Source organism: Pseudomonas sp. RC3H12 (genome assembly GCF_018596375.1).
Lineage (GTDB): Bacteria > Pseudomonadota > Gammaproteobacteria > Pseudomonadales > Pseudomonadaceae > Aquipseudomonas.
Genome location: NZ_CP075595.1, coordinates 1,474,109 through 1,531,779, shown reverse-complemented (window position 1 = coordinate 1,531,779; position 57,671 = coordinate 1,474,109). Strand labels below are relative to the sequence as shown.

Annotated in this window: 45 protein-coding genes (2 of these 45 running past the window's edge); 28 read left to right on the top strand and 17 right to left on the bottom strand. The window is 65.1% G+C overall.

Features of this window, described 5'->3' with window-relative positions; genetic code table 11:
• From KHO27_RS07150 to KHO27_RS07140, 3 genes are all read right to left on the bottom strand, one after another.
• Positions 1-4,208, bottom strand: partial view of a non-ribosomal peptide synthetase gene (locus tag KHO27_RS07150; RefSeq protein ID WP_214501503.1) — the 5' portion only. The gene continues 6,745 nt to the left of window position 1, outside the view; the window shows 4,208 of its 10,953 coding nt (coding positions 1-4,208); it begins with the start codon at positions 4,206-4,208; its stop codon lies off the left edge, out of view.
• On the bottom strand, positions 4,205-7,609 hold the full coding sequence (locus KHO27_RS07145; RefSeq protein WP_214501502.1) for a non-ribosomal peptide synthetase: 3,405 nt from the start codon (positions 7,607-7,609) through the stop codon (positions 4,205-4,207). The genes KHO27_RS07150 and KHO27_RS07145 overlap by 4 nt, the downstream gene beginning before the upstream one ends.
• 136 nt (positions 7,610-7,745) lie before the next feature.
• A complete protein-coding gene (locus KHO27_RS07140) occupies positions 7,746-8,729 on the bottom strand; it encodes a TauD/TfdA family dioxygenase (RefSeq protein WP_111533132.1) in 984 nt (327 codons plus the stop codon).
• A 246-nt stretch (positions 8,730-8,975) separates the two neighbouring features.
• On the opposite strand from KHO27_RS07140, the gene KHO27_RS07135 reads away from it, so the two are divergent.
• The 9 genes from KHO27_RS07135 (at position 8,976) to KHO27_RS07095 (ending at position 16,311) form a co-directional block, all read left to right on the top strand.
• Positions 8,976-10,169 (top strand): PepSY-associated TM helix domain-containing protein, encoded by a 1,194-nt coding sequence (locus KHO27_RS07135; RefSeq protein ID WP_214501501.1) that lies wholly within the window; start codon positions 8,976-8,978, stop codon positions 10,167-10,169.
• Between the two features lie 114 nt (positions 10,170-10,283).
• Positions 10,284-11,468 carry a PepSY-associated TM helix domain-containing protein gene (locus KHO27_RS07130; protein ID WP_214501500.1) on the top strand — a complete coding sequence of 395 codons (1,185 nt, stop codon included), beginning with the start codon at positions 10,284-10,286 and terminating at the stop codon, positions 11,466-11,468.
• Positions 11,465-12,001 carry a PA2404 family protein gene (locus KHO27_RS07125; RefSeq protein WP_094012606.1) on the top strand — a complete coding sequence of 179 codons (537 nt, stop codon included), beginning with the start codon at positions 11,465-11,467 and terminating at the stop codon, positions 11,999-12,001. The genes KHO27_RS07130 and KHO27_RS07125 overlap by 4 nt, the downstream gene beginning before the upstream one ends.
• The gene (locus KHO27_RS07120) at positions 11,998-12,315 is read left to right on the top strand and encodes a hypothetical protein (RefSeq protein WP_028692195.1); all 318 of its coding nucleotides are present in this window, start codon (positions 11,998-12,000) and stop codon (positions 12,313-12,315) included. The genes KHO27_RS07125 and KHO27_RS07120 overlap by 4 nt, the downstream gene beginning before the upstream one ends.
• Entirely contained in the window at positions 12,312-12,881 is a 570-nt protein-coding gene (locus tag KHO27_RS07115; RefSeq protein ID WP_111533129.1) for a DUF6162 family protein, read from the top strand. The genes KHO27_RS07120 and KHO27_RS07115 overlap by 4 nt, the downstream gene beginning before the upstream one ends.
• A 10-nt stretch (positions 12,882-12,891) precedes the next feature.
• Positions 12,892-13,803, top strand: coding sequence for a metal ABC transporter substrate-binding protein (locus KHO27_RS07110; protein WP_110703808.1), 912 nt, complete (start codon positions 12,892-12,894; stop codon positions 13,801-13,803).
• The gene (locus KHO27_RS07105) at positions 13,800-14,546 is read left to right on the top strand and encodes a metal ABC transporter ATP-binding protein (protein WP_110703810.1); all 747 of its coding nucleotides are present in this window, start codon (positions 13,800-13,802) and stop codon (positions 14,544-14,546) included. Before KHO27_RS07110 ends, KHO27_RS07105 begins: the two co-directional genes overlap by 4 nt.
• Positions 14,546-15,445, top strand: coding sequence for a metal ABC transporter permease (locus KHO27_RS07100; protein WP_110703812.1), 900 nt, complete (start codon positions 14,546-14,548; stop codon positions 15,443-15,445). The genes KHO27_RS07105 and KHO27_RS07100 overlap by 1 nt, the downstream gene beginning before the upstream one ends.
• Positions 15,442-16,311 carry a metal ABC transporter solute-binding protein, Zn/Mn family gene (locus tag KHO27_RS07095; RefSeq protein WP_110703814.1) on the top strand — a complete coding sequence of 290 codons (870 nt, stop codon included), beginning with the start codon at positions 15,442-15,444 and terminating at the stop codon, positions 16,309-16,311. Before KHO27_RS07100 ends, KHO27_RS07095 begins: the two co-directional genes overlap by 4 nt.
• Before the next feature lie 81 nt (positions 16,312-16,392).
• Here the strand turns inward: KHO27_RS07095 and KHO27_RS07090 are convergent, their stop codons facing one another.
• Genes KHO27_RS07090 through KHO27_RS07080 form a run of 3 tightly spaced genes read right to left on the bottom strand, consistent with a single transcriptional unit; the run spans position 16,393 to position 18,334 of the window.
• Positions 16,393-17,475 (bottom strand): DUF1615 domain-containing protein, encoded by a 1,083-nt coding sequence (locus tag KHO27_RS07090; RefSeq protein WP_371926912.1) that lies wholly within the window; start codon positions 17,473-17,475, stop codon positions 16,393-16,395.
• Complete coding sequence (locus KHO27_RS07085) at positions 17,472-18,023, bottom strand: hydrolase (RefSeq protein WP_214501499.1); 552 nt, start codon at positions 18,021-18,023, stop codon at positions 17,472-17,474. Before KHO27_RS07085 ends, KHO27_RS07090 begins: the two co-directional genes overlap by 4 nt.
• Positions 18,024-18,076: 53 nt before the next feature.
• Positions 18,077-18,334, bottom strand: a complete 258-nt coding sequence (locus tag KHO27_RS07080) for a hypothetical protein (RefSeq protein WP_250888423.1) — start codon at positions 18,332-18,334, stop codon at positions 18,077-18,079.
• Between the two features lie 829 nt (positions 18,335-19,163).
• On the opposite strand from KHO27_RS07080, the gene KHO27_RS07075 reads away from it, so the two are divergent.
• On the top strand, positions 19,164-19,538 hold the full coding sequence (locus tag KHO27_RS07075; protein ID WP_110703820.1) for a DUF2784 domain-containing protein: 375 nt from the start codon (positions 19,164-19,166) through the stop codon (positions 19,536-19,538).
• Here KHO27_RS07075 and tam read toward each other — a convergent pair.
• Entirely contained in the window at positions 19,515-20,312 is a 798-nt protein-coding gene (gene tam, locus KHO27_RS07070; RefSeq protein WP_256659305.1) for a trans-aconitate 2-methyltransferase, read from the bottom strand. The genes KHO27_RS07075 and tam overlap by 24 nt on opposite strands.
• Positions 20,313-20,434: 122 nt before the next feature.
• Complete coding sequence (locus tag KHO27_RS07065) at positions 20,435-21,844, bottom strand: amino acid permease (RefSeq protein WP_046856038.1); 1,410 nt, start codon at positions 21,842-21,844, stop codon at positions 20,435-20,437.
• A 438-nt stretch (positions 21,845-22,282) separates the two neighbouring features.
• Here KHO27_RS07065 and KHO27_RS07060 point away from each other — a divergent pair, with 438 nt between their 5' ends.
• The 4 genes from KHO27_RS07060 (at position 22,283) to KHO27_RS07045 (ending at position 26,190) form a co-directional block, all read left to right on the top strand.
• Entirely contained in the window at positions 22,283-23,707 is a 1,425-nt protein-coding gene (locus KHO27_RS07060) for an aminotransferase-like domain-containing protein (protein WP_110703822.1), read from the top strand.
• 193 nt (positions 23,708-23,900) lie between these two features.
• On the top strand, positions 23,901-24,437 hold the full coding sequence (locus KHO27_RS07055) for a hypothetical protein (protein WP_214501498.1): 537 nt from the start codon (positions 23,901-23,903) through the stop codon (positions 24,435-24,437).
• A gap of 11 nt (positions 24,438-24,448) precedes the next feature.
• Positions 24,449-25,921: an S-type pyocin domain-containing protein gene (locus KHO27_RS07050; protein ID WP_214501497.1), complete on the top strand. Its 1,473-nt coding sequence runs from the start codon at positions 24,449-24,451 to the stop codon at positions 25,919-25,921.
• Positions 25,918-26,190, top strand: a complete 273-nt coding sequence (locus tag KHO27_RS07045) for a hypothetical protein (protein ID WP_110703826.1) — start codon at positions 25,918-25,920, stop codon at positions 26,188-26,190. Before KHO27_RS07050 ends, KHO27_RS07045 begins: the two co-directional genes overlap by 4 nt.
• A gap of 271 nt (positions 26,191-26,461) precedes the next feature.
• Here KHO27_RS07045 and KHO27_RS07040 read toward each other — a convergent pair whose 3' ends face one another.
• The 3 genes from KHO27_RS07040 to KHO27_RS07030 are packed head-to-tail and all read right to left on the bottom strand — an operon-like array spanning position 26,462 to position 30,046.
• Positions 26,462-27,484: a histone deacetylase family protein gene (locus KHO27_RS07040; RefSeq protein WP_214501496.1), complete on the bottom strand. Its 1,023-nt coding sequence runs from the start codon at positions 27,482-27,484 to the stop codon at positions 26,462-26,464.
• Complete coding sequence (locus KHO27_RS07035; protein ID WP_110703830.1) at positions 27,484-28,725, bottom strand: Zn-dependent hydrolase; 1,242 nt, start codon at positions 28,723-28,725, stop codon at positions 27,484-27,486. Before KHO27_RS07035 ends, KHO27_RS07040 begins: the two co-directional genes overlap by 1 nt.
• Before the next feature lie 16 nt (positions 28,726-28,741).
• Positions 28,742-30,046, bottom strand: coding sequence for an MFS transporter (locus KHO27_RS07030; RefSeq protein ID WP_110703832.1), 1,305 nt, complete (start codon positions 30,044-30,046; stop codon positions 28,742-28,744).
• A 184-nt stretch (positions 30,047-30,230) separates the two neighbouring features.
• Here KHO27_RS07030 and KHO27_RS07025 point away from each other — a divergent pair, with 184 nt between their 5' ends.
• Positions 30,231-31,148, top strand: a complete 918-nt coding sequence (locus KHO27_RS07025) for a LysR family transcriptional regulator (RefSeq protein WP_214501495.1) — start codon at positions 30,231-30,233, stop codon at positions 31,146-31,148.
• Positions 31,149-31,156: 8 nt separating this feature from the next.
• On the opposite strand, the gene KHO27_RS07020 is transcribed toward KHO27_RS07025, so the two are convergent.
• The 3 genes from KHO27_RS07020 to KHO27_RS07010 form a co-directional block, all read right to left on the bottom strand.
• Positions 31,157-31,441 carry a type II toxin-antitoxin system RelE family toxin gene (locus tag KHO27_RS07020; protein ID WP_214501494.1) on the bottom strand — a complete coding sequence of 95 codons (285 nt, stop codon included), beginning with the start codon at positions 31,439-31,441 and terminating at the stop codon, positions 31,157-31,159.
• Positions 31,431-31,676, bottom strand: a complete 246-nt coding sequence (locus tag KHO27_RS07015; RefSeq protein WP_110703854.1) for a type II toxin-antitoxin system Phd/YefM family antitoxin — start codon at positions 31,674-31,676, stop codon at positions 31,431-31,433. Before KHO27_RS07015 ends, KHO27_RS07020 begins: the two co-directional genes overlap by 11 nt.
• Before the next feature lie 79 nt (positions 31,677-31,755).
• Positions 31,756-32,496, bottom strand: a complete 741-nt coding sequence (locus KHO27_RS07010; protein WP_110703838.1) for a hypothetical protein — start codon at positions 32,494-32,496, stop codon at positions 31,756-31,758.
• A gap of 364 nt (positions 32,497-32,860) precedes the next feature.
• Here KHO27_RS07010 and KHO27_RS07005 point away from each other — a divergent pair, with 364 nt between their 5' ends.
• A complete protein-coding gene (locus tag KHO27_RS07005) occupies positions 32,861-36,256 on the top strand; it encodes an Ig-like domain-containing protein (protein ID WP_214501493.1) in 3,396 nt (1,131 codons plus the stop codon).
• Between the two features lie 144 nt (positions 36,257-36,400).
• Complete coding sequence (locus KHO27_RS07000) at positions 36,401-37,354, top strand: SCO family protein (RefSeq protein ID WP_214501492.1); 954 nt, start codon at positions 36,401-36,403, stop codon at positions 37,352-37,354.
• A gap of 86 nt (positions 37,355-37,440) precedes the next feature.
• Here KHO27_RS07000 and KHO27_RS06995 read toward each other — a convergent pair whose 3' ends face one another.
• Entirely contained in the window at positions 37,441-37,878 is a 438-nt protein-coding gene (locus KHO27_RS06995; RefSeq protein ID WP_214501491.1) for a hypothetical protein, read from the bottom strand.
• A gap of 179 nt (positions 37,879-38,057) precedes the next feature.
• Between KHO27_RS06995 and KHO27_RS06990 the strand changes: the two genes are divergently transcribed.
• The 4 genes from KHO27_RS06990 (at position 38,058) to KHO27_RS06975 (ending at position 43,773) form a co-directional block, all read left to right on the top strand.
• Positions 38,058-39,335, top strand: coding sequence for a bifunctional O-acetylhomoserine aminocarboxypropyltransferase/cysteine synthase (locus KHO27_RS06990; RefSeq protein WP_110703846.1), 1,278 nt, complete (start codon positions 38,058-38,060; stop codon positions 39,333-39,335).
• A gap of 63 nt (positions 39,336-39,398) precedes the next feature.
• Positions 39,399-40,166 (top strand): hypothetical protein, encoded by a 768-nt coding sequence (locus tag KHO27_RS06985; protein ID WP_110703848.1) that lies wholly within the window; start codon positions 39,399-39,401, stop codon positions 40,164-40,166.
• Between the two features lie 176 nt (positions 40,167-40,342).
• A complete protein-coding gene (locus KHO27_RS06980; protein ID WP_214501490.1) occupies positions 40,343-42,097 on the top strand; it encodes a flavin monoamine oxidase family protein in 1,755 nt (584 codons plus the stop codon).
• On the top strand, positions 42,094-43,773 hold the full coding sequence (locus tag KHO27_RS06975; protein ID WP_214501489.1) for an alpha-keto acid decarboxylase family protein: 1,680 nt from the start codon (positions 42,094-42,096) through the stop codon (positions 43,771-43,773). Before KHO27_RS06980 ends, KHO27_RS06975 begins: the two co-directional genes overlap by 4 nt.
• Before the next feature lie 117 nt (positions 43,774-43,890).
• Here KHO27_RS06975 and KHO27_RS06970 read toward each other — a convergent pair whose 3' ends face one another.
• Positions 43,891-44,187: a DUF3077 domain-containing protein gene (locus KHO27_RS06970; protein ID WP_214501488.1), complete on the bottom strand. Its 297-nt coding sequence runs from the start codon at positions 44,185-44,187 to the stop codon at positions 43,891-43,893.
• 378 nt (positions 44,188-44,565) lie between these two features.
• Positions 44,566-49,719 carry a RecQ family ATP-dependent DNA helicase gene (locus KHO27_RS06965; protein WP_214501487.1) on the bottom strand — a complete coding sequence of 1,718 codons (5,154 nt, stop codon included), beginning with the start codon at positions 49,717-49,719 and terminating at the stop codon, positions 44,566-44,568.
• Between the two features lie 177 nt (positions 49,720-49,896).
• On the opposite strand from KHO27_RS06965, the gene KHO27_RS06960 reads away from it, so the two are divergent.
• The 7 genes from KHO27_RS06960 to xylB form a co-directional block, all read left to right on the top strand.
• Complete coding sequence (locus KHO27_RS06960; protein ID WP_110698234.1) at positions 49,897-50,802, top strand: AraC family transcriptional regulator; 906 nt, start codon at positions 49,897-49,899, stop codon at positions 50,800-50,802.
• A 137-nt stretch (positions 50,803-50,939) separates the two neighbouring features.
• Positions 50,940-52,250, top strand: coding sequence for an ABC transporter substrate-binding protein (locus KHO27_RS06955; protein ID WP_111533114.1), 1,311 nt, complete (start codon positions 50,940-50,942; stop codon positions 52,248-52,250).
• Positions 52,251-52,320: 70 nt separating this feature from the next.
• Positions 52,321-53,244 carry a carbohydrate ABC transporter permease gene (locus tag KHO27_RS06950; protein WP_102685028.1) on the top strand — a complete coding sequence of 308 codons (924 nt, stop codon included), beginning with the start codon at positions 52,321-52,323 and terminating at the stop codon, positions 53,242-53,244.
• Between the two features lie 10 nt (positions 53,245-53,254).
• A complete protein-coding gene (locus tag KHO27_RS06945; RefSeq protein ID WP_046856056.1) occupies positions 53,255-54,088 on the top strand; it encodes a carbohydrate ABC transporter permease in 834 nt (277 codons plus the stop codon).
• Positions 54,089-54,214: 126 nt separating this feature from the next.
• Positions 54,215-55,327, top strand: coding sequence for an ABC transporter ATP-binding protein (locus KHO27_RS06940; RefSeq protein WP_111533112.1), 1,113 nt, complete (start codon positions 54,215-54,217; stop codon positions 55,325-55,327).
• A gap of 377 nt (positions 55,328-55,704) precedes the next feature.
• Positions 55,705-57,180, top strand: a complete 1,476-nt coding sequence (locus tag KHO27_RS06935; RefSeq protein ID WP_214501486.1) for a mannitol dehydrogenase family protein — start codon at positions 55,705-55,707, stop codon at positions 57,178-57,180.
• A 16-nt stretch (positions 57,181-57,196) separates the two neighbouring features.
• Positions 57,197-57,671, top strand: partial view of a xylulokinase gene (xylB, locus tag KHO27_RS06930; RefSeq protein ID WP_214501485.1) — the beginning only. The gene runs 1,016 nt beyond the window's last position; 475 of the gene's 1,491 nt are visible here — the first part of the coding sequence; it begins with the start codon at positions 57,197-57,199; the stop codon falls past the right edge of the window.

Genomic DNA, 57,671 nt, shown 5'->3' with positions numbered 1-57,671 from the left:
GGCACCGAACGCAGTTGTTCCTTGATTGCGCACAGCCCCTCGCCAAGCCCTTGGGCCGGTGCCAGGCGTACCGGGAACAGGCTGCTGAACCAGCCGACGGTGCGGCTGAGGTCCAGTTCCGGGAACAGGTCTTCGCGGCCGTGGCCTTCGAGCTGGATCAGTACCGAATCCTCTCGGGTCCAGTCGCACAGTACCCGTGACAAGGCCGCCAGCAGCAGGTCGTTGACCTGGGTGCGGTAGGCGGCGGGTGCCACCTGCAGCAGCTTGCGGGTCAAGGTTGCGTCCAGGCGTGACGAGGCATGAGCGACGTGACGAGTGGTCTGGGCGCCCGCCGGGTTATCGCAGGGCAACTCGCCGCCAGCGGCTTCAAGGCCGCGCAGCCAGTGTTCGGCCTCGGCCAGCAGTTCCGGGCTGCGGACATAGGCGCCAAGGCGCTCGGCCCAGGCCTTGAGCGAGCTGCTCTTGGCTGCCAGCGTCACGGCCTTGCCGGCGGCCAGGGCCGTGTAGGCCAGTTGCAGGTCTTCCAGCAGTACCCGCCAGGACACACCGTCGACCACCAGGTGGTGGATCACCAGCAGCAAGCGCTGCTGGCCCTCGGGCAGTTCTACCAGCAGCGCCCGCAGCAGCGGCCCCTGGGCCAGGTCGAGGCTGCGCTGGGCCTGCTCGGCCAAGGCCGGCAGCTCGGCCAGGTCACTCAGTTGACGAACCCAGAGGATATCGTCGGCCTTGGTGGGCTGGAATTCGGCCTGCCAGGCCTCGCCCTGGGTGAAGCGCAGGCGCAAGGCGTCGTGCTGAGCGACCAGCGCCTGCAATGCGCCTTGCAGGTGGTCAGCGCCAAGGGCCTGGGTCGGTTTGAGCAGCAGGGCCTGGTTCCAGTGCTGGCGCTCCGGGATAGCGGTTTCGAAGAAGCGTGCCTGGATCGGCAGCAGTGGCATCGAACCACTGACCTGCTCGACCGCCACGGCCTTTTTCTCGATGCGCTTGGCCACCGCCGCCAGCTGGCCGATGGTCTGCTTCTCGAACAGCTGCTTGGGGCTGAGCTTGATGCCCTGGCGCTTGGCCCGGGCGATGATCTGCAGGCTGAGAATCGAGTCGCCGCCCAGCTCGAAGAAGTTGTCGGTGCTGCCGACCTGGTCGAGCTTGAGCACCTCGGCCCAGATGGCCGCCAGGGCCTCTTCGATCTCGCCGACCGGCGCGGTGTACTGACGCCGGGCGACACCCGGCGCCGGCAAGGCGCGCTTGTCCAGCTTGCCGTTGGCAGTCAGCGGCAGGCGGTCCAGGACCAGGATCTGCGCCGGCACCATGTAGTCCGGCAGCCGGTCCTGCAGCTGCTGGCGCAAGGCTTCACCCTGCAGCTCCTGGCCCACGCACCAGCCCACCAGTTGCAGACGGCTTTCGTCGCCTTCCACCGGCTGCGCCAGGACCACCGCCTCGGCGACCCCGTCCAGCCCCCGCAGCACCCGCCCCACCTCGGCCGGTTCAACGCGATAACCGCGCACCTTGACCTGGTCGTCGGCGCGGCCGATGAATTCCACTTGGCCCGAACGATTGCGCCGCACCCGGTCGCCACTGCGGTACAAGCGCTGGCCAGGCCGCGTCGGGTCCGGCAGGAAGCGTTCGGCGGTCAGGCCCGGCTGGCCCAGGTAACCCTGGGCCACGCTGGCGCCACCGATGTACAGCTCACCGGCGACCTGATCGGCCACCGGGTTGAGCACATCGTCGAGCAGCAGCACATGGGCGCCCGGCAAGGGCTCACCCACCGGCACGGCACGGGCGCCCTCGGCGAGCGCGGCCACTTCATGGGTCAGCACGCCGACCGTGGTCTCGCTCGGGCCATAGTGGTTGATCAGGCGGCAGCCCGGCTTGAGCCGGCGTACCTGCTCCACCAGGGCTGGCGTGCAGGCCTCGCCTCCGACGATCAGTGCATGCTCGGGCAGCACATCGGCGGGGTTGCCGGCTTGCAGCAACGCCGCCAGGTGGCCGGGGACGATCTTCAGCACGCCGACCTGGTGTTCGGCCATGTAGCGGGCGAAGGCGTCCGGGTCGAAGCCCAGCGCCTCGGGCAGTACATGCAGCAGGCATCCGGAACACAGGGCACCGAACAGCACGGTGTAGCCCAGGTCGGCGGCGATGGTCGAGACCAGCGCCATGCTCGCCCCCGGCGCAGGCGCCAGGCGTTCGAGCAGGCCGGCGACGTAGCTGGCCAGGGCGCCATGGCTGACCAGTACGCCCTTCGGCTGACCAGTGGAGCCGGAGGTGTGGATCACATAGGCCGGCGATTCGGCCCACAGCGTGAGCGCCGGCGCGTTGGCCGGCAGGTCCTGCCATTGTTCAGGGACATAGGCCAAGGTCAGGCGATCGGCGGCGGCCAGGCTGGCCAGTCGCGCATCGCCGGCGGCACACAGCAGCACCTTGGCTTGCGCGGCGTCGAGCATCTGCCGCAGGCGCGTTTCAGGCGCCTTGGTGTCCAGCGGCATGTACACGGCGCCAGCCTTGAGGATACCGAGCATGCAGGTCAGCCAGTCCAGCGAACGCTCCATCAGCACCGCAACCGGTTGGCCGCTGACCACACCCTGCTGTTGCAGGTGATGGGCCAGGCGGTTGGCGGCCTGGTCCAGGGCGGCGAAGCTCAGGCTGTGCTCCAGGCTGCAAGCGGCAAGCGCCTCGGGCTGCCGGTGCACCTGCTGCTGCCAGTGTTCCAGCACCAGCGCCGGCACCTCACGCTGCGGCGCCTGCTCGCTGCGCAGCGGCGCGGCCAGGCGGTGCAGCGGCAACTGCGGGGCGTCGAGCAGCAGGCCCAGCAACTCGATGAAGGCCGGAATGAAGGCCTCTACGGTCGAACGCTGGTAGAGGTCGCTGGCGAAGGTCATTTCGCCATGGATCAGCTGGCCGTCGTCGGTGATGTCCAGCGCCAGGTCGAAGTGGGTGCCGACCTTATCCAACGGGTACTCGGCGACACTCAGGCCCGGCAAGGCCAGCGAGCGCTGGCGCTGCATGCCGACGTTCTGGTTGAACTTGACCTGGAACAGCGGGTTGTGGCCGAGGTTGCGCTCCGGCACCAATGCGTCCACCAGTTGCTCGAACGGCAGTTCCTGATGCGCCTGGGCGCCGAGCACCGCTTCGCGCACCTGGGCCAGCAGGTCATCGAAGCTCAGGCGCTCGTCCACCTGGCAGCGCAGCACCTGGGTGTTGACGAAGAAGCCAATCAACCCCTCGACCTCGGCACGGCCGCGGTTGGCGTTGGGTACGCCGATGCGGATATCGCGCTGCCCGGCCTGGCGCGACAGGAACAGCGAGAAACCGGTCAGCACCAGCATGAACAGGGTCATGCCCTGGGCGCGGGCGTAGCCGCCCAGGCGTCGGGACAGCTCGACGCCAAAGTCGAAGCCCAGGGTCTGGCCATCGAAGCTCTGGGCCAGTGGACGCGGGTAGTCTGCGGCGACCTCCAGCAGCGGTTGCTCCTCGCCCAGCTGCTGGCGCCAGTAGTCGAGCTGGCGCTCGCCCTCCCCGGCCTCCAGCCAGCTGCGCTGCCAGATGGCGTAGTCGGCGTACTGCACCGCCAGCGCCGGCAACTGCGGCGCCTGGCCCTGGCTGAACGCCTGGTAGCTGTGCACGAACTCCTTGACCATCACATCCATCGACCAGCCGTCGGAGACGATGTGGTGCATGCACACCAGCAGCACATAGTCCTCGGCCGCCAGCCGGTACAGGGTGGCACGCAGCAGCGGGCCGTGCAGCAGGTCGAACGACTGGTGACTGGCCTCGCGCACCCGCGTGGCCAGCTCGGCCTCACGCTGGTCAGTGGCGATGGCGGTGAGGTCGACCTGTTCCAGGGGCACGGCCAGATGATCGAGGATCACCTGGCGCGGCTGTTCGCCCTCGACCTGGAACACCGTGCGCAGCGCCTCGTGGCGCGTCGCCAGGTAGTCGAATGAGCGCTGCAGTGCTGACACATCGAGCCGGCCGCTCAGGCGCAGGCCAGCAGCCATGTTGTACGCCGCGCTGTGCGGCTCCAGCTGCCAGAGGAACAGCAGGCGCTGCTGGGCGAAGGACAAGGGAATGCTGGCGAAGTCGTGCCGGGACTCGACCACCGGCAACAGGCTGAAGTCCTTGCCGTCCTCACGCAGCTTGGCGAGGAACTGCCGGCGCTGCTCCAGGGGCAGGCTGACGAACCGTTTCGCAATGCGTACCGCCATGTTGCCACTCATGCCTCAACCCCTTCCAAGGAACCCAGGAACGCGTCCATATCCGACCAGTCATCATCCGTATCGCCGCCCTGCAGCCGCGCCAGCTCGGCGGCCAGGTCACCCAGCGCCGGTTGTTCGAACAGGCTGCGCAATGGCAGCACCAGGCCCAGCTGATCCTTGATCCGCGCCAGCACCTGGGCGGCCAGCAACGAGTGCCCGCCGAGTTCGAAGAAGTGATCGTCCAGGCCAACCTTCGGCACGTTCAGCACCTGCATCCAGATCTGCGCCAGTTGTTGCTCGACGGCGCTCTGCGGCGCCCGGTACTCGGCCTGCAGCGCACTAGGGTCCGGCGCCGGCAGGGCTTTGCGGTCCAGCTTGCCGCTGGGCGTGAGGGGCAGGCGCGGCAACAGCAGCAGGTGGCCGGGCACCATGTACTCGGGCAGGCGGGCCTTGAGCAGGCTGCGTACCTGCTGGCGCAAGCGCGCCTGTTCGGCGGCATCCTGTTCGGCGGCGTCAGGCACCACATAGGCCACCAGTTGCAGGCCGCCGGTCATCGGCAGCGCCAGCACCACCGCTTCGCGAACCCCCGGGCACTGTTGCAGGCGCGCCTCGATCTCGCCGAGTTCAATGCGGAAACCGCGCACCTTGACCTGGTGATCGACGCGGCCGATGTATTCGATGGCGCCATCGCTGCCCAGGCGCGCGCGGTCGCCGGTGCGGTACAGGCGTTCGCCCTGGGCGAACGGATCGGCGACGAAGCGCTGGGCAGTCAGTGACGGCTGGCCGTGGTAGCCACGGGCCAGGCCCGGGCCGCCGATGTACAACTCGCCCACCGCGCCCTGGGGCAGCAGTTCGAGGTCATCATCGAGGATGTACAGGCGACGCTGCGCCAGGCCCTGGCCAATGGGGATGCCACGCCAGGACACTGCCTCATGGCCAAGCCCGGTGCAGTCGTGAATGGTCGAGACCACCGTGGCCTCGGTCGGGCCATAGGTGTTGAGCAGGCGCACATGGCCGAGCCCGGCCAGTTGCCACAGGCGCAGCCCGTCCACCGCCATTGCCTCGCCGCCGACGTGGATCTGGCGCAGCGCGCCGTAGCTGGCCGGCGGACGCGCGGCGAAGTCCTGCACCAGCCAGTACCAGTAGGCGGCCGGCAGGTCGGCGAGAGTCACCCCGTGCTCGATCAGCACTTCGTGCAGGGCGGCGCTGTCCCACAGGCGGGTATCGCGCAGCACCACGCAGGCGCCATGGCACAGCGGCGGGAAGAACTGCTCGACGAAACCATCGAAGCTGCTGGTGGCGAACTGCAGCACCCGGTCGCCTTCGCGCAGGTCGCTGTAGTCGATGGCGCGGGCGATGAACTCGCTCAAGGCGCCGTGGCTGATCGCCACGCCCTTGGGCCGGCCGGTGGAGCCGGAGGTGTAGATCACATAGGCGAGGTTGTCGGGCACGACGGTCAGCGGCAGGTCAGCGACCGGCTCGTCTTCCAGTTTCAGCTGGTCCAGGCACAGGCAGCGCACTGCCTCCCGCGCCGGCAGGCCGGGCAACTGCGCGGAAGTGGTCAACAGCCACTGCAGGCCGCTGTCCTCGAGCACATGGCCGAGGCGCTCGGTCGGTGCCTGGAGGTCCAGCGGCACATAAGCGCCACCGGCCTTGAGCACGGCCAGCAGGGCCACGGCCAGGTCCAGCGAGCGATCCAGGGCCACGCCGACCAGGCTGTCGGGGCCAACGCCCTGGCGACGCAGGAAATGGGCCAGGCGATTGCTCCGGGTGTTGAGCTCGGCATAGCGCATCGACGGCGCCTCGGCGCCATTGGCCAGGATCAGCGCCAGGGCCTCGCCGCTGCGCGCAGCCTGGGTTTCGAACAGGCGCTGCACCGGCTCCCACGGCGCCACATCGGCCACCGGGCACAGCAACGCCTGGCGCTCGGCCTCAGCCAGCATCGGCAGCTCGCCCAGGCGCTGGCGCGGATCGTTGCACACCGCGCGCAGCAGGTTGCGCCAGTGGCCGGCCACGGCACTGATGGTGGTTTCATCGAAGATATCGGTGGCATAGGTGAAGGCGGCGAACACCTGCTCGCCCTCCTCGCGGGTATCGAGCATCAGGTCACTGGTGGCCGCATGCTGGCGGCGGCTGCCGGCCAGTTGCTCGGCGCTCAGGTAGCCCACGCGCAGTCCGCAGTCCAGGCGCACGTCCTTGAGGTCGGTGACCAGCGGCTGGTGGTTGAACATCACCTGGAACAGCGGCGTGTGGCTTTGGCTGCGCTGGGGCTGCAGGGCTTCGATCAGCGCGTCGAACGGCAGGTCCTGGTGCGCCTGGGCACCGACCGAGGCCTGGTGCAGGCTGCGCAGCAGGTCGCTGAACGGCGTCTGCGCGGTGAACTGGCTGCGCAGCACCTGGGTATTGACGAAGAAGCCGACCAGCCCCTCGGTTTCGCTGCGGTTGCGGTTGGCGATCAGGCCGCCGACGCGGATGTCGGCCTGCCCGCTGTAGCGGTACAGCAGGGTCTTGAACACCGCCAGCAGCACCGTGGAGAGCGTCACGCCGTGCTGCTGGGCCAGTTGCTTGAGATCTTCGCGCAGGCCAGCGTCGAGCACCAGCTCCAGGCGCTCGCCCAGATGGCTGGGCTGGGCCGGATAAGGCCGGTCGGTCGGCAGCTCCAGCAACGGGTGCTCGTCGCCCAGCTGATCGCGCCAGTAGTCCAGCTGGCGCTCGTGCTCACCGGCCTCCAGCCAGCTGCGCTGCCACAGCGCGTAGTCACGGTAGTGCACCTTGATTTCCGCCAGCGCAGGCTCGCGCCCCGCCACCAGGGCGTCGTAGCTACGCATGAACTCGTCGATCAGGACGTTCATCGACCAGCCGTCGGCGATGATGTGATGCAAGGTCAGCAGCAGTACATGCTCCTGGGGCGCCAGGCGCAGCAGGGCGATGCCGAACAGCGGGCCGCGCTCGAGGTCGAAGGCCTGGGTCGCCTGGGCCGCCGTCTGCTGGTGCGCGCGCTCCCAGCGCGTGGCTTCGGGCAGATCGGCCAGGTCGAACAGCTGGATGCCTACCTGCGTTGGCTCGGCTACCCGCTGCACGGCGCGCTCGCCGTCCTGGGCGAAGGTGGTGCGCAGGCATTCGTGGCGGCCGACCAGCAAGGTGAAGGCCCGTTCCAGTGCCTGGACCTGCAGCTCGCCTTCCAGGCGCACGGCCATCGGCAGGTTGTAGGCGGCACTGTGGGGTTCCAGCTGCCAGAGGAACCACATGCGCTGCTGGGCGTAGGACAAGCCGTCGCGCTCGCTCAGGCCGACACAGGACGACATGGGCAACTGCGCGAAATCGATACCCTCGCGTCGCATCCCTTCGAGGAACAAGCGACGCTTGTCCAGGGGCAACTCGATGAAACGGCGGGAAAGTTTCTGGGCGTCTGCGGCATTCATGTGTGGGGTCCTTGCTGATCGGCGGCGCGGCCGGAAGGTCCGGGCGCATCAACAAGAACGAATGGGCGGGGGGATGATTTAGCGGGTATCGAGCCTGAAAAGCCTGGGGCTGCGCGGCAGCCCCAGCCTCGACAGGTCAGGCCTGGTCCAGCGAGTGCCCCTCGGCCATCGCCACGATCACCTTGCGCGGGCCTTCGAACGGCGCGCGGGCATGGGCGGCGAGCATGTTGTCGAGCATCATCACGTCGCCTTCCTGCCAGAGGAAGCTGATCTTGCAGTCCTCGAGCACCGCACGGATCTCTTCGAGCACTTCATCCTCGATGGGCGAACCGTCACCGTAGTAGACGTTGCGCGGCAGGTCTTCCTCGTCGACGATGTCCAGCAGGCTTTCCCGCACCTCGGGCGGCAGGTTGGAAACATGGAACAGGTGCGCCTGGTTGAACCAGACCTTGTCGCCGGTGACGGGATGCTCGGCCACCGCCTGGCATACCTGGCGCGTGCGCAGCTCACCGTCATCCTTCCATTCACAGGTGATGCCATGGGCCTTGCAGTAGGCCTCGACCTCCTGCGGATCCTCGGTATTGAACACATCCTCCCAGGACACATCCAGCCCGTTGCCAAAATTGCGCACGTACATCAGGCCCTTGCTGACGAAGCGCTCGCGAATGTGCCCCGGTACCCTGCGATAGACCTCGCGACTGTCGGCAATCGGCGTCTGGCCGCCGGACTTTGCCGCGATCATGCTGTAGAACCAGATCTTCATCGGCCAGTCGCGCGAGTACGCCTGCTCGTTGTGCAACGGGATGTGCTGGTGCGCCGGATACTCGGTGGAGGTGTAGACCCCCTGGGTGACGTTGGTGCGCGGCGTGGAGCCGAACTCGTAGTTGAGCAGCGGATGGCCGAAACTGGCGGCGAACTGACGGAATTGCTCGGCGCCCTCCAGGCGGAAACCGCGGAACAGGATGCCGCCATCGCGCAACAGGTGTTCGTCCACCAGCGCCTTGAGCTCATCGAACACGTCCAGCAGGCTGGTGTCGTCGTCACCGGCCTCCACCAGCAATGGCAAACGTCCCTGCTCCGGCAAGAGCGGACGCACTGTAAATCCCACAGCAACACCCATGACGGGCCTCCTGTACACACCTAAGGAAAAGGGAGCGACGGCCCAGGGGCACGCTCGCATCCGGTGATAGGGGGACGTTTCGGGAAGACGGCAAATTAGTCCCTGCGCAGGAACCTGGACCAACAGGCAGGGCAACCTGGAAACACTTGCTTGCAATTACCCCATCAGGTTTTGCCCTGCTCATGCGTCTCTTTCTGATACGGCCGGGCAATCCGCCCCTTAATTCGCCATTGACACTGTGTACCCATGTCGAAAAAGTCACGCTCGAAAATCTGGTTCCTCGTGCACAGCTGGCTGGCGCTGCCCATCTGGTTCTTCGTGCTCATCGTCTGCGTCACCGGCACCCTGGCGGTGATCAGCAAGGAGATCGTCTGGCTGGCCAATCCGGAAACCCGCGCCAATCCGCCTTCGGATGACGCCCGGCGGTTGTCCTACGACGAGCTGCTGGCGGCCATGCAGCGCGACGAGCCCGGCATCACCGTGGCCAGCCTGATGACCCTGAGCGAGTCGCACTTCGCCATGCTGTCGGATGTCACTTACCCTGACGGCCGCACGCTGAGGGTCTACGTCAACCCCTACACCGGGCATATCCAGGGCGTTCCCCCGCAGTTCAACTTCGAGGAATTCACCCGCGCCCTGCACGGCTGGTGGCTGGTGCCGCACACCAATGGCTACAGCTGGGGCTGGTACCTGGTGTCACTGCTCGGGCTGCCGATGCTGGCTTCGCTGGTCACCGGCCTGGTGATCTACAAACGTTTCTGGAAAGGTTTCTTCAAGCCAACCTTGCGGTTCAATCAGGGCGCGCGGATCTTCTGGGGCGATTTCCACCGCCTGAGCGGCATCTGGTCGATCTGGTTCATCGCGGTGATTTCCATCACCGGCACCTGGTTCCTGATCAAGGCCCTGCTCGCGGACAACCATATCGCCATCTCCAGCCAGCCCATCGTGCCGGTGGTGGCACGGGAGACGGTGCCACTGACCGCCGACGGCAGTCCGACGCCGATGATCAGCCCGGACGAGGCCGTCAGGATCACCCAGCGCGAAATCCCGGGCTTCACCGTCGACTACGTCGGCTTCCCCAGCAACGCCTATGCCCATCTGAGCATCGGTGGCATGAGCTGGTATCCACTGGTGTACCAGAAAGCCGAGATCAACCCTTATACCGGCAAGATGGAAGCCAGCCGCCTGCTGGGCGATCGCAAGGCGGTTGAAATCGTCACTGAGTCCATGCGCCCGTTGCACACCGGCGAGTTCGCCGGCCTGACCACCAAGCTGATCTGGTTCTTCTTCGGGCTGCTGCTGAGCATGATGGTGCTCAGCGGCCTGCTGATCTGGAGCAAACGTACCGCCCTGGCCACCGCCAACGCGCTCAAGCGCAGCCAAAAGCAGGCGCGCACGGCCAAGCAGCCGGTTGCAACGGAGGTCACGCCCAGTTCTTGAAACATTTTCTTTCATTTGCTTTGGCAGCTTTCTGATTCTCATTCGTCCTTACTTATGCAGCCCTCCAGGTTGAGCACAGACTCGACCGTATTTTTTTATGCAGAAGACCGACCGATGGCCCGACAATCGAGAAAGAAATCCAATTCCAAGCTGTGGTTTCTGGTGCACAGCTGGCTTGCCCTACCGATCTGGTTCTTCGTCCTGATCGTCTGCTTCACCGGCATGCTCGCGGTGGTCAGCCAGGAAATCGTCTGGCTGGCCAACGCCGACGTGCGCGCCAGCAAGCCCGACGACGACAGCCAGCGCCTGAGCTACCAGCAAGTGCTCGACGCGATGCACAAGGCCGAACCGGACCTGGCGGTGCGTTTCTTCAGCCAGCCGGACGGTTCGCACTTCGCCCTGCAGGCCTCGGTGACCCGCGCCGACGGCACCAACGCGCTGCTCTACGTCAACCCGTACAGCGGGGCCATCCAGGGCCAGCGCCCGGACTTCGACTTCGAAGCGTTCACCCGCGCCCTGCACGGCTGGTGGCTGGTGCCCTTCACCAACGGCTACAGCTGGGGCTGGTACCTGGTGTCGCTGCTCGGGTTGCCGATGCTCGCCTCGCTGGTCACCGGGCTGGTGGTGTACAAGAAATTCTGGCGCGGCTTCTTCAAGCCCGTGCGCACCGGCCATGGCCGGCGGATCTTCTGGGGCGACCTGCACCGCTTGGCCGGCGTGTGGTCGATCTGGTTCATCGCGGTGATCTCCATCACCGGCACCTGGTTCCTGATCCAGGCGATCCTCGGCGACAACCACGTGACGATTTCCAGCGAGCCCGTCACGCCGGTGATCGCCCGCCAGCAGGTCCCGCAAACCCCCGACGGCAGCCCGGCGCCACGCATCGACCTGGACGAGGCGGCGCGCATCGCCACCCAGGCGGTCCCTGGCCTGGACGTCAGTTTCATCTCGCTGCCCGCCACTGCCTACAGCCACTACAGCATGGGCGGCCGCGGCTGGTACCCGCTGATGTTCCAGACCGCCGAGGTCAACCCCTACACGCGCAACGTCGACGCCCAGTTCCTGCTCGGCGACCGCTCGGCCCTGGAGTTCGTCACCGAATCCATGCGCCCGCTGCACACCGGTGACTTCGGTGGCCTGGCGATCAAACTGATCTGGTTCTTCTTCGGCCTGGTGCTGACCCTGATGGTGTTCAGCGGCCTGCTGATCTGGACCAAACGCACCGCCCAGGCCACCCGCGCCGCCCTCAAGCGCGGCGAACGCCCGGCGCGCCCAATCACCCTGGAGGCCCACTCTTGAGCCAGACCGACACCCTGCCGCCCAGCGGCCTGAAGCAGCTGTGGCTGAAATGGCGCTTCCACCTGAACATCCTGCTGATCCTCGTGCCGCTGGGCTTCATGCCCAAGTACTTCGCCGACGCCAGCCTGTTCCGCGGCGACAGCGGCCTGGGCGCCAACATCATCCAGGACGTCCAGGTCGGGCGCTGGACCCTGGACCTGGCCGAGCTGCGCGACGAAGCCCCGCGTGCCGAAGGCCCGGCCGGCTACTTCAAGGCTTTCAACGCCGCCTGCGGCAACTGCAACGACGGCGCCAAGGCCATCTACCTGCGGGTGGGCAAGCCGCGCAGCCTGCGCGCCGCCGGCACGATCTTCTTCGGCGCGCCAGCGCGCATGGGCACCTCGCTGCCGATCCCGCCACGCACCCGCCCCGACGCCGACATCTGGATCACCATCGAAGGCTGGGACGGCAAGATGTACCAGGCCTCGGTGCCGCTGGCCAAGGCATCCCCCGCCACCGCGGCCTGGCTTGAAAAACAAGGAGGCAACAAATGAAACAGCTGATGCGCAGGCTGGCCCTGCCCCTCTTGGCCCTGGCCGCCACCCCGGCGCTGGCGCACAACCCCATGTGCGAGTGCACCGAGCACGGCGAGCAGATCACCTGCAAGGGCGGTTTCTCCGACGGCAGCGGCGCACCGGGGGTGACCCTGGACGTGATCGGCTACGACGAACAAGTGCTGGTGGCGAGCAAGCTCGGCGATGACTCGACCCTGACCTTCAAGCGCCCCGACGGCGAGTTCTACGTGCTGTTCGACGCCGGCCCCGGCCACGTGGTGGAAGTCGACCACGCCGACATCGGTGCGCCATGAGCCGCGCCCAGGTGGTGCGCCCGGCCGGTGCCGGGCACGAGACCCTCTACGTGCTGCTGGCCGCCGTGCTGATCGTGGTGCTGGCCGCAAGCGTGGTGGCCGTGCGCGGCGAACGCGAGGATGAACAGGCCATCGCCGCCCACCAGCTTGACGCCCGCCGCGACCTCAATGCCGCCGAACAGGGCATCCACACCGACCTGTGGGTGGCCGTCGAGGAGATCCGCGCACTGCGCGAGGACAATGGCGTCGCCCCGGATGCCCAAGCCCTGGCCGACGAGGGGCTGCCACCCTTCGTCAGTGACGCCAGCAGCCAGAGCCGCGGCAGCCACCAGTGGTCGTTGTTGGCCAACGGTGCCTACCTGGGACGCAGCCAGGACGCCCAGGTGGCCGGCAGCTTCCTGGTGATCCTGCCAGCCGCCAGCGATGCCCAGCCGGATGTCTGGCTGCGCCGCGACAGCACCGCCCTGCCCCCGGACGCGCTGGACAGCGATGCGCTGATCGCCGCCGGCTGGCAGCAGATCGTCACCCACTACGACGCCGGGGTCACCCGCCAACACCGTCACTAAGGACCTGCCCATGCTCCGCTTCGCCCGCCACACCCTGGCGCTGCTCCTGGCCTGCGCCCTGCCCGCCCTGGCCCTCGCCGACAACGGCAAACCCCTGCGCATCGGCATCACCCTGCATCCCTACTACAGCTACGTGAGCAACATTGTCGGCGACAAGGCCGAAGTGGTGCCGCTGATCCCGGCCGGTTTCAACCCGCATGCCTACGAGCCGCGCGCCGAGGACATCAAGCGTATCGGCAGCCTCGATGTGATCGTGCTCAACGGCGTCGGCCACGACGACTTCGCCGACCGCATGATCGCCGCCAGCGAAAAGCCCGACATCAAGACCATCGAGTCCAACGCCAACGTGCCGCTGCTGGCGGCCACCGGCATCGCCGCCCGCGGCGCCGGCAAGGTGGTCAACCCGCACACCTTCCTGTCGATCAGCGCCACCATCGCCCAGGTCAACAACATCGCCCGCGAACTGGGCAAGCTCGATCCGGACAACGCCAGGTTCTATACGCAAAATGCCCGTGCCTACGCCAAGCGCCTGCGTGGCTTGCGTGCCGAGGCCCTGGCCAAGGTCACCCAGGCGCCGGACGCGACCTTCCGCGTGGCCACCATTCACGCCGCCTACGACTACCTGGTGCGTGACTTCGGCCTGGAGGTCACCGCCGTGGTGGAGCCTGCCCACGGCATCGAGCCGAGCCCGGCGCAGTTGAAGAAGACCATCGACCAGCTCAAAGCCCTGGACGTGAAGGTGATCTTCTCGGAGATGGACTTCCCCTCGGCCTATGTCGACACCATCCACCGCGAGTCCGGCGTGCGCATCTACCCGCTCACCCACATTTCCTACGGCGACTACACCAAGGAGAAGTACGAGGTGGAGATGAAGCGCAACCTCGACACCGTGGTCCAGGCCATCCAGGAGAACCGCACGTGACCGCCGCCGCCAACTTCACCAGCGCCTGCGGGCCGCGTATCGAGTTCGACGGCATCGACCTCACCCTCGGCCGCACGCGCATCCTCGAAAACGTGCGTTTCAGTGTCGCCCCGGGCAGCGTGCACGCCATTGTCGGCCCCAACGGCGGCGGCAAGAGCTCGCTGATCAAGACCTTGCTCGGGCAGATGCCGCACCAGGGCCAGCTGACCCTGCACTGGCCCGGCGAGCGCGAGGTGATTGGCTACGTGCCCCAGGCCCTGGAGTTCGACCGCGGCCTGCCGATGACCGTGGACGACTTCATGGCCGCCATGTGCCAGCGCCGTCCGGCGTTCCTCGGCCTGTCGCGGCGCGTGCGCCCGGAAATCGACGCGGCGCTGCAACGGGTGGGCATGCTCGACAAGCGCAAGCGGCGCATGGGCGCCCTCTCCGGCGGCGAGCGCCAGCGCGTGCTGCTGGCCCAGGGGCTGATCCCCGAACCGCAGCTGCTGGTGCTGGACGAGCCGATGTCGGCCCTCGACGAGGCCGGTATCCAGGTGTTCGAGCAACTGCTGCACGGCTGGCGCCAGGCCGGCACCACCGTGCTGTGGATCGAGCACGACCTCGAAGCGGTGCTACGCCTGGCCGACCGCGTCACCGGGCTGAGCCGCCAGGTGCTGTTCGACGCCCCACCCGCCCAGGCCTTGACTCCCGAGCGCCTGCTCGGACTGTTCTCCGTCCACCCGCGCAGCGAGAGCCTTGCCTGATGAGTTTCGAAACCTTGCGCCAGCTGGTCCAGGACTGGGCCACAGCTGGCTATCTGCCGGAGGCACTGGCCTACGGCTTCGTGGTCAACGCCCTGCTGGCGGGCGTGATGATCGGCCCGGTACTCGGCGGCCTGGGCACCCTGGTGGTGGTCAAGCGCTTTGCCTTCTTCTCCGAGGCGGTCGGCCACGCCGCGCTCACCGGGGTGGCCATCGGCATCCTGCTCGGCGAGCCCTACACTGGCCCGTACGGCAGCCTGTTCGGCTACTGCCTGCTGTTCGGCATCCTCCTCAACTTCCTGCGCAACCGCACCGGCCTGTCGCCGGACACCCTGATCGGCGTGTTCCTCTCGGTGTCGCTGGCCCTGGGCGCAAGCTTGTTGTTGATGCTGGCCGGCAAGATCAACGTGCACATCCTCGAGAACGTGCTGTTCGGCTCGGTGCTTACCGTCAGCGCCCAGGACCTGCTGGTGCTGGGCATCGTCGCGGTGCTGGTGCTGGCGCTGGCACTGCCGTTGTACAACCGCATCATGCTGGCCAGTTTCAACCCGCAGCTGGCGGCGGTGCGCGGGGTGGCGGTGAAGACCCTGGACTACCTGTTCGTGGTGCTGGTGACCCTGGTCACCGTGGCCTCGGTCAAGGTAATCGGCGCGATCCTGGTCGGCGCCCTGCTGGTGATCCCGGCGGCGGCGGCACGGCTGGTCAGCCAGTCGCTCAAGGGCTTCTTCTTCGTCTCGGTGATCATCGCCACCCTCAGTACGTTGCTCGGCATCCTGCTGCCGATCGTCTTCGACCTGCCGGTGCCCTCGGGTGCGGCGATCATCCTGGTCGCCGGGATCTGCTTCGCCCTCGCCGCCCTGGCCCGCGCCCTCGTCCCACGCCTGCAAGGAAACCCGGCATGAACCTGAAAAAACTCACCCTGGCCCTGGCCCTGAGCGGCCTGCCGCTGCTGGCGGGCGCCACCGAAGTACTGACCACCCTGCCGGTGACCCACAGCCTGGCCAGCGCCTTGCTCGAGGGAACCTCGGTGCAGCTCAAGCGCGCCGCCCCGGCCAACCTGCCGGCCAGCCGTCAACCTTCGTATTTCAGCGGCCGTGGTGGCGCCAGCCTGCAGAAGGTGGCGCAACAGGCCGACGCGGTGATCGGCGTGCGCTCGATCTGGCGCGACGACCCGCTCTACCCCATGGCCCGGCGCAGCAATATCCGTATCGTCGAGATCGACGCCGCGCGCCCGGTGGACGGCGCCCTGCCCGGCATCGCGGTCAAGGGCGACGAAGCCTTCGCCGCCTACCCCTGGCTCAACCCAACCAACCTGGGGCGCATGGCTGACGTGGTGGCCAATGACCTGGAGCGCCTTTCGCCGGCGGACAAAGCGAAGATCCAGGCCAACCTGGCCGGTATCAAGCGGCAGATGCTGGAGCTGACCGCCAACAGCCAGACGCGACTGGCCGAGGTCGACAACCTGACCGTGGTCAGCCTGTCCGAACGCCTGGGCTACCTGGCCAGCGGACTGAACCTGGACGTGGTCGAGCAGGTGCTGCCGGCCGACGACAAGTGGGACGAGGCGGCGCTCAAGGCCTTTGGAGACAACCTCAAGGCGCAGGACGTGGCGCTGGTGCTGCACCATCGCCAGCCCGATGCCAAGGTGGCAGAAGTGATCGCCGCCGCCGGGGCGAAGCTGCTGGTGGTGGAGAGCGACGCGGACGATACCGTGGCCGGGCTCAAGGCCAGTGTCGAACAGGTGGTCAAGGCGCTCGGTCAGGGCTGATCGCCATGGGAGCGGGCTTGCACCCGCGATTGCAATGCCGGCCCTATCGCGGGGCAAGCCCGCTCCCACGCTGCGACAGCTTCAGCGCTTCATGCAATGCTGATAACGCTCATCCACCCTGCCGGCAAACCACGCCGTGGTCAGCTTGCGGGTGATTTTCGGGCTCTTCAGCTCGATCCCCGGCAGCACCGCCCTTGGCAAGGGCTTGCCAGCCTTGGCTTCGGCCAGGGCGAAGACCTTGTGGTAGAGCTCGGTCTCCTCCAGCGCCAGGTCATTCTCTTTCTCCAGCTGCGCCCTGATCTGCGGATTGCGCAGCCCCAGCTTCGCCCCCAGCTTGCGCGCCGCCTGCTCGGTGGTGCCGGGCATGATCGCGCCGGGGGCGATCAGGTCGCCGTCGAGCGCCAGCGGCACCCCACTGGCCCGGCTCAGCGCCGCCTGGAACGCGGCGTTGCGGCTGGCGTACCAACCCGCGTTGAAGTCGGCGAAGCGGTACAGTTGGCGCTGGTAATGGGTGGGGTAGCCCAGCAGATGGGCAATACCGAAGTACATCCCGCCACGGCGACTGAACACCTCCTGGCGAATGCTGCCCGGGTGGTCGTAGGGATAGCCCTTGGCGTGCTGCTCGGCAAAATCCACGCTGACCTGCATCGGCCCGCCGGTGCGCACCGGGTTCAGCCCGCCCAGCAGCGAACGCCCCAGCGGCAGGCCACCGATCACCTCGTCGTACAAAGCGCTGAGTTGCTTTTCGCTGCGCACGGCGAGCAGGCGTTGCTGGTAGGTCTTGCCGTTGGCCGAAGGCGTGCTCAGGGCGCCATCGACCAGCAGCCGGGGCACATGCAGCCGAGCCGCCCGGCGGTCGATCTCTTCCCGGGCGATGCGGCCCAGGTTTGGCACTTGAGGGTCGGCATTGAAGGTGGACTCCTGCTCGGTCACCGCCAGCACGGCGCACAGGTTGCTCTTGCTCGGGCTGATGCCCTGGGCCTGAAAGGCCACCTGGATATCCTCGGCCCAACCCTGGCGGTCCTTGACCTGGGCCGGCAGCAGGCGCATGAGCTGGGCGCGGACCTTGGCCGGGTCGGCCTCCGGCGCCTCTTCGCGGCGCCCCGCGCAGCCCTGCAGCAGGCCCAGTGCCAGCAGCCCGAAGGCCAACAGACGCCCGTTCAGGGTTGCTCCCCCACCAGGTAGGTCTTGCTGATCTGGCGGAACAGCGGATGGCTGGAGCTGCCCAGCAATTCGAACAGCACCATCTCGCGGGTGACCACCTGCGCCCCGGCATCGCGCATGCGCGCCAGGCCCGCTGCCTTGCTGGCCGGGGTGCGGCTGTCGCAGGCATCCTCGACCACGAACACCTGCTTGCCCAGGGCCAGCAGGCCGAGCACGGTCTGCAGCACGCAGACATGGGTCTCCATGCCACAGACGATCACCTGCTCGCGCGCCAGCAGGATGGGCGGCAGGCACTCGGCGGTGACACAGGAAAAGTGCATTTTCTCGACGATCTCAGCGGCTGGCGCAGCGGCCTTGAGCGCAGCCAGGGTATGGCCCAGGCCCTTGGGGTATTGCTCGGAGATCACGGTGGGCAGCTCCAGTCCGGCGGTTGCCGCGAGCAGCCAGCGGGCGCGGGCCGTAGTGCCCTCGGGGTCGCTCATGGCGCCGATGAGTTTTTCCTGGATATCGACTACCAACAGCGTGGCCTTGCGAGGATCGATCAGCATTGTCAGCCTCATGCCTGGGGAAAAGGGTAGCCTTACCCAGGCGTGGGATGACGTCAATCAAAGCAGCATCTGGGCAAGTTGCCGGTGCCGGTGCCGGTGCCGGTGCCGTTGCCGTTGCCGTTGCCGTTGCCGTTGCCGTTGCCGTTGCCGTTCAGGAGTCTAGCCTCATACCCCATTAGCGACAGCTGCGTCAGCCCAGGCGCCCGTAACTTCGCGACTTCAGGAGGCCGAACGCAGGTCTTGCGCAGGGAGGTGACGGGCATGTTTGACTTTGACTTACACAGCGTGTGTTTTGAAAGTTTTATGCGCATTCATTCGCCATGTCGACGCACATGTGTCAGCGATGTCTCAAGTCCATACATCTTGGGAAAAGGAGGCAAAACCGTTCGGCTCCGTTCATACGGCCCCTACGCTTCGCTCCGGGGTCCCCTCACTCCGGGCTCGCTCCGGGAGGACGCGCCGACGGGCCATCCATGGCCTGATCGGCGCTTGACGGGCATCCATGCCCGTCACCTCCCTACGCAAGCCCTCCGTTCGGCCTCCTGAAGTCGCAATTTGTGTCGCCTGAACTATCGCGCGCTTAGAAGCAAGATCAAGTGCAGAGCAAGTGCAGATATTTTGGTTTATGAGTGGGTGAAGTGTTGTTCTTCATTACGCCATCGCGGGTCAAGCCCGCTCTCACGTTGAATTACATAGTTAAACTATCGTGGAAGCAGGCTTGCCCCGCGATGGTGATCTAGAGTTCCCACGATGGTAACTAGCGACTAGCTGCGTTAGTGCAGGCGCCGCCCGTAACTTCGCGACTTCAGGAGGCCGAACGGAGGGCTTGCGCAGGGAGGTGACGGCATGGATGCCCGTCAAGCGCTGCGCCCCAGGATGGGGCGTTCAGCGCGGTCCTCCCGGGAGCAAGGCCGGAGTGAGGGGACCCGGAGCGAAGCGGCGGGCCGGATGAATGGAGCGAGGATTTTTTGGTTCCTTTTTGATAAAAAGGGACCCGCCGTAAGGGCGGAAAGGTGACTAAGCGTCGACATTGCCAATGAATGCGCATACAACTATCAAAACAATTAACCAAACTCAGGAACGAAAAACCGAAAAACCAGGACAACCTAACCCATCTCCCACAGCAAGGCCCCACCCACCATGTTCCACCGCCTGGCCGCCGACACCCTGGTCCTGCTCCACCTCTCGTTCATCCTGCTGGTCCTGTTCGGCGGCCTGCTGGTGCTCTGGCGCCGCCGCGCCCTGCTGATCCACCTCCCCGCACTCGCCTGGGGCCTTGCCGTGGAAGGCCTGCACCTGGAGTGCCCCCTGACCGACTGGGAAAACCACTTGCGCAAAGCCGCCGGCGACGCCGGCTACCACGGCGGTTTCGTCGAGCACTACATCTGGCCCGTGATCTACCCCGCCGGCCTGACCCCACAGATCCAGCTGTGGCTGGGCACCATCGTGCTGGCGCTCAACCTCGGCATCTATGCCTGGGTGCTCTGGCGCTTAACGCGTGGCCACCACAAATAGCCGCGGGAACGGCAACAACACCCGACCGTCGCTGGCCGCCGGGTAGTCATGCTGCATGGCCTGCAGGTACAACTGCAGAAAACCCGCCTGCTCCTGCTCATCCAGCCGCGCCAGGTAAGGCCGCAACGCAGAGCCCTTGAACCACTCCACCACCGCCTCGGCACCACCGATCAAGGGGTGGTGATAGGTGGTGCGCCATACATCCACCCGCGCGCACAAAGGGCTGAGCAAATCGTAATAAAAACCTGCGTTGTGCCGCGGCGGCAGGCTGAAGTCAGCGAACTTGTCGGCCCAAGGTCCTTGGCTGGCAATCTCGCGCAAGCGGCGGTGAGCCGGCTCGTCGAGGTTGTCCGGCGTCTGTACGGCCAGGCTCGCACCCTCGTTAAGCTGCCGCACCAGATGCGGATAGAGGCTGGCATGGTCCGGCACCCACTGCAGCGAAGCGTTGGCAAGAATCAGGTCCTGGGGCACCTGGGCCGCCCAGCCGGCGATCTCGCCAATCTCGCAACGCACCCGTGGAATGCTCAACCGTGGCCGCTGCCGGGCCTTGTCGACCATGTCCGGATCGCTGTCCAGGGCGACGACCTGCGCATCGGGGCAACGTTGCAGCAACACTTCGGTGGAGTTGCCCGGACCGCAGCCAAGGTCGGTGGCGTGGCGCACCGGGCGCGTCGGCACGGCGGCAAGCAGGTCGCGTACGGCGCGAGTGCGTTCGTCTTCGAACAGCGAATACTGGGTGGCGGACCAGGACATGGGACACTCCTTGTAGGGCAATTGCGTGCAGCATAAGCCATGTCGGCCCCCCACAGCGTAGGGATGATCCGATTGGCGCAGGCGAAAACGGAAACGGCCGGCCCCTTGACGGGTACCGGCCGTTGCGCGCGGCGCTACCGCAGTCAGTGACGCTTGGCGGTACGCATCTGGTGCACCACGCCCATGGCCACCACGATGGCCGCGGCGATGCCGGTCGAGATCACCAGGATCTGGTAGTCAGGCATGAAGGCCATGGTCACCAGCGCCGCCACGATGAACACGATCACCAGGTAGGTCAGCCACGGGAACAACCACATCTTCAGGCGCACTTCCTTGCCCTCGGCCACCAGCTTGCGACGCATGCGCAGTTGCGAGAAGGCGATCACCAAGTACACCAGCAGGGCGATCATGCCGGTGGTGTTCATCAGCGTTTCCAGCACGTCTTTCGGGCGCAGGGTGTCGCTGAAGTTGATCAGCGCGCAGAACACCGCCACCAGGCACGAGCCGATGATCGCGTTCACCGGTACGCCGGTGCCGGTGCGGGTGAACTTGAACAGACGCGGCGCATCGCCACGCTGGGCCAGGGAGAACAGCATGCGCGAGGCGGTGTAGTGGCCGGAGATCAGGCAACTGCTCACCGAGGTCAGCACCACGAAGTTCATCAGCAGCTCGGCATAGGGCACGCCCAGCAGCTCCAGGGTGCGACGGTAGGCACCATAACCGGAGACGCCCAGGTGCGGGTCGTTCCACGGCACCAGGCAGACGATCAGGAAGATCGAGCCGACATAGAACAGGCACACCCGCCAGACCACCGAGTTGGTCGCCTTGACGATCTGGGTGGCCGGGTCCTTCGCTTCGGAGGCGGCGATAGTGACGATCTCGGCGCCGAGGAAGGCGAACATCACCCCCAGCAAGGCGCCGATCACCGTGGTGATGCCGTTGGGCATGAAGCCTTCGGCGGTCAGGTGGCTGATGCCGCGCACCTCGCCGAACTGCCAGACGTTCATCACCGCGGCGGTGCACACCACCAGGAAGCAGACGATCGCCACCACCTTGATCAGCGCGAACCAGAACTCGAACTCGCCGTAGTGCTTGACGTTGAAGAAGTTGACGGTGATCAGCAGCAGGGTCGTGGCCAGCACGAACACGTTGACGCTCACGTCCGGGAAAAATCCGTGCAGGATCTTGCCCGCCACGTAGGCCTCCCAGGCCATGAGGATCACCCAGTACCACCAGTACAGCCAACCGATGGTGAAACCGGCCCAGCGGCCAATGGCGCGGTCGGCATAGGTGGAGAACGAGCCGGTGTCCGGCGACGAAGTCGCCATTTCACCCAGCATGCGCATGATCAGCACCACCAGGATGCCGCCGGCCAGGTAAGCCAGGACAGCGGCCGGGCCGGCGCTGTGGATCACGCTGCCGGAACCGACGAACAAGGCGCCGCCGATCACCCCGGCGATGGACATCATCGTCAGGTGGCGCGACTTGAGCGAGGCACTGAGCTTGCTCTCGTGCCCATCCTTCGCGGTGGTGGATGTGGATGTTGCGTCCATCAGTTATTTACCCCGTGCTTCTTTTTATCCAAGGAAAAACTGTGAAACCCCGATGGTTATCGGTCTCACCTGTACATCAGTGCTACTGCGGGCAGGGAGGTGTGCGCGAGCACACGCAGGCCATCCGTGGCGGCCTGCTTACGCGGCCAGAGGCGACCCTCTGGACGAACTGAACCATGCTGGGGACGGACGAGCAGCGTCCGGCCAGGCGGTAAGAAGGTGCGAGGCGGACCTCGACGGTAAAGCAGCGATGTTGTGATTATTCATGGCGCTGTCATGTGCTGTGTTGGCTATATCTGACACGTAATGTAAAAATGTCGAACACATTGAGCCATGCACAGCGGCATGAAAAACGCACTGCACTGTACAGGCCGCCGATGCAATACACCCGCTGTGCCCCGCAGGCGCCTGGCGTCCCGCACACCTGAAGGCCCCCGAATGCTCCAGCTACATCCGGACTCCTCCACCCCGCTGGTCAACCAGATCATCGACGGCTTGCGCGCGCTGATCGACGACCAGACCCTCAAGCCCGGGGCGAAGGTCCCGTCGATCCGGGCGTTCGCCTCGACTTACTCGGTGAGCACCTTCACTGTGGTCGAGGCCTACGACCGCCTGGTGGCCCAGGGGTTGCTGGTGAGCAAGGGCAATGCGGGGTTCTTCGTCAATCGTGCGGCCAACGAGCTGTTGGACAAGCACAGCGTCGAGGCCGATACCAGCCGCCCCACGTTCAACTCGGAGTGGTACCTGCAGCAGATCTTCGAGATCCGCCAGTTGCCGTTCAAACCGGGTTGCGGCTGGCTGCCCAACGACTGGATGTACGAAGAAGGCTTGCGCCGCGGACTGCGCCAGGTCGCCGGTAGCCCGCTGGAGCTGTCCGGCTACGGCGACCCCATGGGCCTGCCGGAGTTGCGCGCATTGACTGCACAGAACCTGCAGCAGGAGCTGTCGATCGTCGCCAACCCGGCGCAACTCATGCTCACCCACGGTGCCAGCCAGGCCCTGGACCTGGCCGTGCGCACCCTGGTGCGCCCCGGCGACGTGGTGCTGGTGGACGACCCCGGCTACCCCAACCTGATGAGCATCCTGCGCACCCAGGGCGCCACCCTGGTGGGCGTGCCGCGCACCCCGGCCGGCTACGACCTCGACCAGCTCGAGCGCCTGCTGGCCCACCACCGCCCCACGGCGTTCTTCACCCAGCCGCACCTGCACAGCCCGACCTGCTCGCGCACCCCGCTGGCGCAGTTGCACCGCCTGCTGCAGCTGGCCAGCCAGCATGGCTTCCGCCTGGTGGAGAACAACCTCTACGCCGACATGATCGCCGACCCGCAGCCCTGCCTGGCGAGCCTCGACCACCTGCAGCAGGTGGTGTACGTGGGCAGCTATTCGAAAAGCATCTCGCCCAATGTGCGCGTCGGCTACCTGCTGGCCAACCCCGAGCTGACCCAGCAACTGCTGCACCTGAAGATGCGCTCGGGCCTGACCACCTCGCAGGTGATGGAGCGGGTGGTGTACGCCGCGATCATCGACGGCCGCTGGCGCAAGCACCTCAAGCGCCTGCGCCAGCGCCTGGCCGAGGCGCACCAGGAAGTGGGCCGGCACCTGCATCGGCTGGGTTTCGAGCTGTTCATCGAGTCAGACGAAGGGATGTACATCTGGACCCGCCATCCGGCCATCCCCGACAGCGCCGCGCTGCTCGACGATGCGCTGGAGAAAGGCATCATGCTCGGGCCCGGGCAGTTGTTCATGGTCGATGCCAAAGCTACCGGGTGGATGCGCTTCAACGTTGCGTTCAGTACCGACCCGGCGATGTGGGAGTTGCTGGAGAAGGTGTTGGTGAAGCATGTACGCCGGGGTGGGATGTAACGATACTTCCCACGCATTGCATGGAACTAACGACTGATCACTACAGTGTATTAATTCCATAAAAAACTGACCTTGCTTACAGGCCAATGGCGCCTGCGTTTCATGGGCCAGCACTTCCAGATTAACGAGTCCTTTTGAAAGCTGAACACTCTCTAACCCGCTCCATTTTCGGAGCCAGCCTAGGGAGATCACCATGCCAAACACTGTCACATTGCCCGCTCAATGGGTAACTCCCGATCCGTTGCCTTCTCTAGGGCATCATACTCTACCGCCTCTGAGCCAACCCGTTTTCACAGCGCCAAAAAATTGGAAACAAGGGGTCCCTGCAATACATGCACCCCATGACATCGACAAACTCGGCACGTTTTATACCTTGGAGAAAGTTCCTTTACTCGTAAACATCTTCATATCGGCACAATTAAAAACAGAAGAACAATACGCACGCTACCAGGCACACCTTGAAGCTGCACTGGATAGTGAAATACAGGCCATTGCACCGTCAGGAAATTTTGACATCTGGCATATGGAACGGCAACTGGATGCCCTCTATAAACTGACCGTCAGCAAACGACAAGCCTTGCTTGAAAGCAGAACGCTAGAAGCCCGATTTCTCGGCCAACTATCGATACGACCAACAAGAAACGTCATGCCATTAACTTTGTCAATCGCATGCAAAAACGGCACGGCAGCCGTCCCAGCGCTGTTTATGCGTCGTTCATCGAATCCCTGAGCGCCGCCCATATGAGCATCCTGCTCACCCGCTCTATCAGCTTGCTCGAAACAAGGATCGCAGCACTGTCGACGCTGATTGCGAACACTCGAATTGAAGCTGAACGCGCTGCCGCCGCTCACGCAGAAGCCGAACGTATCGCCGTAGAAACCGCCGCACGCGCAGAGGCCGAGCGTATCGCCGCCGAAGCTGCCGCACGCGCAGAAGCCGAGCGTATCGCCGCCGAAGCCGCCGCACACGCAGAAGCCGAGCGTATCGCCGCCGAAGCCGCCGCACACGCAGAAGCCGAGCGTATCGCCGCCGAAGCCGCCGCACGCGCAGAGGCCGAGCGTATCGCCGCCGAAGCCGAACGCACGTTTGGCAAAAACGTAGAAGCCAAAGCGAATACCCTTACCCTTGCCATTTCCGGTGGCCCTCAGTTGACGACCACCGCCACCCTTTCCAATATTGAATTCACGCTAGAGTCGGCAATTCGCCAAGCCATTCAGCTTCTCAAGGGAGGACTGGAGGTCGTAGCCAGCCGAGTGTTTGCGGTCGGTATTGGGGCACTGGTGTACTCCCCCGCACTCGGTAACGGTGAATTGCCCTCGGAAGTAGCGCTGGGCCTTGCAGCCAGCACCTTGTTGCCGGAACTACCCGACAACTTGCAGCAGATCGCAGCGGCGAATGGCAGTATCGCTCTTCCATACAGGATCCATGGCCAACGCAGTGGCTATGCACTGGTATCCACTTCGTCGCCCGGCACTTCAAGAGATGTCCCTGTACGCGCTCTTTCTTTTGATGAAGCGAGTGCCAGCTACCGCTTCACATCGACAGACAGTCCACCTGTAACCCTCAGCTTCCCGATAGTCCGGCCAGCAGACCATTCGACCAAAAGTCCTGCGATAGCGCCTCTGCCATCTATCTATCGGGGAGTATCCCTACAACCTGTCGAAAGCAATGCATATACACTACCTGCATCTGACATCCAGCATATCCGTGACTGCATTTACTGCTTCCCGATAGAAACGGGACTTCCTCCACTATACATTGTTTTCAACAGCCCTTATCCCGGCGACACTATAGGAGCTTTTACGGGCCGCTCGTACCAGTCAGACCAAATAGGTGGCCCCATCATAAATGCCGACTGGAGAACGGCTATTATAACCGCTGAAGGAATCGACCTTATTAAGCTGCACACCAGTCGCTTCGAACAGTCAGATGCAAACACCACCATGATCCATCGGCTCGAAAGAATATTGAATGGGCTCACCGACATTACCGATACTGACAAGCGTTTTTACACTCACGAGCTTCGAGAACTTGAGCGATACCGAGCAATTGGAATCCCTGATGGCGTCCAACCCAACGATAACGGGGTCACTTGGAACAATGCCCACACGGCCACATTAGAAGACTTCCAGCTTGGCGCATCTGCAGATCTACTCTACACTCCAGAAGCATTGGAAGCCGACGACAAACAACTGGCAAGAAAATATAAATGAACACTATAAAAGACATAGTAAAAAACGAAGTGCCGCAGGATGTAATCTTGTTTTTAGCCACAGACCAAGGGATATCACACCCCCAGCTCGACAGGCTGTATAGCAGCAGCGACTGGCCTTTCCTCAGCGACAATACGTCATTAATCCTCCTGATAAACCACATGATATCAGAGGGGCTTATCAGCTTTTCCGGAAAAGCATATGTAAAAGGGCCCCACTGGCGAGAGCCTCAATTCCTGACCGAAAAAAAATACAAGCTCGCACCTTAATTAGTAAGCAGACCATGGGCCGCACGCGGCTCATGGTGAGCACAGCCAAGCCCTTTCAGGTTCTGGTGATGTGATGCTCGGTTACCCAAACCTCATCCGCATACATGACGCCGTGCTGGTGGGTGTATCTGCCGGCTACGACCTTGATCAGCTCGACTACCTGCTGACCGACGCCGAACTGCCCCAACATTGGAACGCGTGCTGTACGCTCGGACACCAATCACTAGCTCCGCCCCCACAATCGAGGGAGCGGGCTTGCCCCTCGACAGGCTTAACGCCAATCGCGCTCTTCGCCGAAGAATGCCCGCGCATTCGCCTCCAGGCTCTCCAGGTGGTACCCGCCTTCCTGCACGATCAGGCACGGCAAACGCAACCCACGAATCTCTTCACCAAGGCGGGCGAACCCTTCGGTAGTCACCGCCACTTTGCTCTGCGGGTCCAGCTCGTAGATATCGAAGCCCAGCGAAAGTACCAGCACCTCGGCGCCGAAGTCCTTCACCGCTTGCAACGCAACCTCCAGCTGCGCCATGAAGTCCGCTTCACTCGACCCGTGGGCCATCGGCAGGTTGAGATTGCAGCCCTCTCCTGCTCCGCTACCGCGCTCGTCGGCAAAGCCCGCCACTCCTGGATAGAAATTGGTCGGGTCACCATGCACCGAGACGTACAGCACGTCGTCCCGCTCGTAGAAAATCTCCTGGATGCCCTGCCCGTGGTGCATGTCGGTATCCAGGATCGCCACGCGCTGATAGCGGCCGCGCAACACCTGGGCCGCGACGGCGGCGTTATTGAGGTAGCAGAAGCCACCGGCGGCATCATACCGGGCATGGTGCCCCGGCGGACGGCACAGGGCATAGGCGGCGGGTTCGCCGTCAACGATGACCTGGGCCGCGGCGACGGCGCTCTGTGCCGACCAGTAGGCGGAGCGCCAGGTATGCTCGCCCACCGGACAACTGCCATCGGCCAGGTAGCGCCCGGCCTGGGCAAGGATGCCGCGCAGGGCGTTGGGTTCGCGGACGAAGATGTTGGACATCACCTCGTCGCCCCAGTCCTCGGGCACCTCCTTCCAGCGCGCATGAGCTTCTTCGAGGAACGCCAGGTAGGCTTCGCCATGCACCGCCTTGAGCGGAGCAAGGCCGGCATCTTCGGGTTTGCGGATATCGAAGCCAAGGTCCTTGGCGGCCTGCAGCAGGCGCTGGGCGCGTTCGGGGACTTCCTGCGGGGTGCGCATGGCGCCGCGCGAATAGTAGCTGCGCGGATGGTGGAGCAATTGTTCAGGGTGGAAATAGCAGCGCATCAGGCTTCTCCTTCGACAACCTGGCCGGCACGGGCCAGCACGGCGTTGAGCAATACATCGGCGCCCTGGCGGGCATCCTCGGGCAGCACATCCTCGGCCTCGTTGTGGCTCAGCCCACCGACGCAGGGGATGAACACCATCGCCGTGGGGCAGTAGCGAGCCAGCAGGATCGCATCATGGCCGGCACCGCTGACGATGGACTGCTGGCTGTAGCCCAGGCCATCCACCGCCTGCTGCACGGCGGCCACGCAGTCGGCGTCGAACGGGGTGGCCGGGCTGACCCAGTGGCGTTCGATGCGTACCGCCAGGCCACGCTGGCTAGCGATGGCCTGCAACTGCAGACTGATATCGCGCTCCATGGCGTCGATGGCCTCGTCGCGGTGATGGCGCAGGTCAAGGGTGAAGCGCACCAGGCCGGGGATGGTGTTGCGCGACGACTTGGCGATGCTCAGCTCACCCACCGTGGTCAGGCCCTCGGGGGCGAAATCGCTGGCCAGTTGTTCGATGGCCTGGATCATCCGTGCCACGCCGTACAAGGCGTCCTTGCGCAGCTTCATCGGCGTGGTGCCAGCATGCGCGGCCATGCCCTCGACGGTGACGTCGAGCCAGCGGATTGCCTGCCCGCCGCTGACCACACCGATGCTCCTGGCGTTGTCCTCAAGGATCGGGCCCTGCTCGATATGCGCCTCGAAATAGGCGTCAACCTTGCCGCCCAGCGGGCGTTGGCCGGCATAGCCGGTGCGCGCCAGTTCATCGGCGACGCTGATGCCGTCGGCATCGCGGATCGCCAGGGCCTGGGCCAGCGGCAAGGTGCCGGTGAACACCGCCGAACCGAACATGGCCGGGGTGAAGCGGGCGCCCTCCTCGTTGGTCCACACCGCGATTTCCAGCGGTTTGCGGGTACGGATACCCAGGTCGTTCAGGCGGCGCACCACCTCCAGCCCGGCCAGCACGCCGTAGACGCCGTCGAAACGCCCGCCCTCGGGCTGGGTGTCCAGGTGGCTGCCCATCATCACCGGCGCGGCGTGCGGGTCGCTGCCTTCGCGGCGGGCGAACAGGTTGCCGATAGCGTCCACGCTCAGGCTCAGCCCGGCCTCGCGGCACCAGCGGCCGAACAGTTCACGCCCGGCCTTGTCCTCGTCGCTCAGGGCCAGGCGGCAGCTGCCGCCGCGGGCGGTGGCGCCGATTTCGGCCATGGCCATCAGGCTCGCCCACAGGCGATCGCCATTGCTTTTCAACATTGCGGATACTCCAGATTCAGGCCAGCTCGAGCTGCCGGCCAAGGGCGTAGCGGCGCGCCAGCGCCAGCACGCAGACCAGGGAAGTGCAGGCGATAAGGCTGTAGAAGACCGCCATCGGCCACCATTGGCCGCTGAAGCTGTGGGCCAGCCAGGTGCCGATCAGCGGGGTCAGGCCACCCGCGATGGCGCCACACACCTGATAGGCCAGGGAGATGGCGGTGTAGCGCACGCGGGTGGCGAACATGCCGCTGACATAGCCGGCGATCACTGCGTAGAACGAAGCCATGCACGCCGCCGCCAGGGCGATGCCGAGCACGATCAGCGGGCCTTCGCCGCTGCTCACCAACACGAACATCGGGTACGGCGAGGCCATCGCCAGCAGCGCCATCAGGGCCAGGAAGCGCGTGGCGCCGAGTCGCTCCGACAGCCACGCCGCCAACGGCTGCACGCAGAACTGGATGATCGCCACGAAGAACAGGCATTCGAGGATCAGCGAACGCTCCAGATGCAACTGCTGGGTGGTGTAGCTGATCATGAAGGTATTGGTGAAATAGACCCCGGCGATGCCCAGGGTGTTGGCGCCGATGCACAGCAGCAGCGGCCGCCAGGCGCTGCGCAGCACTTCCAGCACTGGTGCCTGCTCCTTGCGCCGGGCCTGTTCGGCGTGCTCGCGGCTGGCGAGGAACTCGGGCGACTCGTTGACCCCCAGGCGGATTGCCAGGCCCACCAGCAGCAACAGCGCGCTGGCCAGGAACGGCACGCGCCAGCCCCAGCTCATCAGGTCTTCTTCCGGCAGACGGGTGACCGCGCTGAACGCCAGCAGCGACAGGATCAGGCCTGCCGGGCTACCCAACTGGGCGAACGAGGCGAAGAAGTTGCGCCGGCCCTTGGGCGCATGCTCCCCGGCCATCAGCACCGCCCCACCCCACTCGCCACCCACGGCGATGCCCTGGACCACGCGCAACAGGATCAGCAGCACCGGCGCGCTGGCGCCGATCTGCGCGTAGGTCGGCAGCAGGCCGATGGCGACCGTGACCACGCCCATCATCAGCAAGGTAATGATCAGCGATTTCTTGCGCCCGATTCGGTCGCCGATATGGCCGAAGATGATGCCGCCCAAGGGCCGAGCGAAGAAACCCACGGCAAAGGTGCCGAAGGCAGCCATGGTGCTGAACAGGCTGTTGTCGGAGGGGAAGAACAAGGCACCGAACACCAGCGCGGCGGCGGTGGCATAGATGTAGAAGTCGTACCACTCGATCATGGTGCCGATGAACGCGGCGGCGGCGGCACGGCGCGGTTGTGGCGAAGCGGCGGGCTTCATGGGGTGGCTCCTTTGGTTGTTTTTCTGGCAGGAGTGGTTCGGGTCACGGTGGCGCTCTGGCGGCGCCTGGGTCGGGCTCCGCGAAGAGGCCCGCACTGCTGGAGATCATTCATCGCGGGCGCCTATAATTCAATTTTCTATTTATTATTCGAATTATTAACCACGCTTATCATCGAGCCCGACCATGCCCGACCGCCTGCTCAACGACCGCCTCGACTGGAACCTGCTGCGCACCTTCCGCGTCATCGGCCAGGAACTGTCGATCAGCCGCGCCGCCGCCCGCCTGCACCTTACCCAGCCCGCCGTGAGCCAGGCGCTCAAGCGCCTTGAAGAGCAACTCGGGCGCCAGCTCATCGCCCGCCGTGGGCCGCGCTTCGTGCTGACCGAGGTGGGCGAGCAGCTGTTCCAGCTGGCCGGCGAGGTGTACGGGCAGATGTCGCAGATCGGCGGCCTGCTGGAGCAGCCGGCGGACGAACTGGTGGGCAAGGTGCGCCTGTTGATGATCAGCCGTATCGTCAGCGAACGCTTCGACGACTTCCTCGCCGACTTCCACCGCCAGCACCCGCGGGTGGAGCTGGAGATCGACGTGATGCGCAGCTCCGACATCATCGCCGCCCTGCAGGAAAAAACCGCCACCGCCGGCCTCAGCCTCAACCGCCGGCCCCAGCCACGGCTGGAGCAGCGGTTGTTCTTGCGCCAGCGCTACGCGTTCTTTTGCGGCAAGCACCACGCGCTGTTCGGCCAGGCCGAAGGCGACCTGCAGCGGGAGAATTTTGTCAGTTTCACCAGCGACCAGATCGGCGGCATGCTCTCGCCGCTGACCATCTTCCGCGACCAGCAGGGCTTCGCCGGGCGCATCGTCGCCTCGTCGCCGAGCCTGGAAGAGGTGCGCCGCCTGGTGATCGCCGGCTTCGGCATCGGCTGCCTGCCCGAGCATGTGGTGGCGCCGGATGTGGATGCAGGGTTGTTGTGGAAACTGCCGCCGCAGGAAGGCATTGCCGACGTCGACATCCACCTGTTGTGGAACAAGGACCAGCGCATGAGCCGTGCTGAAAGCCTGTTCGTCGAGGCCTTGCTGTCGGCCGCCACATCTGTGATCTAGCGGCAATCCTATAGGCGATCAGCGGCCGAGCGGTAGGCTTGCCCACGTTCGCGCTTACCTATCGCCACGACCACGACAACCACCCGTTCATCCTCGACGCGGTAGACCACCCGATAGCCGCTGGCCTTGAGCTTGATCTTGAAATGGTCAGGCAAATCACGCATTGCATCCGCCCCAACCCTGGGGGAGAGCAGACGCTCCTTGAGTTTTCTCCTGGCTTGCTCGCGCACGGTGTGCCCAAGCTTCTTCCATTCTTTCAGCGCCGAAGGCAGAAACTCGAGCTCATAAGTCATCCAGTTCGACCGGGATGCCTTTCTCTCCCGCACGCGCCTTTACCAATGCCGCAAGCTCCATGTCTTCCAGTCGCTCCATAATCGCCTCGTAGAGTTCAGCGGGCACCATGTAACCCATGACGCGATTATGGTTGAGAACGGCCACCGGTTTCCCCTGCGCATCGGCCATCACCGCCGTAGGATTCTTCTTTAGTTCCGAGACGCTGACGGTCACGTCGGCAAAGATGTTCTGCATATCGATCGCCCTCATTCAAGAGCCATAGATTGGTCTGAATTCAGGTCTTTTTCAAGCCGGCGCGCCATAGGCTTATCGCTTACAGGCTATGCGATACCCCGGTGACCCGCGCCCGCCCCAACCAGATATACGCCAGCGCCAGCAACCCAAGCCCCAGCGCGGCGAACACCGCCACCACCACCTGGCTGTAACGCGCCAACAGCGCCGGGAACCCCGTCACTTCACGAACCACCTGGATATCGGCACTGCCATCGGCATCACGAATGCTGATCCCACCCTGGCGGATCTGCGAATAGTCAGCGTCGAAGTACACCCAGACCTTGCTCTCGCTCACCCCGTCAATGGCCGGCAGGTCGATGCTGCTGGTCGGCGTCGGCACCAGCGTGTCGTTGCCGGCCGCATCGCGCACCTGCACCAGCCCCTTGGCCGGCAGGCGAATGTGCACGGCCTTGAGCGGTACACGGGCGGGGTTGGACAGCTCGATGAGCAGACCGGTGCGGTGGTCCACCAAGCCGGCCTCGAAGGGTCTGGCGAACAGGTGCAGGTACGGCGCCTGGGCCAGGTCGACCAGCTTGTCGATCTGCGGGTGGCTGAGGGCGCCTGCGCCGATCTCGCTAATCTGGGAATGCAGCCGCTCGTACTTGAGCAGGTCGTTGGCCTGGCTGATGCGCTCGTTGAACTGGCCCGGGTAGGTGAGATGGGCGTAGGTCAGGCGCGCCTGCAAACGGTCGTCGTCGCGCAACGCCATATAAAGCGTGGCGCCGACGGCAACCAGGGCCAGCAGGCCCACCAGGGATTTACCGACTTTCTCCCAACTCACCTTGAAGGTTCCTTGTTTGATGGGCGTGACGAGACGCAAGGCAGGCAAGGGTGCCAAGAACACCGGTTGCGGGCAAGGCCTGGCTGCCTGTGACGACACTATCGCGGGGCAAGCCCGCGACAGGAGCCTAGCCCACCTCGTGTTCGTGAGGTGGGGAGCATTCCCCACCCAGCCTCGGGTGTCTATCCCCAGGTTTGTGGCAGTTGCCCGAGCGTGTCTCATTCGCACTCCTGCAACATCTTGAAACACGTGGCGTTTAGCCACTTGCCGATTGGCACAGCGGTTGCTGACCCCTGTTCAAGGCACATCGCCACTTATCGCAGTGGCAACAGATGCCAACCTGCACAACACGGGGCATACGGCAATGAAGAAACCAGTGGCAACATCGACCCAGGTGTTCAGGTTGCCCTCCCTCACGGCGCTGCTGCTCAGCCTGGGGATGGCCAACGTGTTCGCTGGGTCGCTTGACGACGTGAGCCAACCACCGCCCACCGACCCTTCCGCCTTCAGCGACCCGGCCGCCGATCCGGTAGCCCAGGCGGCTGCGCTGGAGGCCTTGAAGAACATGCCCGAGGCCAACGAAGGCTCGCTCGAACTGAGCAACGGGGTCTACGGCACCCGTGCCACGGTGACCAGCGACAATGCCCTGCCCCCGGCGCAGCAGACCTCACGTAAATACCCCACCAATGGCAAGCCCAGCCCATTGTTCGGCGCCGAACCCTTTACCCAGCAGCTGCTGCTGTTCGAAGAATTCGGCCCCGAGAAACTCGACCCGGCCACCCCGCCCTACAGCCTGACCTTCCCGCCCCCGGTGATCGGTGCCGCGCCCGCGCAGGACCCAGACTACGCCGCGCGCAGCAGCCCCAACGGCAATGCCCTGGAGGCGTTCCTCACCCAACCGGGGCTGACACCGTTCCCGTCGCAGTACGCCAACGTGCTCGACCGCAACCCGTGGAAGGCGCAGATCGAGATGTTCCTCAACCGCAGCGGGGTCGGCTCTCCCGCCGAGGGCCGCCCACCAGGAAAGGGCTGGTCGCACCAGCGCTGGAACGAGTTCTACCCCCAGGCCGCATTCAAGACTGCGCAGGCCGGAGCACGCATCAACCAGGGCCTGCGCGACCGCAAGCAACTGCACAACTACGCCAAGGGCGAATTCGCCCCGGGCGGACTGTACTACCAGACCTCCGACATCCCCACCACCCTGGGTACCACCAAGGGTATTGATACCCGCTTCCACCCGAAAATGCCCCTGCAGGGCCACAAGGCGCTGTGGACCTTCGACGGCACCTTCCCGGTCAAGCTGCTGATGGTGCGCTATGGCCAGCCGGTGCTGATGCGCCACTACAACGCCCTGCCGATCGACCCCTCGGCCAACAACGGCTTCGGCCTGCACACCATCTCCACCCACGAGCACAACGGCCACTCGCCGGCCGAGAGCGACGGCTTCGCCAACGCCTACTTCTTCCCCGGCCAGTACTACGACTACCGTTGGCCGATCCAGCTGGCCGGCTACGACACCATCAACACCCGCGCCCAGGACCCGCGCGCCGCCTTCCCCTGCGCGCCGGGCGAAACCCTGTACGTCAACGATGCCTCCCCGGGCCTCAAGACCTGCGAGAACGGCAGCATCAAGATCCGCGGCGATTGGCGCGAGACCATGAGCACCCACTGGTTCCACGACCACATGCTCGATTTCACGGCGCAGAACGTCTACAAGGGCAACGCGGTGATGATGAACTACTACTCGGCCATCGACCGTGGCAACGAAGCCCTGCAGGACGGCGTCAACCTGCGCTTCCCCAGCGGCGCGGCGATGCCGTGGGGTAACCGCGACTACGACGTCAACCTGGTGATCGCCGACAAGGCGTGGGACGCCAACGGCCAGTTGTGGTTCAACCCGTTCAACACCGACGGTTTCCTCGGCGACCAGATCCTGGTCAACTGGCAGTATCAGCCCAAGCTCAAGGTGCGCGCGCGCAGCTATCGTTTTCGCCTCCTCAACGGCTCGGTGTCGCGCTACTTCAAGTTTGCCGTGGTGCGTGAAATCGCCGGCAACGGCGGCGAGTTCAAGGGCCCGAGCGGCTCCAACGTCTCCTATGCCCGCGTGCCGTTCCACATGATCGCCAACGACGGCAATATCATGGAACATGCCGTGCCGTTCGACGGCACCCTCGACCTCAACGGTGACGGCAACCTGCAGGACAACAACGCCATCCTGCCGCTGCAGGGCATCGCCGAGCGCTACGACATCATCATCAATTTCGCCAAAAACGGGATCAAGGTCGGCGACAAGCTGTACTTCGTCAACCTCATGGAGCACGACACCGGAAAGGGCCCGAAACAGTCCATACCCCTGGCCGACGTGTTGTCGGAGAAGTACAAGGCGGTGATCAAGCAGACCAGCAAAGGCCCGGAATGGGATGGCGGCGACCCGGTTGTCGGCAAGTTCATGCAGTTGATCGTGCAACCCTATACCGGCCAGGACCTCAGCATGGACCCGAGCTTGTATGAACCGGCCAAGCCCGGCAAAACCGCCGGATTGGTGATGATCCCCCTGTCGATCGACCGCAACAGCGCCAGTGACCAGACCAAGATCAAGGCCGCCCGCCACCGCGAGTTCATTTTCGGCCGCTCCGACGGCACCGACAGCACCCCCTGGACCATCAAGACCGACGGCGGCTTCGGCTACACCATGGACCCCCGGCGCATCAGCGCCGCCCCGCAACTGGCCAATGAGGCCACCGACGGCGGCTTCAGCGGCGACGGCACCCTGGAAGTGTGGAAGATCAAGAACGGCGGCAACGGCTGGAGCCACCCGGTGCACGTGCACTTCGAGGAAGGGGTGATCCTCAGCCGCGACGGCAAGGCCCCGCCGGAATGGGAAAAATGGGCACGCAAGGACGTCTACCGCATCGGCCCGGACAGCGACTCTTCGGAAGAAGTGGAAATGGCCATCCGCTTCCGTGAGTTCGCCGGTACCTACATGGAACACTGCCACAACACCCAGCACGAAGACACCTCGATGCTGTTGCGCTGGGACCTCGAGCACCCCGGCCAGTTCCAGATGATGCCGACGCCATTGCCTGGCTGGGATGGCGTGGAGTATGTCAACTCCGCGGCCCTGCCGACCTTCCGCACCTCGAGCAGTGGCCCGGGCAACGACAGCAACAAGCCGCCGGTGGCGGTCAACGACAGCGCCGCGACCATGGCCGGCAAGCCGATCGTGCTCAACGTACTGGCCAACGACACCGACCCCGACGGCAACCTGCCGCTGAGCGTCAGCAGCCTGGCCCAGCCCGACTCCGGCCAGGGCACGGTCAGCAGCAACAGTACCCAGGTCACCTACACCCCACCGGGCACCGTCGCCACGGCGTTCACCGCCAGCTTCACCTACGCCGCACGCGACGCCAAGGGTCTCGAATCCCTGGCCCCGGCCACGGTGAGCATTGCGGTTTCGCCCGCCGTGCCGATGGACGAGATCCAGGTCAGCAGCGCTTCGGTGCAGTTGCGCAGCAACAGCCGCTGGACCTGGGAGGTGTCCGGCACCACCTCGGTGGCCGCCGGCAACAGCATCCGGGTGACCAGCAACACCACCAGCGGGCCGCTCGACCTGGGCCTGGCAACGCTGAGCGCCAGCGGTTCCGGCGCGCGCTGGAAACTGTCGGTAACCACCACCGGCAGCGGCCCGGCCTCGCCACCGGCGGTAACGGTCAAGTCGGCGCTGGGGCAGAGCGTGACGGTACCGTTGAGCATACGTTGATATCGCCAAGACCCGACAGGGAATTGGCGTGGGAGCGGGCTTGCCCCGCGATGAACGCACCGCATGGCACCGGCTCTGCCGGTGTTCGCGGGGCAAGCCCGCTCCCATGCTGCCCTGGCCTGCCCCTGACCAGAGGGTAAAACCATGCCCCGCCTCTTCCGCCTGCTGCTCCTGTTGCTGCTTACCCTCAGCCTCGCCTGGTCGCTGCCCCCCAGCACCCGCGCAACGCCCTCCAGCCCCTGGGGTGCCAACTACTTCCCCAACATTCCCTTGCTCACCCAGGACGGCCGCCAGGTGCATTTCTTCGACGACCTGATCAAGGACAAGGTGGTGGCCATCAATTTCATCTTCACCGGCTGCGGCGACTCCTGCCCGGTGGAGACCGCCCGCCTGCGCCAGGTACAGAAGCTGCTGGGCGAACGCGTCGGCCAGGACATCTTCATCTACTCGATCAGCATCGATCCCTACAACGACACGCCCGCCACCCTCAAGCGCTACGCGGAAAAATTCGCCATCGGCCCCGGCTGGACCCTGCTCACCGGCGAGGCCGCCGACATCGAACAGCTGCGCCGCAGCCTGGGCCTGTACATCGAAGGCCTGGAGAATGGCCGCAGCAAGGACCACAACCTCAGCCTGATAATAGGCAACCAGGCCACCGGCCGCTGGATGAAGGCCTCGCCCTTCGAAAGCCCGTACATCCTCGCCGACCGCCTGGCCAACAGCCTGCACAACTGGAAAACCGCCAGCGCCCAGCACCGCGACTACACCCTGGCCCCCGACATCCGCCCGCCGAGCAAAGGCGAACAACTGTTCAGGACCCGCTGCTCGTCGTGCCACACCTTGGGCGACGCCGAGCCTGGCGCCACCCATGGCATCGGCCCGGATCTGCTGGGGGTGACCCGGCAACGGGACGAACTGTGGTTGAAGCGCTGGCTGATGGAGCCTGATCGGATGCTCGCGGAGAAAGACCCGTTGGCGATGCTGCTGTTCACGCAGTACAACCAGTTGGCGATGCCCAACATGCGATTGGGGGAAACCGAGGTGGCCGCCTTACTGGGGTATCTGGACGAAGAAACCACTCGGCTGAATGGGCAGTAGATGCCTGCTGGCGGCCACCCTGCAGCGCTTGCCAAACGTTGTGTCCGACATCCAGAGGGATGCGCGCTTGATGGCACTGCACACCGTCAAGATTGCGACCAGAGCGGCCAGGCGAGCAGAAAACCGGCCAGGCTCAGGCACAGAATGATCCAACCGATATAAATGGGCGGCGCGGCGCCCGTACGCTGCCTAACCCCGCTGGACACCCTGATGACCGGCGCAGTGCCCAGCGTGATCAATGCCTGCAATGCCATAAGCAGGCCAGGCTGTGCAGGCTGGTAGTGCCAGGCGCCCAACAAGGCGAAACCGGCGAAGGCAATGACCATCCAGCCCCAGCCAACCAAGTGGATCAATGCCAGCAGTAGTAGCCGCTGAGCGTCATCCAGATCGCGCCAGCTGCGCGAAAGCGCCACGCTGTGATAGGACATGAACTGTTTGCGCGTGCAGTAGACCACACCTACAAACAGGACGAGCAGCAAGGCGGCGCCGTAGAAAGACGATGAAGCGACCATCAGGGTCGACATGGCATGGCTCCTGAGCGTGCACCGCCCACATGGCCAGGTGCGTGCGCCGATGATGGCGCAGGCTTCCCTCCGGCAACTACTGGCAAAACTGCCAGGTCCCCCCACCCTTGGCCCCTTGACCAGCGCGTCCAGCCCACTCCATGCTCGACCGCTTCCACCCACGCTCAAGGAATGACCGCATGAAGCTGGAAACACTCGCCATCCACGCGGGCTTCAGCCCCGACCCGACCACCAAGGCGGTGGCCGTGCCGATCTACCAGACCACCTCGTTCGCCTTCGACGACACCCAGCACGGCGCCGACCTGTTCGACCTCAAGGTCGCCGGCAACATCTACTCGCGCATCATGAACCCCACCAACGATGTGCTCGAACAGCGCATGGCCGCCCTCGAAGGCGGGGTTGGCGCGCTGGCAGTGGCTTCGGGCATGGCCGCCATCACCTATGCCATCCAGACCGTGGCCGAGGCCGGCGACAACATTGTCTCGGTAGCCAAGCTGTACGGCGGCACCTACAACCTGCTGGCCCATACCCTGCCGCGCCAGGGCATCACCACCCGCTTCGCCGCCCACAACGACATCGCCGCCCTCGAGGCGCTGATCGACGAACGCACCAAGGCGGTGTTCTGCGAGTCCATCGGCAACCCTGCCGGCAATATCGTCGATATCGCCGCGCTGGCCGAGGCCGCCCACCGCCACGGCGTGCCGCTGATCGTCGACAATACCGTGGCCACGCCAATCCTCTGCCGCCCGTTCGAGCACGGCGCTGATATCGTCGTACACTCGCTGACCAAGTACATCGGCGGCCACGGCACCAGCATCGGCGGCATCGTCATCGACTCGGGCAAATTCCCCTGGGCCGATCACACGCAACGTTTCGCCCTGCTCAATACCCCCGACCCGTCCTACCACGGCGTCACCTACACCGAAGCCTTCGGCCCCGCCGCCTTCATCGGCCGCTGCCGCGTGGTGCCGCTGCGCAACACCGGCGCCGCGCTGTCGCCGTTCAACGCCTTCCTGATCCTGCAAGGCCTGGAGACCCTGGCCCTGCGCATGGAGCGCCATACCGAGAACGCGTTCAAGGTTGCCCGCTACCTGCAGGAACACGACCAGGTGGCCTGGGTGAAATACGCAGGCCTGCCCGATCATCCCGAGCACCAACTGGCCCAGCGCTACACCGGCGGCAAGCCGGCCTCGATCCTGTCGTTCGGCATCAAGGGCGGCCAGGCCGCCGGGGCGCGCTTCATCGATGCGCTGCAACTGGTGGTGCGCCTGGTGAACATCGGCGACGCCAAGTCGCTGGCTTGCCACCCCGCCTCCACCACCCACCGCCAGCTCAACGACGACGAGCTGGAAAAGGCCGGTGTGCCGCGAGACATGGTGCGCTTGTCGATCGGTATCGAGCACAGCGACGACATCATCGCCGACCTCGCCCAGGCCCTGGAGGCCAGCCGCGGCTGATCCACCCGCGCCCCACCCAATGCCGACGGCGGGCGCCCACTTGCAGAACCGGAACCGCGCGCAATGACCCTCTTCTACCTGAAACTCCTCGTCACCCCGCTGCTGATGTGGACCATCTCACTCGCTTCACGGCGCTGGGGCGGCCTGCTCGGCGGTTTGCTGTCCGGCCTGCCGATCACCTCGGCGCTGGTGATGACCTTCCTGTGCCTGGAGCAAGGCACGGCCTTCGCCCTGGGCGCGGTGCCGGGTGCGCTGGGTGGGCTGGCGGCCGTGCAGGCCACCTACACCTTCTACCTGTTCGCCACGCGCAAGCTCGGCATCGCTGCGGCGGTATCGCTGGCGATCCTGTTCTATGGCCTGGCGGCCTATGCCTTCACCCACTGGGGTGCTCTATACCTGTCGATCGGCGTGGCGCTGCTGCTGATCGGCGTGCTGATCCGCGCCAGTGGCCGCGAGCCAAGCCCCGATACGCTTGCCCAGCCCCGGCACCGCTATTGGGAGATCCCCCTGCGCATGGTGTCCGCCACCGCGCTGCTGATGCTCACCACCAGCCTGGCCAGCTGGCTGGGGCCGGCGACCAGCGGAATGTTGGCGCCGATCCCGGTGATCGCCTGGCCGTTGGTGGTGTTCGCCCATGTACAGGGCGGCCGCGCCGGGATGGCGGCGATGGTGCGAGGTAATGCCATCGGCGCGGTAGGGGTGATTGCGTTCTACCTGGCGATGGCGGGGTTGCTCGAACATACGGGCGTCGCCATTACCATGCTGGTTGCGATGGCGACCGCCGTTGGCCTGACCATCGCCCTGGCAGCACTATTGAAAGGGCGTACCTAGCTGCCGCAATCGACGGCACATCGGTATCACGGACATTGATACCCCGTACCGCGTCTTGCGCCAGGGCCTGGGCCCCTTCGAAAAATCGATGATGGCAAACTGGCATTCCGCCAAACCTCGACAATACTGGCTCGTCACATGGATTCCTTGCCCACAACAACAAAAGGGATTTTGCGATGAGCCAGCCCCAACCCTTGGACGTCGCCATCATCGGCGGCGGTGTCTCCGGTACCTACAGCGCCTGGCGCCTGCAACAGGCCCACGGCGACAGCATGCGTATCCAGTTGTTCGAATATGGCGACCGCATCGGCGGGCGGCTGTTCAGCGTCAAGCTGCCCGGCCTGCCCAACGTGGTCGCCGAGGTGGGCGGCATGCGCTACATGCCCGGCGCCGACGGCCATGTGATGGTCGACACCCTGGTGCAGCACCTGGGCCTACCGAGCAAGGACTTCCCCATGGGCAACGAACTGCCCAAGGACGCGCCCATCGGCGCCCAGGACAACCTGTTCTACCTGCGCGGCCAACGGTTCCGTTTCCGCGACTTCGTCGAAGCACCGCACAAGATTCCCTACGACCTGGGCTGGACCGAGCGCGGCTACAATCCCGAAGACCTCCAGGTCAACGTGATGAACAGCATCTACCCCGGCTTCGACAAGCTGAGCCTGGCCGAGCAGATGCAGGTGCAGGTGTTCGGCAAGCCGATCTGGCGCTATGGCTTCTGGGATCTGCTCTACCGCGTGCTGAGCAACGAGGGTTACCAGTTCATGAAGGACGCCGGCGGCTACGAGGCCAACGTCGCCAACGCCAGCGCGGTAACCCAGCTGCCCGCCACCGAATACAGCGACGCCACCGTGTTCCGCACGCTCAAGGATGGCTTCCAGAGCCTGCCGCTGACCCTGGCCCAGCGCTTCAGCGAACAGGCCGGCGGCCTGGTGCCCGCCGACCAGCGCATCCAGATGAACCGCCGCCTGGCCGCCCTGAGCTACAGCGACGACACCGAGTACCCCTACCGCCTGCACCTGCGCCACACCGAGACCGTCAACGGCAAGACCCACGACCTCGAAGGCGAGGACATCGTCCACGCCCGTCAGGTGATCCTCGCCCTGCCGCGCCGCGCGCTGGAGCTGATCGACTCACCGCTGTTCGACGACCCGTGGCTCAAGGACAACCTCGGCTCGGTGCTGGTGCAGTCGGCATTCAAGCTGTTCCTGGCCTACGAGCAACCCTGGTGGCGCAACCTGGGCCTGGTGGCCGGGCGCTCGGTCACCGACCTGCCGATCCGCCAGTGCTACTACATGGGCACGGAGTGCGATCAGGCCGGTGGCGAGAACACCTTCAACTCGCTGCTGATGGCCTCCTACAACGACATCGGCACCGTACCGTTCTGGAAAGGCCTGGAAGACGGCCCCGAGTTCATCGGCTACACCCCGCGCAGCCTCGAAGGGCGCATCGCCAGTGACGCGGTGGTGCCGCGCACGCAGTTCCAGATCAGCGACGAGATGGTGCGCATCGCCCAGCGCCAGGTCACTCAGCTGCACGCCCAGGTCGAGCTGCCGGCCCCCTATAGCGCCGTGTACCACGCCTGGGACGCCGACCCCTACGGTGGCGGCTGGCACGAGTGGAAGGCCAACTACCGCCTGGACCTGATCATCCAGAAGATGCGCCACCCGGTGAAGGACCAGCAGGTGTTCATCGTCGGCGAAGCCTATTCCTATGGCCAGGGTTGGGTCGAAGGCGCGCTGACCACCGCCGAGTCCGCCTTGCAGGAGTTCTTCGAACTGCCGCGCCCCAACTGGCTACCGGCCTCCTACCAACTGCTGCCGACCCCGGCACCGGAAGAAATCGACTACGCCACCCCGCCCATGCCCGGCCACGCGCCGCAGGTGCTCGAGGCCATCACCCAGGCCATCTGCGCGGGGGTCAAGCCATGAGCACCTTTACCGTGGCCGACTACCTGCTGACCCGGCTCAAGGAGTTGGGCCTGGACAAGGTATTCCAGGTGCCGGGGGATTATTGCTCCAGGTTCATGAGCGCGCTGGACGCCTTCGACGGCATCGACGCCGTGGGCGAAGTCTATGAGATGGGCGCCGCCTACAGCGCCGACGGCTACGCCCGTGTGCACGGCCTGGGCGCGGTGTCGCTGCAGTACGGGGTGGGCACCTTCAGCGCGGTGAACGCCATCGCCGGCGCCTACGTGGAGCGCAACCCGGTGGTGGTGATCTCCGCCAGCCCCTCGACCAGCGACCGGCTCAAGGCCAATGCCCAGAACGTGCTGTTCCATCACTCCACCGGCAACTTCGAGGCCGACCGCAACGTGCTGGAGCAGGTGACCGTGGCCTGCGAGATCCTCGCCGACCCGCACCGCGCGCCGTGGCAGATCGACAACGCGCTGATCGCCGCCCTCACCCACCGCCAGCCCATCTACCTGGAGGCCTACCAGGACATCTGGGGCGCCGAGGTCAGCCGCCCCCACGGCCAACTGACCCCAGCCCCGCGCCCGTCCAACCCCCAAGCCCTGCAAAGCCTGGTCGAGGCCAGCGTGCAACGCCTGGCCACGGCGCGCCAGCCGCTGGTACTGCTGGGCGTGGAGATCATCCGCTACGGTTTGCAGGACGCCGTGCAACGCCTGATCGACAGTTGCGGCCTGCCCTTCTCCACCACCCTCGACGCCAAGACCGTGCTCGACGAAAGCCAGGCGCCGTTCATCGGCACCTACGCCGGCCCCGCCTCGCGCCCGGAAACCTCGGCCCGGGTGGATGCCTGCGACTGCATCCTGGCCATCGGCGTGATCTTCACCGATGACTACCTCGACCTGCTCAAGGCCCGCTATGGCGAAATCGTCCAGGTGAACTGCGAGCTGGCCCGCGCCGGCGCCGACTACTACCCCAACGTGCGCCTGCCCGACTATGTCGAGGCCCTGCTCAAGGCCCTGAAGGTGGACACCCAGTTCCCCCGCCCGGGCACCGCCCTGGCCGCCTCGCGCCCGCTGCTGGGCAGCGGCGCGGTGCCCAGCGCGCTGAGCTATGCGAGCTTCTTCGACAGCCTGGTGAACTTCGCCCAGGAGCATCGCCTGTGGCAGACCAGCACGTTGATCCTCGGCGAAAGCTCGTCGCTGTACGTGGCCAGCAACATCAACGGCATGCCCCGCGGCAGCTTCATCTCCGACGCCATCTGGGGCTCGCTCGGCCACGAGACCGGCTGCGCCCTGGGCGTGGCGCTGGGCAGCGGCCGGCGCCCGGTGGTGGTGGCCGGCGATGGCGGGTTCATGATGGTCAGCCAGTCGCTGGCAGCGCTGGCGCGCAACAAGATCAATGCCGTGGTGTTCGTGATGAGCAACCAGGTGTATGCGATCGAGCAGGCCTTCGTCGACCCCGACGCGTTCACGCCCGAGGGTGAGTTCGCGCCGTTCGATACCCTGCCCGCGCTGGACTATACGGCGCTGGCCAGCGGCTATGGCGCGCTGGGGTATCGGGTGGCAACGGTGGACGAACTGGAACGCTTGCTGCCGCAGTTGCTGATGGTGGTGCAGCGGCCGGTACTGGTGGAGGTGAAGATTGCCGAGAAGGACTTCGCCGAGCAGATCAAGCGGCTGGCCGGGGTGAGTTGAGAGGTACCAGCTGCGCTGCTGATCGCGGGACAAGCCGGTGCCACGCCACGTGTGACACCTAGACGAAAACAGCCGCTTTCGATTGCTCGAAAGCGGCCCGTGTCGTTACACCGACGTTCAACTGTCGCTTTGTTCCCGCTTCGCCGGCAACTGCCCATCGATCATCGCCTTGGCCATGCCGCTGAGGTAGTACGTCGCCCGCATCAGCGTCTGTGCCTCCTTCGGTTGGCTCAACGCCTGGTAGGTGAGCCCGGTGATGCAACCCAGGATGATCGTTGTTTCCTGCAGCACGTCCTCGGTCGGCATGCCCGGGATCGCCTGCACCCAGTCACGCACCGCGTACCGCTTGGTGCGGCCGACCAGGCTGACGATCTTCAAATCGCCAATGCCCTTTGCGTGTTCGTCCTTGTCCATGACCTTGCCCCCTGGAAAAAGAAAGAGCCCGTCGCGGTTCATCCTCCAGAACCGCCAGACCAAACCGCGCGATCCCTGCGCAGTAAGCTGCCCAGTGGTCCGGCCTGTTCCAGCGGGTGAAGCGCGACGAGCAGGCCGAGACTAAAGCGAGCGCCAATCCGCCACAACGGGCTACCGGGGGGAAAAGGTGCCTTTAGGAAAAGGCCTACATAAACAACGGAAGAATGACTGTAGGACCCACATAAATCGCCAAGATCATTGTCAGCAAACGCCCCACACATCAGCAGGCTCGTTCCACCGACCAGGCATGGACAAACCGGACTGGCCTGCCAACAGCCCCGGTTTGCCTCGATCACTCAGCCTGTGGCTTCCCCCGCCCTAACCGGGCATGCCACAGATGCGCGGCACCACGACCTCCCAACGCTGGCAGGGGTACTTGTCCCAGTGTTCCTCACTGCCTTCCTCCCGGTAGCGCACGACGATATCAGCCACCTCACATCGCTCGACCGAGAATCCCGGCTCGAAGGCCTTGGCAGTTCGCCCGACCACCTGCCCCCGCTGGTTGAGGATCAGGTAGCTCTCGCCCTGAGGCCTCAGTGTCAGTGGTGCGCCTGGGCGCAAGTCACGCACCCGCGAATGGATGTCGTCATCTTCTGCATGGCGCCCCACATGGCCAAGGTTGACATCCTTGAGGGTCAATTGCTGATAGCGCCGGTCAAGGGCCGGGTCGTGGCATCCGGCGAAGACCTGACGCGGGATGCTGGCGGGCAGGCAACCGCTGAAGAGGTTGTTCACGGTGAACTCGCACAAGGTCAGGGTCTGCTCGGCACGGGTCATGCCGACGTAGTACAGGCGACGCTCCTCTTCGAGTGTCTCCTGCTTGTCGACCCAGCCCCCGTCCAGGAGCACCACATGGCGGAACTCCAGGCCCTTGGCCGAATGCACGGTTCCCAGATACAGGCCGTTGCCCGCTTGCCGGCGCACCTCGCGCACATAGTCGTACAAGCTCTGGCTGATCGTCGCAGGCTTCACCTGGAGGTCGCCGAACTCGACCCGGAGCTCGTCGAAGGCCGCCTCGAAAAAGGCCGTCGAGTACTCATCGAGCAGGGCCCGCACCCGCTGCCACGCCTGATCGACGGCCAGGGGCTCGGCCAGTTGCGCGAGGCAGTCGACCACCGCCACGAAGTCTCGCTGGCGGGTCGGCGGCAGACCACTGTCCTTGTCCGACGCCAGGTGATACGGCACCCCATTGTGTTCGCACCAGGCCTGGACCGCCAGCAGGTATCGGTGATTGCGGGCGAGTATCGCGCAGCCCTGCCAAACACCGTTCTCGAGCACCAGCAGGCGTTGCAACTCCTGCAGCGCGGCTTGGGCCTGGCGGTTGCCGAACGGCCGATCGGCCGGGTCGACAGTCAGGCGCAACACTTGGCCGCAGCGTTGAGGATCCAGCGCCTGCCACTCGCCGCCCTGCGGATCGTCCCGGCGTCGTACGTCAATTGCAATGGGATTGCCGAGCTTCATTCGCTGGCCGTTGAGACCGATCAGGTGGTTGGCCGCCGCGATGATGCAGGCGCTGGAGCGGTAGTTCTCCACAAGGAAGGCTTCCTGCGCCTCGTAGTCCCTGCGGAAAGCCTCAATGTAGCGGTTGTTGGTATCACGAAACGCGTAGATGTTCTGATCGTCGTCGCCCACGGCCATGATGCATGGCCTGGCTTCATCGGACGAACCACGATCGGCCAGGGCGCTGACCAGCCGGTACTGCAGCTCGTCGATGTCCTGATACTCGTCCACCAGGATATGCCGGTAGCCGCGCAGCAACATCGCGCGCAGGTTGGCACGCGCTTCGTCGAGCTCGTCCTCGGTCACGCCGTCTTCATCGTCGGCGTTCATCACCAGCGAGCCTTCGAGCAGTTTCACCGCGTCCTGCATCAGATTGCCCAGCGTGGTCTCATCCACCTCGTCGCCGCGCTGGAAACGCGTACCCGTCAGGCGCATGGCCAGGCTGTGATAGGTCATCACGCTGACCCCGTAGGCATCGGCGCCCACCAGTGTCAGCAGGCGTTTGCGGATCTCGTTGGCGGCATGACGGTTGAAGGTCAGCGCGACGATGGCGCTGGCAGGCACCCGGCGCACCCGCAACAGGTAGGCGATACGGTGCACGATGACCCGTGTCTTGCCCGAGCCGGGCCCGGCGAGCACGAGTCTGTTGCTGTCCAGATCGTCGGTGACGATACCGCGCTGGGTATCGCTCAGGTCCTCGACGATCATCCGCCACGACGCCTCGCTGGTAGAGTACTTGAGCACCGACTCGCGACCGGCGAAATAGTCCTTGAGGAAATCCGCCTTGTCCGCCGTGAAGTAGTCGTCGACCAACTGGTGCGCCACCTTCGGGTCCTGCAGCCAGCACTCGGCGTACTCGCGCATCACATGCACCTGGATACGCTTTTCGCGGTAATGCTCATCGAGGCCCTGGTAGTCGTCCTTGAGAAAGCGACCGCGCTGGGGATCGACCTTGATGGTCATGGCCCGGCGCATCACGGTCATGCCGTGGTTGAGGCTGAATACCTCCTGGCGATGCAGGAACAGCAGCACCCGTTCGACATACCTTTCACGGTTGTCCGCAACCCGGTCGCGCAGCTCCAGGTCCTGCTCGATCAGCCCGACCAGCTCACCGAAGGTGGCTTCGACCAACTGGTTCTTGCCCCGCTTGGAGAGTTTGCGAATCAGGTGGTTCAGCAGCTTCGTGGCGATGATGCCGCGGGTCTCACTGACGGCCTTCAGGCCTGCCCAGCCTTCGGCATGACGGAAACGCACCTTGATGTACTCGTGGCTGAGCTGGCGCATCTCGAAACTGTTGTTGCGCCGCTCGGAAATCGCATCGCGATCCGGCGACAGCCCGCGCAGCAAGCGCAACACATGCAGGGGCAGCAGGTTCTTGCGTCCGAGGCGGAGCTTGAGCATCGAGGTCAGCGCCGTCACGTTGATGTCCTGCCATCCCGCGCCCGGCGCGTCGGGCGCTTGCTCGGCCAGGGTATCCAACAGCGCCCGCTCGAGTTCCAGCAACTGCTGCAGCAACTGCGGCGAAGCATCCGCCTGGCCATAGCTGAGCACCGCCGTGAACTGGGTGTCGCTCACCAGCAACTCGCGCTTTTCCAGGTCCTTGAGCACATGGCCGACCTCCTGGGGTTCCAGGCTGGTGAGGTCCACCAGCTTCTGGATATCGATACGCTCTGCGGGGCTGGCCTTGTGCAGGTAGCTCAGGATGGCCAGGTACTCCGCCTGACGACGCTCCGTCAACTCTGATGCGCGCAGCGTGCGCTCGGCCTCCTCAAGCGGCACGTCCACCCTGGAGGCAAAGATCTGCGTGTGGTTTTCTTCTCGTGTCAGATAGCCGCCACGCTCGAGCCAGGCAACCGCCGTGACCACCTTGGTTTCGGCATCCAGGGCATCGGCGTCGAACGAGGTCTGCACGCTGTCGTCCATGAGGATCTCGCCCGCCGTGATCACCAGCTTGCCCCCACCCCGGCGCTTCGACTCACCGTTGAGTTTCTTCTGGATCTGCTGGATATCCCGCTGGCTCAGGCAGGCACGCTCGCACAGGCCGAACTGCGTCTCGATGTCCTGCGGGTCGTACAGCAACACACAATGCGCCGGCAACTGGTCACGCCCCGCCCGCCCTGCCTCTTGCAGATAATTCTCCAGCGAGCCGGGAATGTCGGCATGCACCACCAGGCGAATATCCTCCTTGTCCACCCCCATGCCGAAGGCGTTGGTGGCGACGATGGTCTGGATCTCGCCGTTCTTGTAGAGCCCCTGAACCTCGACCTTGTCCGCCGAATCCATCCCGGCATGGAAGTGTCGGCAACTGAGTCCCTGATGCGCGAGAAACTCGGCCAGTTGCTCCGCCGCCTTGCGGCTGGCCACGAACACCACCGCCGCGCCAGCCTGCTGCCCAAGGTACTCCTCCAGCAGGCGATGGACCCGCTGCGCCTTTTCGCCGCGATCGCAGCGCATCACTTCGAAGGTCAGGTTGGTGCGCTCGTGGCTGCCGAGGAACTCATCGAACCTGACCCGTAGCACGCGCTTGAAGTGACTACGGATGTCCGCCAGCACCTCAGGCTTGGCCGTGGCCGTGAAGCAGCCGATGGGCGCCGGTTTGCGCGCACCGTGGTACTGGGCGATATAGCGCACGGCATAGTGGTAGTCGGGGCGGAAGTCGTTGCCCCACTTGGACAGGCAGTGGGCTTCGTCGAAGACCCAGCCGCCCACCTCGCGTTGCTCGATGGCGCTGCAGAACGCCTTGTTGCGAAACTGCTCCGGCGACACCAGCAGTATGCCGATGTCCCCCAGGCGGATCTTCTCCAGCACATCCGCGCGCTCGGGCATGTTGAGCAGGCCATTGAACGCCGCCGCGCAATGCACGCCCTTTTTCAACAGGCCGTCGACCTGGTCCTTCATCAGCGACTGCAAGGGCGAGACGATCACCGTGAGGCTGCCAGTGCGGTGGTAGCGATTGAGCGCCGGAATCTGGTAGGTCAGCGACTTGCCGCCACCGGTGGCCAGCACCGCCAGCACATGCTGGCCACGCATGCCGGCCAGGGTGATGTCATGCTGCAGGGGCTTGCCCGACGCCTCCAGGCGAAAATCCGGATAGTTGAAATAACGCCTGAGTTCATGACGCGGGTCATGGGTGGTGAGGCAGTACTGGCAATCATCGCGGCCACAAGGCACATCGCGCAGTTCGCGGATCAGCGCGCCGACCTTGGGGAACTGATGTCGCACCCAGGGCGCCAGCACCGAATTGCCCCCAGACACCCGCAACCAGGCCAGCACATAGGCCAGCGGCAGGTGCATGTCGGGGTCCTGCAGGTCTTCGGCGAGCAGCTTGCCCAAGCGCGTACGGCACACCTTCAGGTCGCGATTGGCCTGGGCATCGCTCTCCTTCATCTGCTGCTCGATCAGCGGCCCGATTTCTTCTACCGCCACCGAATCCCGGCCGGTCAGCGCCTTGAACAGGCCTGCGGCGTCCTCCGCCGGCGTGGGCGCGAGCAGCGCCTGGTAGCAGAGCAACTCGCCGGGCTCGGTCTGCTGCAACTGGGCAAACGCCTGGCGCTGATCGTTGAACAAAGTGAGGGTGAGGCGGCAGTCGGCCAACGGCGAGTTGAGCGTGTCGCGCACCAGCTTGTAGTCCTTCACCAGCCGGTGGTAGGGGTTGCGCGGAAAGGCCAGTGGCGATAGACGCAAGGTGTCGATGCTCGGCAGGTCGTGCAACAGCATGTTCGACGCCTGCTGACGCAGGATGCGCAGATCGTGGGCAATCAGGTTGTGGCCCAGCAGGTAGTCGGCGCCTTCGGCAAGGTCATCGACCTTGGCCAGCACCTGGGCCAGGTCCTTGTTCACATCGCATTCGACCTCGCTGTCCGGATGCTTGCGCAGCGCACCGACCTTGAAGATCTCCTCCGGCTTGCCCGACCTGGCGGGCTTGACCTCCAGGTCGACGACGAGACTTTTATCCTGGGTAAACGAAAACATTCCTACGCAATCCTTGCCCGAATATTACAGAGGCGCCAGATTACAGGCTAAATGCCATCAGCAGAACCCTGGGCCTCCCCACCCCGTGCCAGTCATGATGCCGGCTTAGACCCCTCTGCCCTGCTCGAGCACTTCAGGCTACGATGACAGCTCGCCCCTCCAGGCCCAGCCACCGCCATGCCCAGAACGAGCAAAGTCACCGACCCGTCCTACGAGCTGATGGACGACCACGAAGGCGCCTCGCTGATCTACCGCCAGCACGGTTTCCCCAGCCCGCTGGTGCGTTGGCACTTCCACAAGGAGTACGAGCTGCACCTGATCGTCGCCAGCGCCGGCAAGGTGTTCATCGGCGACTACATCGGCAACTTCGCCCCCGACACCCTGTTCCTCACCGGCCCCAACCTGCCGCACAACTGGATCAGCCAGGTCGGCCCCGACGAAGTGGTGGGCAAGCGCGACATGCTGGTCAACTTCACCGACCAGGTACTTGAAGACGGCAGCCAGGTGTTCGCCGAGCTCACCCAGCTGGCACCGCTGCTGGCGCGGGCACGCTATGGCATCGAGTTCCGCGACCCGGCACTGATCCAGGAGAGCCGCCAGCTACTGCAATGTATCGCCGACAGCCGCGGCATGACCCGCCTGGGATACTTTTTTATCCTCATGGAACAGCTCGCCGCCTGCGATGACTACCAACTGCTGTCCACCGTCACCTCCTCGCAGCTGGCCGACGAACACAACGTCGAGCGTATCAACCGGGCGGTGGACTACATCTTCCAGCACTACGCCCAGGACCTGAGCCAGAACGAGGTGGCCGAACACCTGGGCATGACGCCGACCTACTTCTCGCGGTTTTTCAAGCAGGCCGCCGGGCGCGGCTTCGTCGAGTTCGTCAACCGGCTGCGGGTGAGCAAGTCGTGCGAGCTGCTGGCCAAGGGCGAGCTGCCGGTGACCGAGGTGTGCTTCGAGTCGGGCTTCAGCAACCTGTCGAACTTCAACCGGCGCTTCCTGCAACTCAAGGGCATGACCCCTTCCGACTACCGCAGCCTGGTGACCCAGCGGCTGACCGAGCAGAACCGCGCCTGAGCCTTGGGGCGCGTAGCAGTCCCAGCTCATCCACTGCAAAAAAGTATCAGCCAAGGTGCAGGCAAGGCTTTGTCGGCATCGCCGTGCACGGGTGTAATCAGCGCCGAGCGATACAAAAACAATAAGGGAGTTCACTGATGAACGACTCGATCAAGGCCTGCCTGGCCGCCGCCTGCCTCAGCCTGCCGCTGCATGCCCAGGCCGCCGACACCCTGACCATCGCCACGGTCAACAACAACGACATGATCCGCATGCAGCGCCTGGCCAAGGTGTTCGAGCAGCAGCACCCGGACATCCAGCTCAAGTGGGTGGTGCTCGAAGAGAACGTGCTGCGCCAGCGACTGACCACCGATATAGCCACCCAGGGCGGCCAGTTCGACGTGCTGACCATCGGCATGTACGAAGCCGCGCTGTGGGGTGCCAAGGGCTGGCTGGCGCCGATGACCGACCTGCCCGCCGACTACAACCTCGACGACGTGTTCCCCTCGGTACGCAACGGCCTGTCGGCCAACGGCACGCTGTACGCCCTGCCCTTCTACGCCGAAGCCTCGATCACCTACTACCGCAAGGACCTGTTCGAGCAAGCCGGGCTGAGCATGCCCGAGCAACCCACCTGGACTCAGCTCGGCGAGTTCGCCGCCAAGCTCAACCACCCCGACCAGGGCCAGTACGGCATCTGCCTGCGCGGCAAGGCCGGTTGGGGCGAGAACATGGCGCTGATCGGCACCGTGGCCAATGCCTTCGGCGCACGCTGGTTCGATGAGCAATGGAAACCCGAGTTCAGCGGCAGCGAGTGGAAGAACGCGCTGAACTTCTATGTGAACACCCTCAAGCAATACGGCCCGCCCGGCGCCTCCAGCAACGGTTTCAACGAAAACCTCGCGCTGTTCAACAGCGGCAAGTGCGCGATGTGGGTCGACGCCAGCGTCGCCGGCTCGTTCGTCACCGACAAGACCCAGAGCAAGGTCGCCGACCAGGTCGGCTTCACCTTTGCGCCCAAGGAAGTCACCGACAAGGGCGCCACCTGGCTGTATTCCTGGGCACTGGCGATCCCCACCAGTTCCAAATCCAAGGACGCCGCCAGAACGTTCGCCACCTGGGCCACCTCCGAGGCCTACGGCAAACTGGTGGCCGAAAAAGAAGGCGTGGCCAACGTGCCGCCCGGCACCCGCGCCTCGACCTACAACGACGCGTACCTGGCCGCCGCGCCATTCGCCAAGGTCACCCTCGAATCACTCAAGCGCGTCGACCCCAACCACCCCACCCTCAAGCCCGTGCCCTACGTGGGCATCCAGCTGGTGACCATCCCCGAGTTCCAGGCCATCGGCACCCAGGTCGGCAAGCTGTTCGCCGCCGCCCTCACCGGGCAGATGAAAGTGGACCAGGTGCTGGCGTCGGCCCAGCAGTCCACCGAACGCGAGATGAAGCGCGCCGGTTACCCCAAGTAACCCCTACCGCCACCAACCGCGCCGAACCCCGGCGCGGTGACCGCCCCTTTTTGCTGCACACGGAGTCGCCATGAACACATCGGCCCTGGACACCCCGAGCCTCGCCACCGCGCGCCCCGGCAAACGCCGCGTCGGCCCCGGCTGGTTCCTGGTCAGCCCTTCGGTGGCGCTGCTGCTGTTGTGGATGATCGTGCCCCTGGGCATGACCCTGTATTTCTCGCTGATCCGCTACAACCTGCTGTACCCCGGCGAAAACCAGTTCGTGGGCCTGGAGAACTTCGCCTTCTTCGTCACCGACGCGGGCTTCGTGCCCGGCGCCCTGAATACCCTGACCCTGGTCGGCAGCGTGCTGGCGATCAGCGTGGTGCTCGGCGTGCTGATCGCCGCGCTGCTGGAGGCCGGCGAGTTCTGGGGCCGCGGCGTGGTGCGGGTGCTGCTGATCTCGCCGTTTTTCATCATGCCCACGGTCAGCGCGCTGCTGTGGAAGAACCTGATCTTCCACCCGGTGTCCGGCATCCTCGCCGCCGTGTGGCGCCTGTTCGGCGCGCAACCGGTGGACTGGCTGGCGCACTACCCGCTGCTGTCGATCATCCTGATCGTGTCGTGGCAGTGGCTGCCGTTCGCCATCCTGATCCTGATGACCGCCATGCAGTCGCTGGACCAGGAACAGAAGGAAGCCGCGCGCCTGGACGGCGCAGGCCCCTTGGCGATCTTCTGGCACCTGACCCTGCCGCACCTGGCGCGGCCCATCGCCGTGGTGGTGATGATCGAGACCATCTTCCTGCTGTCGGTGTTCGCCGAGATCTTCACCACCACCAGCGGCGGCCCCGGATACGAGTCCACCAACCTTGCCTACCTGATCTACAACCAGGCGCTGCTGCAGTTCGACGTCGGCATGGCCTCGGCCGGTGGCCTGATCGCCGTGCTGATCGCCAATATCGCCGCCATCGTGCTGGTTCGCATGATCGGCAAGAACCTCACCGCGCGCAGCTGAGGAGCCCGCCATGCTGACACTCAAGCAAACCCGCACCCTGAAGAACGCCCTGCTCGGCCTGCTGTGCTGGGCCATCGCCCTGGTGATCTTCTTCCCGATTTTCTGGATGCTGCTGACCAGCTTCAAGACCGAGCTGGACGCCTTCGCCACGCCGCCGCAGTTCATCTTCGCGCCGACGCTGGAGAACTACCTGCACATCAACGAGCGCAGCGACTACTTCGCCTACGCCTGGAACTCGGTACTGATCTCGTTCTCGGCGACCCTGCTGTGCATGCTGATCGCCGTGCCGGCGGCGTATTCGATGGCCTTCTTCGAAACCCGCCACACCAAGCGCACGCTGCTGTGGATGCTGTCGACCAAGATGCTGCCACCGGTGGGTGTGCTGATGCCGATCTACCTGCTGGCCAAGCAGTTCGGCCTGCTCGACTCGCGCCTGGCGCTGGTCATCGTCTACACCCTGATCAACCTGCCGATCGTGGTGTGGATGGTGTACACCTACTTCAAGGACATCCCCGTGGACATCCTCGAAGCCGCGCGCCTGGACGGCGCCGGCACCTGGCAGGAGATCGTCCGCGTGCTGCTGCCGATCGCCCGCGGCGGGCTGGCCTCGACCCTGCTGCTGTCGTTGATCCTGTGCTGGAACGAGGCGTTCTGGTCGCTCAACCTGACCTCGTCCGCCGCCGCCCCGCTGACCGCGCTGGTGGCCTCCTACTCCAGCCCCGAAGGGCTGTTCTGGGCCAAGCTCTCGGCCGTCTCGACCCTGGCCTGCGCGCCGATCCTGATCTTTGGCTGGATCAGCCAGAAGCAGCTGGTGCGCGGGCTCTCCTTCGGGGCTGTGAAATGACCTGGCTTCGCAATTCCCTTGTGGGAGCTGGCTTGCCAGCGATGGGCCGCAAAGCGGCCCCTTTGCAAGCCAGTGATCCCCACAGACCCTCATTCAATCAACCGGCCACCACAGAGGTGACTAGCCATGGCTGACCTGAAAATCCGCAACCTGCACAAAGGCTTCGATGGCCACGCCATCATCAAGGGCATCGACCTGGACGTGCGCGACCGCGAGTTCGTGGTGTTCGTCGGCCCCTCCGGCTGCGGCAAGTCCACCCTGCTGCGCCTGATCGCCGGCCTCGAGGAGGTCAGCAGCGGCAGCATCACCCTCGACGGCGCCGACATCACCGACACCGCCCCGGCCAAGCGCGACCTGGCCATGGTGTTCCAGACCTACGCCCTGTACCCGCACATGACCGTGCGCAAGAACCTGTCGTTCGCCCTGGACCTGGCCGGCGTCGCCAAGCAAGAAGTCACCGCCAAGGTCGACAACGCCGCGCGCATCCTCGAGCTGCAACCGCTGCTCGAACGCAAGCCGCGCCAGCTCTCCGGCGGCCAGCGCCAGCGGGTGGCGATCGGCCGCGCCATCGTGCGCAACCCGAAGATCTTCCTGTTCGACGAGCCGCTGTCCAACCTCGACGCGGCCCTGCGCGTGCAGATGCGCCTGGAGCTGGCGCGCCTGCACCAGGAGCTGGCGGCGACGATGATCTACGTGACCCACGACCAGGTCGAGGCCATGACCCTGGCCGACAAGGTGGTGGTGCTCAACGGCGGGCGCGTCGAGCAAGTGGGCTCGCCGCTGGAGCTGTACCACCATCCGGCCAACCTGTTCGTCGCAGGGTTTCTCGGCACGCCAAAGATGGGCTTCCTGCGCGGACACCTGAGCCGTAACCAGGGCAACCAGTGCGAGGTGGCACTCGAATGTGGTGCGCGCATCGCCCTGCCGCTGTGCGCGGGCGAGCTGCATACCGGCAGCCAGGTGACCCTGGGGATCAGGCCCGAGCACCTGAGCATCAGCCCGGTGTGCCAGGGCACGCCGGGCTCGCTGCAGGTGACGGCCGATGTCAGCGAGCGGCTGGGCAGCGACAGCTACTGCCATGTGCGCGCCGCGTCCGGCGAGATGCTCACGGTGCGCGTGCGCGGGGACTTCGCGCCGGGGTTTGGTGAGGGGCTGGAGTTGGGCTTTGATCCGGGCCATTGCCATTTGTTTGATAGCAATGGGCAGGCGATCGACAAGCGCTCGCAGAAGGTGGCCTGAGGTGTTCGCCGAGAGGGTTGTGGCGCCTATGAGATCGAGCGCCGCCCGCGCGGCGCATCGCTGGCAAGCCAGCTCCCACATCTGTTTCGGGCCAGTTACTTCTGGTCCATCTCCACTGTCCGCCTTGTTTGTACGACGCGGTTTCAGCATTGGCGCTGATGCCGCACCACCAGACTTGAGACATGCACCAAGGCGGACAGTGGAGACCTCACAGGATTGACTGGCCCGAAACAGATGTGGGAGCTGGCTTGCCAGCGATGCGCCGCGCGGGCGGCGCTCGATCTCGAGAGCGCTACAAAACTACCGCCAAGCACCTCGTCGCCATCACGCGATCAACAGCCTCAACGGCCTACGACCTCGAAAGGAATGCCCCCAGCATGAAACTAATCACCCCCAACCTCGACCACCTCCCCCCTTCGGTCGCCCGCCCCACCTACGACCCAAGTCAATTGCGCCAGGGCATCGTGCACATCGGCGTCGGCGGCTTCCACCGCGCCCACCAGGCTGCCTACACCGACGCCCTGATGAACCTGGGCGAAGGCCTCGACTGGGCCATCTGCGGTGCCGGCCTGCGCCGCGAAGACCGCGCCATGCGCGACGCGCTGACCGCTCAAGACCACCTCTACACCCTGTTCGAACTGGGCGACCAACCCGACACCCAGGTCCGCGTGATCGCCGCGATCAACGGCATGCTGCTGGCCGAGGACGGCGCCGAAACGCTGCTGGCCAAACTCGCCGAACCCGCCATCCGCATCGTCTCGCTGACCATCACTGAAGGCGGCTACTGCATCGACGACAGCACCGGCGAATTCCGCGCCGACCTGCCGCAGATCCAGCACGACCTGGCCAACCCGCAAGCCCCGCAGAGCGTGTTCGGCTTCCTCTGCGAAGCCCTGCGCCGCCGCCGCGAGGCCGGCAGCGGCCCCTTCACGGTGATGTCCTGCGACAACCTCCCGCACAACGGCGACGTCGCCCGCAAGGCCCTGCTGGCCTTCGCCCACCTGCAGAACCACGACCTGGCCCGCTGGATCGACGGCCACGTCAGCTTCCCCAATGCCATGGTCGACCGCATCACCCCGATGACCAGCCCCACCCACCGTCAGCAGCTGCTCGAGCGCCACGGCGTCGACGATGCCTGGCCGGTGGTGTGCGAGCCGTTTTTGCAATGGGTGGTGGAAGACAAGTTCGTCGCCGGCCGCCCGGCCTGGGAGCAGGTCGGCGTGCAGTTCACCGACGACGTCACGCCCTATGAAGAAATGAAGATCAAGCTGCTCAACGGCAGCCACCTGGCCCTCACCTACCTGGGATTTTTGCAGGGCTACCGCTTCGTCCACGAGACCCTCGCCGACCCGCTGCTGCAGCGCTACATGCGCACCTTCATGGACCAGGACGTAACCCCGCAACTGGCCCCGGTACCGGGCATCGACCTGACGCGCTACAAGCACAGCCTCACCGAACGCTTCGCCAACCGCGCCATCGCCGACCAGCTGGAGCGCGTGTGTTCCGACGGCTCGTCGAAGTTCCCCAAGTTCATCGTGCCCACCGCCAACCGCCTGATCGCCGACGGCAAGCCCCTGGAGCGCGTGGCCCTGGTGGTGGCCGCCTGGGCCCTGTACCTGCGCGGCGAGGATGAACAGGGCACCCGCTACAGCATCCCCGACCCCCGCGCCGCCGACTGCCAGGCCCGAGTAGCACAGCGCGACGGCCTGGCTGCCCGGGTGCTCGGCGACGAGGCGATCTTCGGCACGGCGATCCCCGCGTCCAAAGCCTTCGTCAGCGCCTTCGAGCGCCTGTACGACAGCTTGCGCGAAGTCGGCGTGAGTGAAACCCTGCGCCAGGTCCTCGGCGATTGACACGGAGGCTTTCGAAATGGACGGACTGTTCCTCGGCATCGACTGCGGCACCCAGGGCACCAAGGCCCTGGTGCTGGACGCCGGCAGCGGCCAGGTGCTGGGCCTGGGCAGCGCTGCCCATGCACCGCCCCAAGGTCGCGATGGCCGGCGCGAGCAGGATCCGGTCGACTGGCTGCAAGCCCTGCGCACGGCAGTGTCCGCTGCCTTGCGCGATGCCGGCGTGGATGGCCAGGCCATTCGCGCATTGGCGGTGTCCGGCCAACAACATGGCCTGGTGCTGCTCGACGCCCAAGGCCAGGTGCTGCGCCCGGCCAAGCTCTGGTGCGACACCGAAAGCGCGCCCGAGAACGCGGAGTTGCTCGATGCCCTCGGCGGCGCCCAAGGCTCGCTCGAACGCCTCGGGCTGGTCATCGCGCCGGGCTATACCCTGTCCAAATTGCTGTGGACCCAGCGCCAACATCCCGAACTGTTCGCCCGCCTCGCCCATATCC

What these genes read in the sequence shown, in the direction of transcription:
- KHO27_RS07145 (WP_214501502.1), bottom strand. Translation starts at nt 7,609, where the DNA reads ATGAATGCCGCAGACGCCCAGAAACTTTCCCGCCGTTTCATCGAGTTG.
- KHO27_RS07140 (WP_111533132.1), bottom strand. Translation starts at nt 8,729, where the DNA reads ATGGGTGTTGCTGTGGGATTTACAGTGCGTCCGCTCTTGCCGGAGCAG.
- KHO27_RS07135 (WP_214501501.1), top strand. Translation starts at nt 8,976, where the DNA reads ATGTCGAAAAAGTCACGCTCGAAAATCTGGTTCCTCGTGCACAGCTGG.
- KHO27_RS07130 (WP_214501500.1), top strand. Translation starts at nt 10,284, where the DNA reads ATGGCCCGACAATCGAGAAAGAAATCCAATTCCAAGCTGTGGTTTCTG.
- KHO27_RS07120 (WP_028692195.1), top strand. Translation starts at nt 11,998, where the DNA reads ATGAAACAGCTGATGCGCAGGCTGGCCCTGCCCCTCTTGGCCCTGGCC.
- KHO27_RS07115 (WP_111533129.1), top strand. Translation starts at nt 12,312, where the DNA reads ATGAGCCGCGCCCAGGTGGTGCGCCCGGCCGGTGCCGGGCACGAGACC.
- KHO27_RS07110 (WP_110703808.1), top strand. Translation starts at nt 12,892, where the DNA reads ATGCTCCGCTTCGCCCGCCACACCCTGGCGCTGCTCCTGGCCTGCGCC.
- KHO27_RS07100 (WP_110703812.1), top strand. Translation starts at nt 14,546, where the DNA reads ATGAGTTTCGAAACCTTGCGCCAGCTGGTCCAGGACTGGGCCACAGCT.
- KHO27_RS07095 (WP_110703814.1), top strand. Translation starts at nt 15,442, where the DNA reads ATGAACCTGAAAAAACTCACCCTGGCCCTGGCCCTGAGCGGCCTGCCG.
- KHO27_RS07085 (WP_214501499.1), bottom strand. Translation starts at nt 18,023, where the DNA reads ATGCTGATCGATCCTCGCAAGGCCACGCTGTTGGTAGTCGATATCCAG.
- KHO27_RS07080 (WP_250888423.1), bottom strand. Translation starts at nt 18,334, where the DNA reads ATGCGCATAAAACTTTCAAAACACACGCTGTGTAAGTCAAAGTCAAAC.
- KHO27_RS07075 (WP_110703820.1), top strand. Translation starts at nt 19,164, where the DNA reads ATGTTCCACCGCCTGGCCGCCGACACCCTGGTCCTGCTCCACCTCTCG.
- KHO27_RS07065 (WP_046856038.1), bottom strand. Translation starts at nt 21,844, where the DNA reads ATGGACGCAACATCCACATCCACCACCGCGAAGGATGGGCACGAGAGC.
- KHO27_RS07060 (WP_110703822.1), top strand. Translation starts at nt 22,283, where the DNA reads ATGCTCCAGCTACATCCGGACTCCTCCACCCCGCTGGTCAACCAGATC.
- KHO27_RS07055 (WP_214501498.1), top strand. Translation starts at nt 23,901, where the DNA reads ATGCCAAACACTGTCACATTGCCCGCTCAATGGGTAACTCCCGATCCG.
- KHO27_RS07050 (WP_214501497.1), top strand. Translation starts at nt 24,449, where the DNA reads ATGAGCATCCTGCTCACCCGCTCTATCAGCTTGCTCGAAACAAGGATC.
- KHO27_RS07045 (WP_110703826.1), top strand. Translation starts at nt 25,918, where the DNA reads ATGAACACTATAAAAGACATAGTAAAAAACGAAGTGCCGCAGGATGTA.
- KHO27_RS07040 (WP_214501496.1), bottom strand. Translation starts at nt 27,484, where the DNA reads ATGCGCTGCTATTTCCACCCTGAACAATTGCTCCACCATCCGCGCAGC.
- KHO27_RS07035 (WP_110703830.1), bottom strand. Translation starts at nt 28,725, where the DNA reads ATGTTGAAAAGCAATGGCGATCGCCTGTGGGCGAGCCTGATGGCCATG.
- KHO27_RS07030 (WP_110703832.1), bottom strand. Translation starts at nt 30,046, where the DNA reads ATGAAGCCCGCCGCTTCGCCACAACCGCGCCGTGCCGCCGCCGCCGCG.
- KHO27_RS07025 (WP_214501495.1), top strand. Translation starts at nt 30,231, where the DNA reads ATGCCCGACCGCCTGCTCAACGACCGCCTCGACTGGAACCTGCTGCGC.
- KHO27_RS07020 (WP_214501494.1), bottom strand. Translation starts at nt 31,441, where the DNA reads ATGACTTATGAGCTCGAGTTTCTGCCTTCGGCGCTGAAAGAATGGAAG.
- KHO27_RS07015 (WP_110703854.1), bottom strand. Translation starts at nt 31,676, where the DNA reads ATGCAGAACATCTTTGCCGACGTGACCGTCAGCGTCTCGGAACTAAAG.
- KHO27_RS07005 (WP_214501493.1), top strand. Translation starts at nt 32,861, where the DNA reads ATGAAGAAACCAGTGGCAACATCGACCCAGGTGTTCAGGTTGCCCTCC.
- KHO27_RS07000 (WP_214501492.1), top strand. Translation starts at nt 36,401, where the DNA reads ATGCCCCGCCTCTTCCGCCTGCTGCTCCTGTTGCTGCTTACCCTCAGC.
- KHO27_RS06995 (WP_214501491.1), bottom strand. Translation starts at nt 37,878, where the DNA reads ATGTCGACCCTGATGGTCGCTTCATCGTCTTTCTACGGCGCCGCCTTG.
- KHO27_RS06990 (WP_110703846.1), top strand. Translation starts at nt 38,058, where the DNA reads ATGAAGCTGGAAACACTCGCCATCCACGCGGGCTTCAGCCCCGACCCG.
- KHO27_RS06985 (WP_110703848.1), top strand. Translation starts at nt 39,399, where the DNA reads ATGACCCTCTTCTACCTGAAACTCCTCGTCACCCCGCTGCTGATGTGG.
- KHO27_RS06980 (WP_214501490.1), top strand. Translation starts at nt 40,343, where the DNA reads ATGAGCCAGCCCCAACCCTTGGACGTCGCCATCATCGGCGGCGGTGTC.
- KHO27_RS06975 (WP_214501489.1), top strand. Translation starts at nt 42,094, where the DNA reads ATGAGCACCTTTACCGTGGCCGACTACCTGCTGACCCGGCTCAAGGAG.
- KHO27_RS06970 (WP_214501488.1), bottom strand. Translation starts at nt 44,187, where the DNA reads ATGGACAAGGACGAACACGCAAAGGGCATTGGCGATTTGAAGATCGTC.
- KHO27_RS06965 (WP_214501487.1), bottom strand. Translation starts at nt 49,719, where the DNA reads ATGTTTTCGTTTACCCAGGATAAAAGTCTCGTCGTCGACCTGGAGGTC.
- KHO27_RS06960 (WP_110698234.1), top strand. Translation starts at nt 49,897, where the DNA reads ATGCCCAGAACGAGCAAAGTCACCGACCCGTCCTACGAGCTGATGGAC.
- KHO27_RS06955 (WP_111533114.1), top strand. Translation starts at nt 50,940, where the DNA reads ATGAACGACTCGATCAAGGCCTGCCTGGCCGCCGCCTGCCTCAGCCTG.
- KHO27_RS06950 (WP_102685028.1), top strand. Translation starts at nt 52,321, where the DNA reads ATGAACACATCGGCCCTGGACACCCCGAGCCTCGCCACCGCGCGCCCC.
- KHO27_RS06945 (WP_046856056.1), top strand. Translation starts at nt 53,255, where the DNA reads ATGCTGACACTCAAGCAAACCCGCACCCTGAAGAACGCCCTGCTCGGC.
- KHO27_RS06940 (WP_111533112.1), top strand. Translation starts at nt 54,215, where the DNA reads ATGGCTGACCTGAAAATCCGCAACCTGCACAAAGGCTTCGATGGCCAC.
- KHO27_RS06935 (WP_214501486.1), top strand. Translation starts at nt 55,705, where the DNA reads ATGAAACTAATCACCCCCAACCTCGACCACCTCCCCCCTTCGGTCGCC.